Origin of the sequence: Starkeya nomas, from assembly GCF_902703545.1 — a bacterium.
GTDB classification, from domain to species: Bacteria; Pseudomonadota; Alphaproteobacteria; order Rhizobiales; family Xanthobacteraceae; genus Ancylobacter; species Ancylobacter moscoviensis.
Window position 1 is genome coordinate 2870394 of the sequence record NZ_CACSAS010000001.1, and the last position, 56627, is coordinate 2927020.

Sequence of the window (56627 nt, forward strand, 5' to 3'; positions counted from 1 at the left end):
AGATTCTTGACGATATCCTCGACCATTTTTTTGGCGTCGGCGAAGAGCATCATGGTGTTGTCGCGGAAGAAGAGCTCGTTCTCGACGCCGGCATAGCCGGCCGCCATGCCGCGCTTGATGAACAGCACGGTCTTGGCCTTTTCCACGTCGAGGATCGGCATGCCGAAGATCGGGCTCTGCGGGTCGGTCTTGGCCGCCGGGTTGGTCACGTCGTTGGCGCCGATGACGAAGGCCACGTCCGCCTGCGCGAACTCCGAGTTGATGTCCTCGAGCTCGAACACCTCGTCATAGGGCACGTTCGCTTCCGCCAGCAGCACGTTCATGTGCCCGGGCATGCGGCCGGCGACCGGATGGATGGCGTACTTCACCTCGACGCCCTCCTCCTTCAGCTTGTCGGCCATCTCGCGCAGCGCGTGCTGGGCCTGGGCGACCGCCATGCCATAGCCCGGCACGATAATCACCTTGGCCGCGTTCTTCATGATGAACGCCGCGTCCTCGGCCGAGCCCTGCTTCACCGGCCGCGTCTCCACCGCCCCGGCAGGACCCGAGGAGGTGTCGCCGCCGAAGCCGCCGAGGATCACCGAGATGAAGCTCCGGTTCATGCCCTTGCACATGATGTAGGACAGGATCGCGCCCGACGAGCCCACCAGCGCGCCGGTGATGATCAGCGCCGTGTTGCCCAGGGTGAAGCCGATCCCCGCCGCCGCCCAGCCCGAGTAGGAGTTCAGCATCGACACCACCACCGGCATGTCGGCGCCGCCGATCGGCACGATGATCAGCCCGCCCAGGACGAGCGACACCAGCACGATCAGCCAGAACACCGTGTGGCTCTCGGTGGCCACCAGCACGCCGATCAGCACGATCAGGAGCGCCGCCAGCGCGGCGTTGATGAGATGCCGGCCCGGCAGCAGGATCGGCTTCCCGCTCATATTGCCGTTCAGCTTGGCGAAGGCGATCACCGAGCCGGTGAAGGTGATGGCGCCGATGGCCACGCCCAGGCTCATCTCGATCAGCGCCTGCGCGTGGATCTCGCCCGGCGCGCCGATGCCGAAGGCTTCGGGCGCATAAAGCGCCGCCGCCGCCACCATCACCGCCGCCAGGCCCACCAGAGAGTGGAACGCCGCCACCAGCTGCGGCATCTGCGTCATCGCGATGCGCCGCGCGATCACCGCGCCCGCCCCGCCGCCGAGGGCAAGGCCCCCCAGCACCAGCGCCCAGCCGCCGATCCCCGCCGGCGGCGAGGACGCCAGCGTCGTGGCGATGGCGATTGCCATGCCCACCATGCCGAACAGATTGCCCTGGCGGCTCGTCACCGGGCTCGACAGCCCCCGCAGCGCCAGGATGAACAGAACCCCCGAGACGAGGTAGAGCAGCGCGACCAGATTGGCGTTCATCGCTCCGCCCTCACTTCTTCTTCGAGTACATGGCGAGCATCCGGCTGGTCACCAGGAACCCGCCGAAGATGTTCACCGCCGCCAGCACCAGGCCCACGAAGCCGAAGCCCCGCGCCCATTCCGTGCCCTCGGCCACCGTGTCCACGCCCACCGCCAGCAGCGCCCCCACCACGATCACCGAGGAGATCGCGTTGGTCACGCTCATCAAGGGCGTGTGCAGCGCCGGCGTCACCGACCACACCACGTAGTAGCCCACGAACACCGCCAGCACGAAGATGGCGAGCCGGAACACGAACGGGTCGATCGCCCCGCCCGACAGCGCGTGCGCCGCGCTCCCGGCGATATCCGCGTAGCTCTGCGCCGCCGCGTCCGCATAGGCCTGCGCCGCCTGTGCCGCCTGTCGCGCCACCTCGGCCGCCAGGCGCGCCCCTTCCGCCGCGTTCTGGGCGACCGCGTCGCCCGCTGCCGGATTGGCCATGTCCTTATCCCCTGAACTCTGTTCTCAAGGCCCCGGCCCGCCCTCCCCCGGCGCGCCAGGCCTCCTTCAACCGATCAATGCCGAGCGCTGGTCAAGGCCGGCTCCCGATCCCTGCGGAGCGGGGCCGCGCCCGCGCTCACGCGGCGCTGGCAGCGTCCCCTTGCGCCGTGAACCCCGGGTGCACCACCGCCCCGTCCTTCGTCAGCAGCGTCGCCTTCACCAGCTCGTCGTCCCACTTCACCGCCAGCGACTTCGTGCCCTTGTCCACCAGCGTCTCCACGAAGGCGTACAGGTTCTTCGCGTAGAGCTGCGACGCCGTCGCCGCCAGACGCCCCGGCACGTTCAGGTGCCCGACGATCTTCACCCCGTTGGCGGTGGTCACCACCTCGCCCGCAACCGCGCCCTCGACGTTGCCGCCGCGCTCGACCGCCAGGTCGATGAGCACCGAGCCCGGCTTCATCGACGCCACCATCTCCGCCGAGACCAGCTTCGGCGCCGGACGGCCGGGGATCAGCGCCGTGGTGATGACGATGTCCTGCTTGGCGATGTGCGAGGCCGTCAATGCCGCCTGCTTGGCCTGGTACTCCGCCGACATCTGCTTGGCGTAGCCGCCCGCCGTCTCCGCCTGCTTGAACTCCTCGTCCTCCACCGCGATGAACTTGGCCCCCAGGCTCTCCACCTGTTCCTTCGAGGCCGGGCGCACGTCGGTCGCCGACACCACCGCCCCGAGACGCCGGGCGGTGGCCACCGCCTGCAGCCCCGCCACGCCTGCGCCCATCACGAACACCCGCGCCGCCGGCACCGTGCCCGCCGCCGTCATCATCATCGGGAAGGCCCGCCCGAACTCGGCGGCCGCGTCCACCACCGCCCGGTAGCCCGCAAGGTTCGCCTGGGAGGACAGAACGTCCATCACCTGCGCCCTTGTGATCCGCGGCATCAGCTCCATCGCGAAGGACGACACCCCGGCCTTCGCCAGCGCCGCCAGCTCCTTCTCATGCCCGTGCGGGTCCATGATCGCGATCACCAGCGCGCCCGGCTTCGCCCCCTTCAGCGCCGCCGCCGAAGGCCGCCGCACCGCCAGCACCACGTCCGCGTCCTTCACCGCCGCCGCGCCGTCCCCGACAACGCTCGCCCCCGCCCCTTCATACTCCCCGTCGCCAATCCCGGACGCCAGGCCAGCCCCAGAAGCCACAACAACCTCAGCTCCAAGACCAATATAACGCCGTACCGTGTCGGCAGACGCGGCAACCCGTGGCTCCAAACCAGAGCTCTCTCTCAATACACAAATGCGCATGGCTGAATCTCAGGACGTCAGGATCATGGCGACGACGACGAGGCCGAGCAGCCCGAACAGCAGCTTGGGCTTGCCGTCCTTGGAAGCGAGGCCGACGGCCGTGACGGCGATCGAGGCCAGCGTGCCCAGGGTGAACAGGCCCCAGTGGCCGTTGACCGCGCCGACGGCGAGCGAGCCCATGAAGCAGACCAGGGCCACCGTGCCGACCAGCGTCAGTTTGACGAAGAACTCGTAGGTCCCCTCGTGCTCGGCGTAATCATTGCCCTCGGCCGTGGCGTATTCCGGCACTCCGTGGTCGGCCATCTGAGACCCCTCCAAAGGAATAATAAAAGCAAGCATCCGCTTTAGCGGAAGACGCCCGTCCGGGCAACGGCGCGCGCGGACGTCGCTTAGCCCAGTCCCGCCTCGCGCAGCGCGGCGCCTTGACGCGCCGCCACGCCCTCCACCGCGAAGTCGGCGATCGCCGCTTCGAACAGGGCGTGGAAGTTGAGCTCCGCCCGCAGATGCAGGAAAACACCGCCGAGGCCGATGGCGGCGCGGTCCATGAAGACGAATTCGCGGGGTACGCGCACCGGCCCCTTTTCCTTCAGCGCCCGGTGGACGGTGAACGCCTCGCGGCGCCCGTACTCACCCGGCGCCACGCCGTCGGCGATGCTGCGCACCCGGTCGTCGAGCAGCGGGCCGTAGATGAAGCCGGCCCAGATATTGAGCACGTCGATCAATTCGCGCGTCAGGCCACGGAAGCCCCAGGTCTCGTAGGCGTGGACGACGCGGACATCGTCGCCCTCCTGCAGGCCGCGGTAGAGATCGACCACGCCGCCGACGAAGCTGGGCGGGAAGATGCGGATGCAGCCATAATCGAGCAGGTTGATGCCGGCCGCCGCGCCGTCTTCCTCGAAGACCGTGTAGTTGCCCAGATGCGGGTCGCCATGGATGACGCCGAAGCGCGAGAAAGGCAGCCACCACGCCGCGAACATGGCGCGGGCGATGCGGTTGCGCACCTCCAGCGACTCGCCGACGAAATCGAGCAGGCGCCGCCCTTCCAGCCAGTCGAGGGTGAGCAGTCGCCCGGTCGACAGCTCCGGGCGCACGCGCGGCACAAGCACCGCCGGCTCGTCGGCCAGCATGAGGGCGTAGAGACCGGCATGGGCGGCCTCGCGGCGGTAATCGAGCTCCTCGCGCACCCGCGCGCCGATCTCCTCGGCGATCTCGGTGGTGTCGATCACCGGATCCATCCGCCGATGGATGGCAAGCAGCAGGTCGAGCTGCTGGAGGTCCGCCTCCACGGCGGACTGCATGTCGGGATATTGCAGCTTGCAGGCGAGCTCCGTGCCGTCGAGGGCACGGGCGCGGTGCACCTGGCCGAGCGAGGCGGCGGCTGCCGGCTCCTTGTCGAAGGAAAGGAACCGGCTCATCCAGTCCGGCCCGAGCTCGGCCATCATGCGGCGCTTGACGAAGGCCCAGCCCATGGGCGGCGCCTGGTTCTGCAGCGTCGCCAGCTCGGCGGCATATTCGGGCGGCAGCGCGTCGGGAATGGTCGCCATCAGCTGGGCGACCTTCATGATCGGTCCCTTGAGCCCGCCCAGCGCCGCGGCGAGCGCGGCCGCGTTGCCGCCGCGCTGGTTCTCCAGCCCGAACAGCCGCGCGCCGGCGATCCGCGCGGCGACGCCGCCAACCTTCGTGCCGACGCGCGCATAGCGCAGCGCGCGGGCGCTCAGGCGGTTGGCCTCGCGGTCACGGGAGCCGGGATCGGGCTTTTCAGGATCGGACAAGGCGGCCTCGACGGTTGGCCTCTAGGTGGGGCGCCCGGCGCCATGCGCAACCGGGCGATGCGTCATGCCGCAGGCGCGCGCCGCGTCAGGCGCTGGAGCAGCAGCAGGCCGAGCACCGCGAGCGGGTTGATGAAATCCGTGTAGAGGATCGGCCCGGCATTGCCCGCCGCCATGTTGCCGGTCTCGGCGATCTGCACGAGGTGCCCGACACCCGCCCCGCCGAGGAAGCCGAAGGCCACCACGCCCACCGCCGCCCGGAAGCCCGGCGAGCGCAGGAAGGCGCCGATCACCCCGGCGAGGCCGATGCCGAGATTGGCCATGCCGACCTCGAACTGGAACGGGCTCGGCGCCCAGCCGATGGAGGCGGCCGCCTGCTCGGCGAAGAAGACGTGCCCGAGAAAGGCCCACAGCCCCATCACGCCGACGGGGAAGAGCAGGATGTAGCGCAGCAACTGGTCGACGACCGCGCCGAAGGTGATCGGGCGCGGACCGCGCAGCAGCACGAGGACGGCGGCGACGATGGCGGCGAGCCACGACAGCAGCGGGAACCAGAAGACCACGGCAACCTCCCCTTCGAGTCGGGGAAAAGCTTAGTCGCCGCCGGCAATGCGCTCCAGCGCGCCCGCCACCGCGTCGCGGTGCTCGGTGAGCGCCTTGTAGGCGAGCTGTTCCGCGTCGAGGCCGAGGATCTGCTCGCGCAGCGAGGCGGCGAGCGCCCGGCCCTCGGGGTGGCGGCGGAAGGCGGTGAACGGGTCGACATGGATGCGCACGGTGAACAGCATGTCGCCGCTTTCCGGCATGCGCCGCAGCGTCTGCCGCTCGACCCGCACGAAGGCCTCGGGCGCGAGGTTGGCGGGGTCCTCGAACCAGTCGCGCGGGCGCTCCTTGGATTCGGGATGGTGCAGCTCGTCGTCGGGATAGATCGACCAGTTCACCCGCCAGACCGGCTGGTCGACCTTCAGGTTCTCGAAGATGCGGTTCATCACCTTGGCGAGCTTGGACTGATAGCCGGGCACCGCCTCATGCAGCCCGTCCAGCGACTGGCCGAAGCGGTCGGCCAGCGACCAGGCGGAGGGAAAGCACAGCACGGCGGCGACGAGGCGATAGCCCTCTTCGCTCTTCGTCAGGATCAGCAGGTCGTCGGAGACGAGGTGCCCGGCGATGGCGAGCGGCGGCTCGCTCTCGTCGTCGAGGTCGAAGCTGCGCCCCGTCGGCAGCACGGTGATGCGGCGCCCTTCCAGCCGGTAGAGATCGGGATAGCGCTCCGTGATGTGCGCGACGACCAGCTCCAGCGCCTCGCGCTGGGAGGCGCGCGTGCCCGGCTCCTCGCGCAGCACCACGCCGCGCTTGTCGCGGATCAGCACCTCCCGCTCGGCCAGCCGCGCCGCGAGCTTCGGGTCCGGCTCGATCCACTCGGCAAGGTCGAGCGGCGCGAGACCGATGGAGAAGGCCTTGCGCGAGCCGTCAAAAGGCGTGTGCGCGAACGGCGCCGCCTCGGCATCGGCGGCGGACGGAAAGGCGGGCGTGGGGGTGGCGAGGTTCATCGGCTTCGTGCGGCTCGAGGGTCCGGGCATTCGCCCGCTCAGGCCACCAGCTTAGAACGTGTGCAGCCTTTCCGTCAGCCCAATTTTTCGCCAGTCGCATTGTAGCGGCGCGCCATGGCTGCGTACCCATCCACCGTTCCGCCATCCGGCCGCAGGCGAAACCAGGCCCGCCCCGGGATCCGCGACGTCTTCAACTGCCCAAGACGTGGATGGCCGGGACAAGCCCGGCCATGACGGCTGCATTTTCATTCAGGTGCCCGGCGGGCATGGATCGGACCTAGAAATCCAGCTGGTACGTCACCGGAATCCAGCGATAGGCATCGCCGCGCCGCTCGACATAGCCGATGGACGGGAAGGAGGAATGATAGGCCGCGACCGCCAGCCGGTCCGTCGCGACCATGTCGTAGATCCTGCGCCGCGTGGCGACGCCGGCCTCCTTGTCCTGGTCGAACAGGGCATGCCATTCGGGATGGGCCAGCGAGGCCACCTCGTGATGCGCGCAATCGCCCCAGGCGAGCAGGCGCTGGCCGTCGCTCTCGATATGGAAGGCGAGATGGCCGGGCGTGTGGCCATGAGCCTTCACCGCGCGGATGCCGGACACCACCTCCCCCTCCGGGTCGACGAAGCTCGTCCGGTCGGCGAGCGGCAGGAGGTGCGAGCGGAACATCACGGCGGAGCGGTATTCATTGCTCTCCTTCGGCATGGCCAGCGCCGTGTCGCCCTTCCAGAAGTCGAACTCGGTCGCCCCAACCACATAGCGGGCCTTGGGAAAGGTCGGCTTGCCATCGGTCAACAGCCCCCCGATGTGGTCGGGATGGGCATGGGTGAGAACGACGACGTCCACCTGCTCGGGCGTATAGCCGGCGGTGGCGAGCGACTTGACCAGCCAGCCGCCGGCGGGAGGCGGCACGAAGCCCTCCGTGCCGTTGCCCGCGTCGAACAGGATCAGTTCCCGGCCGGTATTGACGAGCAGTGGCGAGAAGCCGGGGCGGAAGCGCTTCTCCGGCAGGAGATTGGCGCGCATCAGCTGCTCCACCTCCGTCGGCGGGCGGTCCTGCCCGACAATGGGCCACGGCCCGTCGATCATCGCGCTGGCGTCGAGCAGGCTGGTAACCTCGAAGGAGCCGAGCCGGAAGCGCTGGAAAACCTGGGGAGCAGCGCCGAGGGCGGGCGCCTCGGCCATCGCCGGCGCGGCACGCAGCACGGCGGGGGCGGCCAGCATCGCCGCGGCGGATGCGAGCGCCTGACGACGGCTCAGCAGTCCGCCCTGGAGCGGACGAGGGGTTCGGGACATGGCGTCTTCCTCCGGCGGCCCGCTTCGCGGCGGGCGTCTTTCATGGTTCACTGGCGTCGCCCGCCAGCCGCGAGCGCACCTGTGAGGAGGCTAGCCATGGCCCCGCCGGGCCGCTTGTACGAACGTGCGGATACCGTGCCCGCCGCCGCGCCGCCGGGGCCGCTCTGGCACCTCGATGCCCGGCGGACCTGCTTCATCGGACCGCTCACCTACAATGCGCCGCACCAGCATGGCGCCCCGGTCTTCCTGAGCGGCCTCTACGAACCGTTCGGCCTGAGGATCGGCAACGGCCCGTGGCGCCCCGCCCGCACGGCGATGATCCCGGCCGGCGTGGTGCACGAGCTCGATATCGGCGGAAACCCGATCGGCGTGCTCTATATCGAGCCGACGCTGGAGGGCGCCCACACGCTGGCCGCCCTCACCGCCTCCGCCGAGGAGGCCGACGGCGCGCTGGTCGGCCGGGGCGGCGAGATTTCGGTGATGCGTGAGCTGTGGGAGGACGCGGCCAGCATCGACTGGGCCGGCGCGGCGCTCGACGATCTGCTGGGCTTCGGCACGCGCAGGGCCCGCCGCGCGATGGACCCGCGGGTGGCGCGGGCCTTGGCCCTGCTGGAATCGGGCACGGAAGGCGCCCCCGGGGTCGCCGCCGCCTGCGCGCAGGTCGGGCTGTCGCCCCACCATTTCCAGCACCTGTTCACGCGCGAGGTCGGCGTGCCCTATCGCCGCTACCGCGCCTGGACGCGCATGCGCGCGGCCATCGCCGCCGTGGCGGCGGGGAGCAACTTCACCCACGCCGCGCACGCCGCCGGCTTCTGCGACCAGGCGCATTTCACGCACGACTTCCGCCGCACCTTCGGCGCCCCGCCCTCCTGGAGCCTTCAGGGCGTCAGGCTCTCGGGAGACGCGGCGCGCCGCAAGGCCGCCGCGCATCCGTAAGGCGAAGGCTCACGCCTCCTCCTCCATCGCCTCCAGCTCGGCGATCATGCGCTCGATGAGGTTGAGGCCGGTCTGCCAGAAGGCCGGGTCGCGCGCATCGAGGCCGAACGGCTTGAGCAGCTCCGAATGATGCCTGGTGCCGCCCGCCGCCAGCATGCCGAGATAGCGCTCGGCGAAGCCTTCCGAGGCGTTCTCGTAGACCGCGTAGAGCGAGTTCACCAGGCAGTCGCCGAAGGCGTAGGCGTAGACGTAGAACGGCGAATGGATGAAGTGGCCGATATAGACCCAGTAGTTCTCGTAGCCGGGGCCGAGATGGATGCCCTCGCCGAGGCTCTCGGCCTGCACCTCCATCCAGATCTGGCAGATGCGCTCGGCGGTCAGCTCGCCGTTCTTGCGCTCGGTGTGGATGCGCCGCTCGAAGGTGTAGAAGGCGATCTGGCGCACCACCGTGTTGATCATGTCCTCGACCTTCGAGGCCAGCATTGCCTTGCGGGCGCGGGCATCCGGCGCCGCCGCCAGCAGCCGGCGGAAGGTCAGCATCTCGCCGAACACGGAGGCCGTCTCGGCGAGCGTCAGCGGCGTCGGGGCCATCAGCGCGCCGTTGGGCGCGGCGAGCACCTGATGCACGCCATGGCCGAGCTCGTGGGCGAGCGTCATCACGTCGCGCGGCTTGCCGAGATAGTTCAGCAGCACATAGGGGTGCGCGGAGGGCACGGTCGGATGGGCGAAGGCGCCCGTCGCCTTGCCCGGCCGCACGCCGGCATCGATCCAGCTCTTGTCGAAGAAATCGCGGGCGATGTCGGCCATGCGCGGGGAGAAGGTGGAATAGGCGCCGAGCACGGTGTCGCGGGCCTCCTCCCAGCCGATGGTGCGGGTCTCGACCTTCGGCAGCGGCGCGTTGCGGTCCCAGTACTCCAGCTTCTCCTTGCCGAACCACCTGGCCTTCAGCTTGTAGTAGCGGTGCGCGAGGCGCGGATAGGCGGCGTGCACGGCGGAAACCAGCGCGTCCACCACCTCGCGCTCGACCCGGTTGGCGAGGTGGCGCGAATCCGCGATGTCCTCGAAGCCACGCCAGCGGTCGGAGATGTCCTTGTCCTTCGCCAGCGTGTTGGTGATGAGGGTGAACAGGCGCAGATTCTCGCCGAACACCTTGGCCAGCGCCTCGGCGCCGACGCGACGCTTGTCCTCGTCCGGCTCGGCGAGAAAGTTCAGCGCCTGCTCCAGCGGCAGGATCTCGCCCGCCACATCGAAGCGCAGGCCGGCGATGGTCTCGTCGAACAGCCGGTTCCACGCCCCGCGCCCGGTGACGCCCTTCTCGTGGAAGAGCTGCTCGATGCGGTCTTCGAGCTGGTAGGGCTTCTCGGCGCGGACGTCCTCGATCCACGGCCGGTACTTGCCGAATTCCGGGGCGGCGAGAGCCGCTTCCATCTTCGCGTCATCGAGCCGGTTCAGCTCCAGCGTGAAGAACAGGAGATGCGTCGAGGCCTCGGTGAGCTTCTCCTGCACGTCGCCATAGAACTTGGCGCGCACGGGATCGGTGGTGTCGCCGGAATAGACGAGACCGGCATAGGAGTAGAGCCGGCCGAGCAGGTCCTCGATCTTCTCGTAGCGGGACACGATGGTCGCCATCTGCCCGCCGGCATCGGCGCCGTCGAGAATGCCCGCCAGCTTGCCCTTGTAGGCTTCCTCGAAATTCGCGCACTCGGCGGCGATGGCCGCGAGGTCCGACTGAAGCTCGGGGGAGTCGAGGCCGGGATAGAGATCCGACAGGTCCCATTGCGGCAGGTTGTCGAGAGCGGCGCCGGAGGCGTCGGGCGAACGGGGCACGAAGGCGAGGCGATCGAGACGGCGCAGCATGGTCACTCCGACGGTAAGGTGTCGTCCAGTGATATCGTGCCGCCCCGCGCGCTATCAATCCGCCAGATCATCAAACTCGTCCGCGGCCGTGCTTTTTGCCGGATGCCGCCGGACCGCTTGCGGCGGCCCCGCAACCCGAGCATGGTACCGCCCCACTGTTTCCCGGAGCCCCCTCAATGGTGCCGACCCGCCTGCTGGCAGTCCTCCTCGCAATGTCCCTGCTGGTGCCGGCGACGCTTGCCCATGCCGCGCCGAAGCGCATCATCATCGCCCGCCACGGCGAGAAGCACACGCCGCTCAGCCTGTGCAGCATCGGCAAGGAGCGGGCGCAGGCGCTGGCGGCGCAGTATCTCAGCCCCGCGAGCCCGATGAGCCTGCTGAAGGGAGAGAAACCCGCCGCCGTCCTCGCCGTCACCCTGCATACGCTGGAGACGGCCCGGCCGACCGCGAAGGCGTGGGGCCTGCGGATCGCCACCGATCCGCTGATGCTGACGCCGATCCGCAACAACCGCTATTTCAACAGCCTGATCAACGCGCAGAACCGTCGCGTGGTGCGCGACCTGCTGGAGAACCCGCGCTGGCACGGCCAGACGGTGGTGATGGTGTGGGAGCATTTCCACATTGCCAGCGAAGCGCTGGAGAAGGAATTCGCCGGCGAGCAGGTGACGCTGCGCCAGTTGCTCCACCTCGACCGCATCCCGAAGGCGCGGGTGCCGAAGACCTGGCCGGACTCGAATTACAATTTCTTCTGGATCCTCACCTATGACCGGCCGCAGGACACAGTGCCGAGCCGGTTCCGGGTGGTCCGCCAGTATTTCGCCGAGCCCTACGCCAATCTCCCGTCCAACGACTGGGGCGCTCCCGAGCCCCTGCCGCCCGGCAGCGGCTGCTCCTGAAGCAAAAAGGGCGCCCCACAGGGCGCCCCAGTACATTCGCCAGGGAAGGAAAACAGCCTCAGTTGAAGCTGCGCTTCACCCGCTGCACCGGCGAGTCTCGTCCCTGATAGAGCGGCCCGAAGAACGGCTGATAGAGCGGTGTGCCCTTGTTCTGGCGGACCTGCTGCTTGCGCACGCGCTCATGCTCGCGCAGTTGCACGCGGTCGGAATTGTCGCCGGCCCGCGCCTCGTTGCGGGGCCCGGCCGAGGTGGCGGACGCCGGGACCGCAGCCACCAGAAAAGCGGCCGCAGCAAGAGCCATAACGCTGGTCGTCACACCTGTCTTCGCGAGGTTCATATCTGCCTCCTATGTCGGTCGATCGGGACGACAACGATGCAGGCCGCGATTGGTTTCCTGAACGTCATCATGGCCGGAACGAAAGAAACCTCGACGCCGGCCGGAACCCGGCATCGGCTGAGCCGTTAGGCCGGCATGGATCCGAGCGCCATTCCTCCCGCCCTCATCCCGCCGCTGCGCCTGCGTGCCGGCCGGGAACTCGTCGACATCGCCACGCTGGACGAGGCTCTCGCCTTTGCCGAGCGCAATCCCCAGCCGCATGGCGACTATGAGGGGATGATCCGCCGTCTTCAGGCGGCGAGCAGCACCGAGGACATCATAGAGGCGGGCAACGCCTTTCGCTGGTGGGCGGAATCCAACGCGCTGATCGTCGAGCCCGGCCTGCCGGAATAGGCGCACCTCCGCCCCTCCCGTCGCCCACACCCCAGACAGCCGCCGCGAGGGCGCGGCGATCTGTGCACGACCGGCACCACATGCCCGGCAGGCTATGCCGGCCCGTCGCCGGCCGTGTAGGATGCGCGATCAGCAAGGCAGCAGGGCAAGTGGGGCAGGATGAGCGTCGCTGAGGTGGCCGGTGAGGCGCGACGTCTTGCGTTCCCCGTCGATCTCGGCTGGCGCAATGTCGTGTTCTCCGTGCGCACGGCGCTTGCGGCGATCGTCGCCCTCGCGATCGCCTTCTGGTTCGAGCTCAGCGACCCGCAATGGGCGACCCTCACCGTCTATCTGCTGGCCCAGCCGACCGTCGGCGCCGCCGTCGCCAAGGGCGCGTGGCGCACGGTGGGGACCGTTTTCGGCGGGCTCACGGGCCTCGTGCTGGTGGCCTGGTTCTCGCAGGCGGCGGAACTGCTCGTGGCCGCCACGGTGCTGGTGGTCGGGGCGAGCTTCTATGCCGGCGCCCGCCTGCGCAACTACGCTTCCTACGGCACGCTGCTGGCGGGCTATACGGCGCTGCTCGTTTCCTATGAGGGATCCAGCGACCCGCTCAACGCATGGTCGATCGCCGCCGACCGGGTGCTGGAGATCCTCATCGGCATCGCCTGCGTGACGGCCGCGAGCACCATCGTCATGCCGCGCTATGCCGGCGACGCGCTTCGCGCCGCACTGTCCCGCACCTTCACCAGCCTTGCGACCTACGCGGCCACCGCCTTCCGCCTGGCCACGCCCCCGGCCGCCTTCGCCGCCATGCGCCGGCGGATGATCGCCGAGGTGGTGTCCTTCGATGCGCTCCGTTCCTACGCCGTCTTCGAGGCTCCCGAAATGCGGGTCGACGCGTGGGCGCTGCGGCGGACGGTGCGGGAATTCCTCGTCGTGCTTTCCGTGGCGCGCGGCCTTTACGTCCGGCTCGACGACTTCCGCGAAGCCGGCTCGCAGATGGTGCTCGAGCGGATACGCCCGACGCTCGACGCGGCCGCCGGCCGGCTCGAACGGATCGCCGCCGACCCGTCGTCCTGGAGCGACCGGCGGCGCCTGCGCCGCCACCTGCTGGACCAGCGGCTGGCGCTGCGCGACGCCGAGCGGAAGATCGAGGACATGGCCGGCAGCGTCCCGGTCAATGCGCTGGCCAACGGCCTGTTGATCCTGCGGCGCTCGGGCGACGTGCTGCACGAACTTTCCATGGTGGTTGTCGCCGAATCCGCGAGCCTGCGGCGCGCGCCCTCCGCGCCGACCGGTCAGCCGGTCCGACCGCGTCCTGACCCCGGCGACCGGAAGGAAGCGCTGCTGATCGCATTGCGCGCCATGACCGCTCTGTCGCTGCTGAGCGCATTCTGGCTGGCGACCGCCTGGAACATGGGGTTCACCGCTGTTTCCGGCGGCTCCATCATGCTCTTCTTCGCGGTCAACCAGGACAATCCGCAGGCCGGCGCACGTGCTTTCCTGATCTGGAGCGCCGTCGGCATTCTGGTCGCCTACGCGGTGATGATCTTCGTGTTTCCCTACCTCGAAGGATATGGAAGCCTCGCCCTGGTGCTGATGCTGGTGCTCATCCCCGCCGGCCTGATGGCCGGAACGCCCAGCCGCGCCTGGGCGGGGATCGCGCTCGGCGGCTTCACCATATCCCAGATCGGCACCGCCAATGTGTTCGTCCCGAACGAGCTTGCCTTGGTCAATTCGGCGGCCGCGCTGCTGCTGGGCATGGTCGGTTGCCTCGCCGTCCTCACCGTCTTTCCGGTGACGTCGCGGGTCCGGCGGGGCCAGAGCTGGGCACGCACCATCGGCGTCCACCTGCCGACGGTGGCACGCGGCCATGCGATGCCCCGGCAGGCCGCCGACCGCATCGTCTCCATGCTGGCGTCGCTGCTGCCGCGCCTCGCGCTCGACCGCCAGAGCGACGACGACTTCCTGACCGGCACGCTCGGAGCCGCCTCCGCGGCGCTCGAACTCGGCCGGCTGCGCGACGCCGCGGCGGACCCGGCGATGCCGATGGAGGCCGCCCGCACCCTCGAGCGGTTTCTGGACCGATTCGCCGGATCGCTCGAGCGCCTCGCGCTGGGGCGCGACCGGCAAAGCGCCATCGCCGAGGCCGAGGCCATCGTGGCCGACGCCCGCGCGGCTTTCGCCGGCCTGACGCTGGCGCCCGGCACACCGGCGACCCGGGCCGTGCTGCGCGCCGCCGCCTCGCTCCGCTTCATCGCCGACCGCTTCATCCGCGACCGGGCCTATCTCGAACGCAGCTTCGCGGGGAACTGAGCATGCCGGTGCCGAACCTCACCTTGTTCCATCCGCTGGAATTCGTCGGCTTCTACGTATCGCCGCTGGTTCTGTGGGCCGCCGTGGCGATCATTCCCTACGCGCTGGCCCATCTTCTGCTGAGCCGTTTCAATCTCTATCGTTTCGTCTGGCATCGCTCACTGTTCAACCTCGGCCTCTACGTGCTGATGGTCGGCGCCCTCCTCGCTTTCGGAACAGGCATATGGCTGTAGTCGCATCGGCGATGCGCGTTCTCGTCACCCTTCTCGTCGTGGCTGCCGCCGGCGTGGTCGGCTGGTGGCTGTGGGATTTCTACATGCGCGCGCCCTGGACGCGGGACGCGCGAGTGCTCGCCAATGTGGTGGAGGTCGCCCCGGACGTCTCCGGGCTCGTCGACCAGATCAACGTCGTCGACAACCAGTCCGTCTCGAAGGGAGACGTGCTGTTCGTGATCGACCGGCAGCGCTTCACCCTCGCGCTCCAGCAGGCGCAGGCGAGCGTGGCGCAGGTCCAGCAGGCGCTGAAGCTGGCGCAGGACAACGCCGACCGCGACGAGCGGCTGATGACCACCGATCCCAGCGCCATCTCGGCCGTGAGCGCCGAGACCTCCCGCACCCAGGCGTCCGAGCGGCAGGCAGCTCTGGAACTGGCCCAGGCGCAGCTGCGCACCGCCGAGCTCAACCTCGAACGCAGCACCGTCCGGGCGCCGGTGAACGGGTTCGTCACCAACCTGACGGCCACGGTCGGCGACTATGCGACGACCGGCGACGGCGTCCTCGCCGTCGTCGACCGCGATTCCTTCTACGTCTACGCCTACTTCATGGAGACCAAGCTTCCGGCAATTGCTGTCGGCGACACTGCCGAAGTCCGGCTGATGGCCGGCGGAACGATCCTGCGCGGCACGGTCCAGGGGGTCAGCCGGGCCATTGCCAACCCGACGGTGACGAAGGGCGGTCTGCTGCCGGCGGTCGATCCCAATTTCGAGTGGATCCAGCTGGCCCAGCGCATTCCGGTGCGCATCGCCATCGACAGCGTGCCGCCCGGCGTCGTGCTGTCGGCCGGCATGTCCGCGACCGTGGTGGTCCGTTCCGCCTCGTCCGCAACGCCGCGCTGAGCGCAGGTGAGCGCAGGAAGGTCACCGGGCGGGCCAGGGATGGCGTGGACAGGCTATTGTCCGCGCGACGCGAGGCAGGGATCCAGCACCACATGGTGCGCATCCAGCCGGCCATACCCGCCGCCAAACACCACCTCGTCGCCACGCGCGAGGCCGTTGGCGTTGTAGGTGACGCACATCACCTGCACCTCGGAAGGCTCGCACATCAGCAGATAGGCCATCACGCCGTCGGCATGCACGCCGGTGAGCCGTCCCTTGATGCCGAGCGTGATGCGCTTGTCCGTCGCCGGCGCCCGGTCCGCCCAGTGCCGTATCGTCTCGCAGCTGGCGAGCGTTTCCGGATAGGCCTCGCCGGGCCGGAACGGGCTCTCGGGATCGCAGCAGGCGCTTTCCGCGAATGAGGGCGGCGCCGACAGGACCAGCGCCATGGAAAGCAGAATGCGGCGAGCCTTCATCGGGACGCTCCATCATGAATCCCCACGTATGATGACGAACGGTGTGGCGGCACACCGGCGAAACTGCGACCTTCCCCCTCGCTCCTGCGCAGGCGCGTCAATGCGCGCGGCAAGCTGCTGGTGTCGTCTTCGCGCGACGCGCTATCGTCTCCCCCTGCGGGAGCACAAGGGGGGCCAAGGGGAGGCCAAAGGGGGAGCAATGCCGTTCCGGTTTCATCGTTCGTCGGGTGACGAAGCGCCGATCCTCATCCCCGCCATCGGCCTCACGCTCCGCGTCGCCCTGCCACCGTCCCTGAGCGACGGCGAGATGACGGCCATCGAGACCGTCAACATGCCCGGCTTCGGTCCGCCGCTGCACCGGCACGCCGAGACGGAAGTGTTCCGCGTCATCGAGGGGCGCTACCTCTACCAGTGCGACGGGGAACGCTTCGAGGCCGGCGCCGGCGACGTCGTTACCATTCCCGGCGGATCCGCCCATGCCTTCGTCAACATCAGCGACAAGCCGGCGCGCCAGTTTGTCCTGATCCTGCCGGGGCTCGATGCCGAGGCGTTCTTCACCCAGCTTGGCGCCGTCATGCGGGACGGCGTACCCGACGCCGCCGCGCTGAACGCGTTCGGCAAGGCGTGGGGCGTGGAGTTCCTGGGGCCTCCCCTCAGGGCGACGGTGGGGTGAACCGCCACGGTCGAGGCGCCGTCCCGTCTGCACAAGCGATTCGAGAGCGAAAGCGGGAGGGCGCTGATCCGGGTTCAGCCTTTCACCGTTCGTCGACGTCAGCGGGGCGATTCCGGACGTCATCAAGCGGCAGCAGGTTCAGCGACACCCGAGCCCGCCACGTTCTGGCGGGCCTGCGTGGCGCGAGGCCGTTGATTTTGAAGGCTTGGAATGGTGGGCGCGACAGGGATTGAACCTGTGACCCCTACGATGTCAACGTAGTGCTCTCCCGCTGAGCTACGCGCCCATTCCGATGCTCTTGTCGAGCGGGGCTCCCCTATATCGGGAAGCCCGCCGCCGCGCAAGCCGGGGATTCTGGCTGTGGACGGCGGCAGGGGAAAACAGCCGCGGCTCAGGCCGCGAGCATCTTGCCGACCTCGTTGACGAGATCGCGCAAGTGGAACGGCTTCGACAGCACCTTGGCGTCCTTGGGCGCCTGGTTGTCGGCGTTCAGCGCCACGGCCGCGAAGCCGGTGATGAACATCACCTTGATGTCCGGATCGAGCTCGGTGGCGCGGCGGGCGAGTTCGATGCCGTCCATCTCCGGCATGACGATATCGGTCAGCAGCAGTTCGAACGGCTCCTCGCGCAGCCGGTCATAGGCCGAACGGCCATTGTCGAAGGCCACGACCTCGTAGCCTGCATTCTCAAGCGCCTTGACCAGAAAACGACGCATGTCGTGGTCGTCTTCGGCGAGCAGGATCTTCAGCATCCCGGACATCCCGATTCTCCAGCGCGGCCGCACCGCCGGTCCACCGGACCGGCACAGGCATCGACCGTCGCATGCACGTCCCCCTTGGGTACCTCGCCGCCTCTTAGCACATCGTGAACGCCGGCCGCTCCATCCCCGGCCGGCGGCGCTTTTCCTCTCGCTTACGTGTTCGCAGATTCCCACGCCGAGGCGGGCCGCCCGCATTCCGCACCGGGAACGCGCATGCTAGACAGGTCAAAAGGCGCGGGAGGCGCCGCGCCCTGTCCGGTGCGGGCTGCGGCGCAAGGAAGCGCGATCAGGTTCGGACAGAATGATGGCCGTCATAGCCGACACAATCGATCCGGTCTTCGAGATCGTGCAGCCGGCCCTGCCCATCGCGCCTTTCCTGTTCAACTCCCCGCACAGCGGCGTCGTCTATCCGCGCGCCTTCGTCGAGCAGTCGCGGCTCGAGCTGCCGACGCTGCGCCGTTCCGAGGACACGCTGGTCGATGCCCTCTTCCGCGATGTGACGCGGCTGGGCATGGGATTCATGCGGGCGCATTTCCCGCGCTGCTATCTCGACGTGAACCGCGAGCCCTATGAGCTCGACCCGCGCATGTTCGAGGGGCGGCTGCCGGCCTATGCGAACACCCGCTCGATGCGGGTTTCCGGCGGGCTCGGCACCATCGCCCGCATCGTCGGCGAGGCGCAGGAGATCTACGCCCGACGCATTCCGGTCGACGAGGCCATCACCCGCATCGACGCGCTCTACAAGCCCTATCACCGCGCCCTGCGGCAGCTCATGGTGCAGATGCAGCGCAGCTTCGGCGTGGCGGTGCTGGTGGACTGCCACTCCATGCCGTCCGGCTGCCAGCGGGATTCGCGCGTGGATATCGTCATCGGTGATCGCTACGGCACCAGCTGCGCCGCCGCCATTCCCGACATCATGGAAGCCGAGCTGCGGCGCCGGGGCTATTCGGTGGTGCGCAACAAGCCCTATGCCGGCGGCTTCATCACCGAGCACTACGGCAATCCGGCCTCGGGCATGCACGCGGTCCAGATCGAGATCAACCGCGCGCTTTATATGCACGAGGCCACTTATCAGCCCTCCGAACGCTTCGAAATTGTGCGCAGCGACCTGCTCGATGTCGCTCTCGCGCTGTCACGAATTACTCATATTGAGCTGGCGCCGCTTCGAACCGCCGCCGAATAATTCTTGTTTTTCAGAGAGTTAATGGGCTACCCGCAAAAAATTGATCGTGTGATGCAAAAGGCCGCATAAGAGCCTTGCATTTTGCACATGAGACCTATACGAATTCTGCACGCTCGGTTCCGGGCCGATTGTTCCCTACCGCTTGTTCGGGTTTGGCCGCGAATGGCGCGGAGGGAACCGGTCGGCCTTCGAGATCGAGCTGCCCTTTCTTGGGTACGCGGGCCTGCAACGAAGACGACCACGCAAGACGGCAAAAGCCGCGGCGGGCGCATCTTCGGTCCGGTACAAAAGAAAGAGGCCGCTTACGCAGCGCGCAAGCGGCCCAAGTCTAGGGAGGAAACGCCCAAGGAGGGCTGTACGGAGCGACGCCAATCGCTGCGTACGAGACTGAAGATGTAGGTGCATTGCGGAATAATCAAGGCAGGCACTGGGATTTTCTGGCATACCAGATACATATCGAGACCAGCGTGGCATTAATGCCGCACTCGACGGTGGCCTGACACCTCAAATAATGATTTTCGCCTTGCGGGCGCTGGTGGATTGGGTCGGGGGGCACGACCTGCCGGCGCCCGTTTCCATTTGCCCGCCTCGCGGGCTGCCCGGAAAGTGCCCAGGCCCGCTCTCCCGGCAGCCGGCAGCACCATACCGTTGCGTCGCCACTTTCCCCGCTTCCTGCCATACGCACCGCAGACGCCGGCCGAAAAGAAAGAGGCCGCTTACGCAGCGCGCAAGCGGCCCAAGTCTAGGGAGGAAACGCCCAAGGAGGGCGGCGACAGCGCGACGCCAATCGCGCCGTCGCAACGCAATATCCATAACTGTGCGACGCACAAGTGACAAGCGCCAAGCGAAAGAAACGAAACCGGCATTTGGTCGCAGCCGGTTCGAATGTCGCAAATCGCGCACAGTGCGCGCCTGCCCCATCCGCTGACAGATCGACTCTCTCCTGAGCAGCATCGACTCGCCGAGCGCCACACGGCCGCGCGAGGGACGAGCCTCATCAACGGCGCAGGAAGAAGGCACCGGACAAGAACGCTGACTTTTCAGGGGGTTGAAAAAGAAAGGGGCCGCTCACGTTGCCGGAGCGGCCCAAGTCTAGGGAGGAAACGCCCAAGGAGGGCGGCGGTGAAGCGACGCCAATCGCTGCACCGCACTGCAATAATATGGCAGCTTCGCTTCCCAATAGCAACGACGAAACTGCTCATTTCTTGACCTTGCCGGAATAGGAGCCATGCGCAGAACGCGGGGCATTCTGAGTGGCGCCCCTCACCTCCGCCTCATGGCTCCGCGCCCTTCCCTCCGCGCCGGCAGCCGCGCGGTGAATGGACACCGGAGAGAGATTGCCGAGCACCGCGCCTCCCGATATGCGTTGGCCGAACCGGCGGCGCGATCGCCGGCAGGTGGCAGCCGAAGGGAAGCGGTGCGATGAGTGCGGTGGATTTCGAGAATTTCGTTCATGAGCTCGCCACCGTCTCCGGCCAGGCCATCCTGCCTTTCTTCCGCACGGCGCTGGGCGTCGAGGACAAGAGCCGCGGCGCGGTGTTCGATCCGGTCACGGCCGCCGACCGCGCCGCCGAGCAGGCGATGCGCGCGCTCATCCGCGGCACCTTCCCCAGCCACGGCGTGCGTGGCGAGGAATTCCCCGATGACGGCGTCGACGCCGATTACGTATGGGTGCTCGATCCCATCGACGGCACCAAGTCGTTCATCTGCGGCCTGCCCGCCTGGGGCACGCTGATCGGCCTGTGCCGCCAGGGCCAGCCGGTCTACGGCATGATGCACCAGCCCTTCATCCGCGAGCGCTTCTATGGCGACGGCGTGCAGGCGCGCTATCGCGGCCCGGCCGGCGAGCGGCGCCTTGCCGTGCGGCCCTGCGCCGGGCTGGAGGAGGCGACGCTGCTCACCACCAGCCCGCTGCTGATGAGCGAGGAGAACCGCGCCCGCTACACCGAGGTGGAGAAGCGCGTGCGCCTGCCGCGCTACGGTGGCGACTGCTACGCCTACTGCATGCTCGCCGCCGGCCACGCCGACCTGGTGATCGAGACCAATCTCAACGATTTCGACATCATGCCGCTGGTGCCGATCATTTCGGGCGCCGGTGGCATCGTCACCAACTGGGAAGGCGGCGCGGATCTCTCCGGTGGCCGCGTCGTGGCGGCCGGCGACCGGCGGGCGCATGAGGCGGCGCTGAAGGTTCTCGCCGGCTGAGAAGGCTGGCCGACGGTCAGGCCGCTGCACTGCCCGGAATGAAGGCATCGAAGGCCGCGAGCAGCGGCTCGCGGAAGATGTCCCGCTCCTGCAGCAGTTCGTGGCGCGCGCCGGGGATCACGATATGTGCACCGGCGATGAGCCGCGTGCCCAGATGCTCGATGCTCGGCGTCGAGACGATGCTGTCCGCGCCCGCCGCCACCATGAGCAGCGGCTGGCGGATCGCCCGTGCCGTCGCCGGGTCGGCGAGCGTCTCCATCAGGTCATAGGCCGCCTTCACCCAGCCGATGGTCGGCGGACCGACATCGAGATGCGGCTGCTCCATGGTGATGGTCAGGTTACGGGCAAAGCGGACGGCGTCGGAGGTCAGCCGGTTGCCGTCGAAATGCAGCTCGTTGAGCCGCACCCGGCGGGCGCGCGGCACATAGGCCCTGGACAGGCCGACGCCGGACAGTGCCCGCGCCAGCCGCCGCGCCGCCACGTCGTGCTTGACCAGCGACAGGTCGAGCATCGGGGCGACGAGGAACATCCGGTCGAAGAAGCGCCCGCCCCGCCGCGCATGGTCGAGCATGATCGAGGCGCCCATCGAATGGGCCAGCGCGAAGTGGGGGCCGGGCATGTCCGGCAGCACCAGCTCGGTCATGAAGGCTTCCAGATCGCGCTGGTACTCGGCGAAATGCTTGACGTGGCCCTTCATGGGATTGGTGAGCAGCCGCTGCGAGCCGCCCTGCCCGCGCCAGTCCAGCACCGCGACGGCGAAGCCGCGCCGCAGCAGGTCGCGCACCGTCTCGAAATACTTCTCGATCTTCTCCGTCCGGCCGGAGAACACGCAGACCGTGCCCCGACAGGCGCCCTCGGCCGGCTTCCAGCGCGCGATGCGCAGGCGAACCCCGTCGGCGGTCGTCACGACGCCGCAGATCGCGCCCTCGGGCACGGGGTTGTCCTTGGTGCTGTACAGGTCCATCTCGGTGGGCATGTTCCGGCGGGGCGCTGGTGTGGAAAGTCCGATGGCTTATACCCCAGCGGCGGGCGTCCACAAGGCGGGCGATGCGGTCAGTAGCGCTTGTCGCCGAAGCCGATGACCTTCATGCCGCTGATGGCGCCGGATGCGCCGTCGACCACCACCTGCACCCGCTCGCCCCGCGGACCGTTGGCCTCGAGGATGATGGTCGCCCCGCGCCGCCGGATCACCGAGATGTTGGAGAAGCCGCGCGCCGAGAGCATCCGCGTGGCGGCATCCGGATCGACGGGACCGGCCGCCCGGCCGCGCGGGGCGGGAGGCGCGTCATAGGGCGCGTAGGCACCCGGCGGCGGTCCATAGCCCTGCGCGAGGGCCGATCCCCACGGCGAACCGGGCAGGCCCAGCCCCGCAAGGAGCCCCGCCAAGACGATCAGTAACGCCGACGCCCGCGCCATCGCGCTGCAACTTCCCTGGAATCGAGTCCGCATAGAAGCATGCTTACCTAGATGACCGGCACTGAACACCGCCCGAGCCGGCCGTTCATCTGCCGTTCATCTTGGCTTGCCGCCTCAGGCCGGGCCATCGCCGGCAGCCTCTTGCATCCGGCGGAGCGCTCACCATCTCGAAAATGTACCGGCCAGACGGCGGTACGCGAACCGGGCCCGGCTCAATCGAGAGGGCCTCTGATCTGCATGTCGCTTAACGTGAGGATATGCCATGCGTACGTTTGATCTTACCCCCCTGCACCGTTCGACTGTCGGCTTCGACCGGCTTTTCTCGTTGTTCGACCAAGTCGGCAATGTCGACACCGGCACCACTTATCCGCCCTACAATATCGAGCGGACGGGCGAGAACGCCTACCGCATCACCGTCGCGGTAGCGGGCTTTACCGAGGATGACCTCACCATCGAGGTGAAGGAGAGTGGTCTCTCCATTCGCGGCGAGCGTAAGCCCGACCCCGCGGCCAAGTCCGGCGAAGTGCTTTATCAGGGCATCGCCGCGCGCGCCTTCGAGCGTCGCTTCCAGCTCGCCGATCATGTGGAGGTCCGGGGCGCCAGCCTTGCCAACGGGCTGCTGCATGTGGACCTCGTGCGCGAGATCCCCGAGGCGATGAAGCCCCGCACCATCGCCATCACCAGCGGCGCTCCCGCGCCCCGCGTGATCGAGGCGAAGACGGGCGCCAAGGCCGCGTGACCGCAGCCGCGTGATGAAGCCCACGCCACGCGCGCGTGCCTGAATGGACGTGTACAGGGCGCCCCGGTCCAGCCGGGGCGCTTTCATTTTGAGCCGCCTGCCGCTTTGAGCAGCAGTGAGATACCGTCCGCTTATTCCTCCGGTTCGGGCTCGCCGCCAGCGCCCCGCGCCATCACCGACGCGGTGCCGGCCGGCGTGTCACTGCCGGTTCCCGTACCGGTGCCGGTGCCCGAGGCAGCCGCGGCAGGCGCATCTCCAGCGGGTTTCGATGCCTCTGCCCCCTTCGCCGCCTCGCCCTGCGGTGTCTCGGCTGCGGCCGCCGCCGTCGGCTCGGTGCCCGGCGGCATCGCGACGCCGGGGATCACGCGCACGGACGATCCCTCGCCCGTCGGCGCCTGGCTCGCCGTGGGGGCGGCGTCCGCGGTGGACGGTGGAACGGAAGCGGCCGAAGGCGCATCGGCCGGCGCCGGCCCGCTACCTTCCGCACCCTCCTGCGGAGATGCCTCTGCCGCTAGGGCCCCCGCGGGCGGGGGTGCCGCGACCATGCCGCTCTCGGGCTCGCGCCTCGGGGGAAGCGGCGCGACGGCGGGCGGCAGCATCGCCGTCGAGGGCGCCGTCTGGCGGGCGGCCGGACGTGCCGGGCCGAGCGGATGCATGGCGATGATCCGGCCATTGAAGGCGTCGATACGCACGCGCACACGCGCGCCGTTGGGATCGGTCGCATCGACGACATAGGTGCCGCCGTCGATCCGGGGACGCCCCACGGCCCTCATGCCCATGGAGCGCAGCATCGGTTCGACGTCGGCGAAAGGAAACCGCCCCGGCGCGCCATAGGCGGGCGGCGGGGCGCGATAGACCGGCGGCGGCGGCTCGTAATAGCCACCCGGCGGGAGCGGCTCGTAGTAGCGCTCCACATAGACCCCGCCGAAGGGGCGGTAATAGAACTGGGCCTGCGCCGGAACCGCCGTCATCGCCGCCAGACCGGCGAGCACCGGCAGCGTCATCGACGACAGGCGCCTCGACGCATGCAGCTTCGCCATCGAAGCCTCCCGATCAACATTCGCCATCGTTCGCTACGGGACCTGCAAATTGCGGCACCTGCAAGACGGCCCTGCCCCGCCTGGCCGGCCGCGACGCCGAACTCCACTGGCCGGCAACGCCATTGCGCGGCAGCGCGGCGCGTCTTACCGTTCCTTTCGCCGGAGGCGTCACCTTCGCAACAAGCGCGAAAAATCGCTGCGGCGATGTTGCGCGCCATGCTTGTGCGCAGGCGTCAATTCTGGCATCTTCGCGATTGATAGGGCAGTCATGCTGTCCTATAATCCAGCAGCTGGTGCCGACACAGCGGTGTGGCACGGCGGATGCTAGCGTCGTTCGGCGAGCGTGCACGGCCTTGCGGGAGAGCGCCCCGCGGGGCTGGACCCGTGTCCGCCCGCAGAACGTGAGGCGACCCTTTAGGGAGTGACGGGAATGAGTGAGGAACTTGGCGGCGTTGCCGCGCGCATGATCGGCGAGGGTTCGGTTCGTCCGGCCGCGACGGATCGCGCCGCTGCCAAAGCCATTACTCACATCGATCCCGGCCTGCCGGCCGCCCAGGGCCTGTACGACCCGCGCAACGAGAAGGATTCGTGCGGCGTCGGCTTCATCGCCGACATCAAGGGCCGCAAGTCGCACCAGATCGTGCAGGACGGGCTGAAGATCCTGCTCAACCTCGAGCATCGCGGCGCCGTGGGTGCCGATCCGCGCGCCGGCGACGGCGCGGGCATGCTCGTGCAGATCCCGCACAGGTTCTTCGCCAAGGAAGCAGCCAAGCTCGGCTTCGAGCTGCCGGAGCCCGGCCATTACGCCGTCGGCCACATCTTCATGCCGCACGACGCGGAAGGCCAGGAGATCATCCGCGCCACCATGGAGCGCGTGATCGCCGAGGAAGGCCAGGTGCTGCTCGGCTGGCGCGAGGTGCCGACCGACAACGCCTCGCTCGGCCACACCGTGCTGCCGACCGAGCCCAAGCACTGGCAGGTCTTCGTCGGCCGCAGCGAGGCCATCGCCAGCGAGGACGATTTCGAGCGCCGGCTCTTCATCCTGCGCAAGGTGGTGTCGAACGCCATCTATGACGCCAAGGACCCGCGCACCGCGGGCTATTACGTCGTGTCGCTGTCCTGCCGGACCATCGTCTACAAGGGCATGTTCAACGCCGACCAGCTCGGCGCCTATTATGCCGACCTGCACGACGCCGATTTCGAAAGCGCGGTGGCCCTCGTCCACCAGCGTTTCTCGACCAACACCTTCCCGGCGTGGTCGCTGGCCCATCCCTACCGGATGGTCGCGCACAACGGCGAGATCAACACGCTGCGCGGCAACGTCAACTGGATGGCGGCGCGGCAGGCGTCCGTCGACTCCGAGCTGTTCGGCAACGACATCTCCAAGCTCTGGCCGATCTCCTATGAGGGCCAGTCGGACACCGCCTGCTTCGACAACGCGCTCGAATTCCTCATGCAGGGCGGCTACGAGCTGCCGCATGCGGCGATGATGCTCGTGCCCGAGGCGTGGGCCGGCAACCCGCTGATGGACGAGGAGCGGCGTGCCTTCTACGAGTACCACGCGGCCATGATGGAGCCGTGGGACGGCCCCGCCGCCATCGTCGCCACCGACGGCCGGCAGATCGTCGCCACGCTCGACCGCAACGGCCTGCGCCCCGCCCGCTATCTGGTGACGGCGGACGACAAGATCGTGCTCGCCTCCGAGATGGGCGTGCTCACCTTCCCCGAGGACCAGATCGTCACCAAGTGGCGCCTGCAGCCGGGCAGGATGCTGCTCGTCGATCTCGAAGAGGGCCGCCTCGTGCCGGACGAGGAGGTGAAGACCTCGCTCGCCAAGGCGCATCCCTACAAGGAGTGGCTGAAGCGCACCCAGCTGGTGCTGGAAGAGCTTCGCGCGGTGGAAGCGCGCGAAGTGCGCACCGACGTGTCGCTGCTCGACCGCCAGCAGGCCTTCGGCTACACGCAGGAAGACCTCAAGCTGCTGATGGCGCCGATGGCGACCACCGGCCAGGAGGCGGTCGGCTCCATGGGCACCGACACGCCCATCTCGCCGCTGTCGAAGAAGTCGAAGGCGCTCTTCACCTACTTCAAGCAGAACTTCGCGCAGGTCACCAACCCGCCGATCGACCCGATCCGCGAAGAGCTGGTGATGAGCCTCGTCTCCTTCATCGGGCCGCGGCCGAACATCTTCGACCTCGAAGGCAATTCGCGCCGCAAGCGGCTCGAGGTGCGCCAGCCGATCCTCACCAATGAGGATCTGGAGAAGATCCGCTCCATCGGCTTCATGGAGGAGCGCTTCGACACCCGCACACTCGACATCACCTACCCCTCCGACAAGGGTGCGGCGGGGATGGAGGACGCGGTCGAGCGGCTGTGCGAGCGCGCCGAGGCGGCCGTGCATGGCGGCTACAACATCATCATCCTGTCCGACCGGCTGGTCGGCCCGGACCGCATCCCGATTCCCTCGCTGCTGGCCACCGCCGCCGTGCACCATCACCTCATCCGCAAGGGCCTGCGCACTTCCGTGGGCCTGGTGGTGGAGACGGGCGAGGCGCGCGAGGTGCACCATTTCGCGTGCCTGGCCGGCTACGGCGCGGAAGCGATCAACCCCTACCTCGCCTTCGAGACGATGATCGACATGCGCGTCGACATCCCCGAGGAGGTCGACGAGTACGAGATCGTCAAGCGCTACATCAAGTCGATCGACAAGGGCCTGCTGAAGGTGATGTCCAAGATGGGCATCTCCACCTACCAGTCCTATTGCGGCGCGCAGATCTTCGACGCGGTGGGCCTTAATCAGGAAGTGATCGAGAAGTATTTCTTCGGCACCGCCTCCTCCATCGGCGGCATCGGCCTCGCCGAGATCGCCGAAGAGACCGCGATGCGCCACCGCGACGCCTTCGGCGACGCGCCGATCTACCGCAACGCCCTCGACGTCGGCGGCGACTACGCCTTCCGCCTGCGCGGCGAGGAGCATGCGTGGGACCCCGAGACCGTCGCCGAACTCCAGCACGCGGTGCGCGGCAACGCGCAGGACAAGTATCGCCACTTCGCCAAGCTGGTGAACGAGGCCGGCGCCAAGACGCTGAACATCCGCTCGCTGTTCCGCATCCGCAACGCGGATGAGATCGGCCGCGCGGCGATCCCGCTCGACGAGGTCGAGCCCGCTACCGCGATCGTGAAGCGCTTCGTCACCGGCGCCATGTCGTTCGGCTCGATCTCGCGCGAGGCGCACACCACCCTCGCCATCGCGATGAACCGCATCGGCGGCAAGTCGAACACCGGCGAGGGCGGCGAGGAAGCCTCGCGCTTCAAGCCGCTGCCGAACGGCGATTCCATGCGCTCGGCGATCAAGCAGGTCGCTTCCGGCCGCTTCGGCGTGACGGCGGACTACCTCGTCAATGCCGACATGATCCAGCTCAAGATGGCGCAGGGTGCCAAGCCCGGCGAAGGCGGCCAGCTGCCCGGCCACAAGGTCGACGCGGTGATCGCCAAGGTGCGCCACTCGACCCCGGGCGTCGGCCTCATCTCGCCGCCGCCGCACCACGACATCTACTCGATCGAGGATCTGGCGCAGCTCATCTACGACGTGAAGAACGTCAATCCGGAAGCCGATGTCTCGGTGAAGCTGGTCTCGGAAGTCGGCGTCGGCACCGTCGCCGCCGGCGTCGCCAAGGCACGCGCCGACCACATCACGATTTCCGGTTTCGAAGGCGGCACCGGCGCCTCGCCGCTCACCGCCATCAAGCATGCCGGCTCGCCGTGGGAGATCGGCCTCGCCGAGGCCCACCAGACGCTGGTGCTGAACAATCTGCGCGGGCGCATCGCGCTGCAGGTCGACGGCGGCCTGCGCACCGGGCGCGACGTGGTGATCGGCGCGCTGCTCGGCGCGGACGACTTCGCCTTCTCGACCGCCCCGCTCATCGCGGCGGGCTGCATCATGATGCGTAAGTGCCACCTCAACACCTGCCCGGTCGGCGTCGCCACCCAGGACCCGGTGCTGCGCAAGCGCTTCAAGGGCACGCCCGAGCATGTGATCAACTACTTCTTCTTCGTCGCGGAAGAAGTGCGCGAGATCATGGCCTCCATGGGCATCGCCGACTTCAACGAGCTGATCGGCCACTCCGAGTGGCTCGACCAGCGCGAGGCGATCGAGCACTGGAAGGCCAAGGGCCTGGACTTCAGCCGCATCTTCGCCAAGCCGCAGGTCGGTCCCGAGGTCGCCACCTACCACACGGAGCGGCAGAACCACCCGATCCACCACGTGCTCGACCGTACGCTCATCCACCAGGCCATGCCGGCGCTGGACGGCGGCGAGAAGGTGGTGCTGCACACCGAGATCCGGAGCATCAACCGCTCGGTCGGCGCCATGCTCTCGGGCGAAGTGGCCAAGCGCTACGGCGATGCCGGCCTGCCGGACGACACGATCGACATCCACCTGACCGGCACCGCCGGCCAGGCCTTCGGCGCCTTCCTCGCCGGCGGCGTCTCCATGACGCTGGTCGGCGAAGCCAACGACTATGTCGGCAAGGGCCTGTCGGGCGGACGCATCGTGGTGGTGCCGGCCGAGGACAGCGCCATCGTGCCGGAGCAGTCGATCATCGTCGGCAACACCGTGCTCTACGGCGCCACCTCCGGCGAGGCCTACTTCCGCGGCGTGGCCGGCGAGCGCTTCGCCGTGCGCAACTCGGGCGCTCTCGCGGTCGTCGAGGGCACGGGCGACCATGGCTGCGAGTACATGACCGGCGGCGTGGTCGTCGTCATCGGCCAGACCGGGCGCAACTTCGCGGCCGGCATGTCCGGCGGCGTCGCCTATGTGCTGGACGAGGATGGCACCTTCAAGAAGCGCTGCAACCTCTCCATGGTCGATCTCGAACCGGTGGAAGAGGAGGAGGACCTGCTGGAACGCCTCCACCACCATGGCGGCGATCTGGAGTTCAAGGGCCGCATCGACATCATGGCGGATATGGGCCACCACGACGAGGAGCGTCTGCACCAGCTCATCGCCAAGCACCTGCACTACACGGGTTCGAAGCGCGCGCAGACCATCCTCGACAACTGGGCCGAGTACCGCGGCAAGTTCGTCAAGGTCATGCCCGTCGAGTACCAGCGGGCGTTGCGTGAAATGGAGAAAACGCGCGGCTTGCAGGCGGCCGAGTAAGGCCTCCTGCGCCCTCGCGGCACGGATGCGAGGGCGGCCCCGACAGCGGGCGATGGCAGGCGCCATGGCGCGGCCGTGTGCCGCGCCGTCATTTTCCAACTGGCATGATTGATGTATCTGGCACCGGAGGTGGAACGCCTCCAAGGTGGCGGTGCTCCGCGAAAGAGGGCGCAATGGGTAAGGTTACGGGCTTTCTCGAAATCGATCGGCGCGAGGCGAAGTATCAGCCGGCGTCCGACCGCATTCGCCATTTCCGCGAGTTCACCCTGCCCCTGCCGGACGCCGAAGTCGCCAACCAGGCTTCGCGCTGCATGGATTGCGGCATCCCCTTCTGCCACGGGCCGAACGGCTGCCCGATCCACAACCAGATCCCGGACTGGAACGACCTCGTCTATAACGGGAACTGGGAGGAGGCCTCGCGCAACCTTCACTCCACCAACAACTTCCCCGAATTCACCGGCCGCATCTGCCCCGCCCCCTGCGAGGAAGCCTGCACGCTGAACCTCGAGGACGTGCCGGTCACCATCAAGACGGTCGAGCAGGCCATCGCCGACAAGTCGTGGAAGATGGGCTGGATCAGGCCCGAGCCGGCGGCGGTGAAGACCGGCAGGAAGGTCGCCGTCATCGGCTCCGGCCCGGCCGGCATGGCCGCCGCCCAGCAGCTCGCCCGCGCCGGCCATGACGTGCATGTCTACGAGCGCGAGCCCAAGGCCGGCGGCCTGCTGCGCTACGGCATTCCCGACTTCAAGATGGAAAAGCACTACATCGACCGCCGCGTCGCGCAGATGGAGGCGGAAGGCGTCACCTTCCACTACGGCGTGAATGTCGGCGTCACCACGCCGCTCGACGAGTTGCTGGAAGGCCACGACGCCGTGCTGATGTGCGGCGGCTCGGAAGCGCCGCGCAACCCGGCCCTGCCCGGCCAGGAGCTGGAAGGCGTGCACTACGCCATGCCCTATCTGGTCCAGCAGAACCGCCGCGTCGGCCATGAGGACGTCTCGCGCGATCAGCCGCTCCTCGCCGCCGGCAAGCATGTCGTGGTGATCGGCGGCGGCGACACCGCCTCCGACTGCGTGGGCACCGCCTTCCGGCAGGGCGCCCTTTCCGTGCACCAGCTCGACATCCGCCCGGTGCCGCCGCTGAAGGAGGACAAGCTGGCGGTCTGGCCGTACTGGCCGACCAAGTTCCGCACCTCCTCCTCGCAGGCCGAAGGCGCCGAACGCGAGTTCTCGGCCGCCACGCTCGGCATCGAGGGCAAGAAGGGCCACGTCACCGCCGTGAAATGCGCCCGCGTCGACGCCAAGCGCCAGCCCATCCCCGGCACCGAGTTCCTGATCAAGGCGGATCTCGTCTTCATCGCGCTCGGCTTCGTGCATCCCGTGCGCGAGGGCATGCTGGAGCAGGACGGCCTCGCGATCGACAAGCGCGGCAACGTGCAGGCGAGCGACCTCGACTACGCCACCAGCGTGCGGAAGCTGTTCGCCGCCGGCGACATGCGTCGCGGCCAGTCGCTGGTGGTGTGGGCGATCCGCGAGGGGCGCCAGGCGGCGCAGTCGATCGACACGTATCTGATGGGAAGCTCGGTCCTGCCGCGCTGAACCCGCGTCCGGGCCGCGACGGTCCGACGAGAGACGATCTGGCCGGGACGGTCGCCGTACCCGGCCTTTTCATGTCGGCGCCCTCTTCGGGCCCGACCGACAGATATATCGCTCTCAGGGAGTTGCCGTGCCCGGCGTCGCGGTGCCCGCGGCGGCATCGGGAGTGGAGGGCTCCGAAGGCGCGGCCGCCGGCGTGGCGCTCGGCAGGCTGGTCTCGGGCATGGGAGGCACGAGCGGCTCGACTGCCGCCGCCGGCTGGCCCGGCGGCCAGCGGAAATCATCGGTGCGCCCGGCGACGGCCGGCAAGGCCGAACCGCTGACCAGCACGCTCGCCGGCTCCGGCTTCGTGTCGCCCGGCGCCGCCTGCAGGATGTCGCCCGGCGCGGGACGAGCCGCCATGGCCGGCGCGCCGGCCAGCGCGCGGGCGCTGCCCGTCACCCCGCCGGTCAGCAGGATGATGGACGGGCGCGCATCGGCTGGATCGGCCGCCGCCGCGGGCACGTCCTCGCGATTCATGAGATCGTCGAGCTGCTGGTCGACGAAGAAGGCCAGCTTGCGCGCGCCGGCCCGGGTAAAGCCGACGCCGTCCGCCGTGCGCAGGCGCCGCCGCTGGCCGTCGACCGCCGGACCGGACATCATGAACTTGCCGTTCTCGTCGACGAAGCCGTCGGTCACGTCGACGAAGATGAGGCCCGCCCGTTCGGCGCGCTCCTTCATGAGGGCGTTGAGCCGGGCGATCTGCTCGCTGCGGACATCGTCCTCGACCGGCGGCAGGCCGACCACCACGACCGGGCGGCCGTGCATCTTCAGCCCCAGCAAGAACTCGTCGAAGCGTCGGCCGTAGACGTCGCGCCAGCGCTCGTCGAGCAGTTCCGCGCGCCCGAGCAGATCCTCGATCGGCACGAAATCATTGCTGCCGGTGAGCGCGACGATGACGTTGGGCTGCTCGTCCCCACCCGGGAGCTGGCGAGCGGCGGCGAGCCAGTCGAAGCCGCTGGTGGGCGCGAGGCCCGAGGCGTTCTCGGTCTTGCCCACCACGACGGCGCCGTCGCGGTCGGCGGCGAAGGCATCCGCCAGCCCCTGCGCCAGCGCCCCCGCCTGCTCGTCGCCGAGCACGAGGACCACGTCCTTCGCCTTGGAAACATCCCGGCGCGCTTCCGCCGCCGTGGAGAACACCTTGCCGCGGGGCTCGGCCGGCTGCTGCGCCACTGAAGGGGATGGCGCCGCGAGCCCCCCGCCGCCGCCCGAAGGAGGAGAAGGACGCAGGCGCGTCGGACGGTCAATCTCCCGGGCGCTCCGGCTGTTGCCGCCGAACAGGTCGATCAGCGGCTGGAAGGGCGACCAGCTCCGGCGCGGCGCGGGCTGGGCGGCCTGCTGGCGGGTCTGCTGTTGCTGGCGGGCGCGCTGTTGCTGCTGCCGGCTCTGCACGCGCTGCTGCTGCGAGGAGCGGGCCCCCGACTGGCCGACATCGGCCGGCGGGCGGAACCAGTCGCTCTGGGCCTGGGCGAGCGAGCAGCCGGCGACGAGCACGCCGGCAACCGCCAGCGCCTTCAGTCCGAGCCGGTATCCGCGCGCGCGCATGAGCCGTTCTCCGATGGCCGCACCCCGGAGGAGGACGCCCGGGAGGTAAACACCCCAGAGCGGTGAACCATTATCGCGGCCGTTTCAAGACCCCAGGCGGATCGGCGCGTCACGAACCGCCTCGGGTGCGCAGGCTTTCCAGAACCTCACCCGTCGCCAAGCCGTCGGGCAGCATGCCGACGCTGACCTGATATTCGCGCACCGCCGTCCGGGTCTTGCTGCCGATGGCGCCGTCATGCTCGCCGACATCGTAACCGCGCGAGGCGAGCCGCTTCTGCAGCTCCGAGCGCTCCAGACGCGACAGCGCGCGCTGGTCCTCCGGCCAGGGCTGGACGAACGGCCCGCCGCCGCGGATGCGGTCGGCCAGATGGCCGATGGCGAGCGCATAGGCGTCCGCCGGATTGTAGCTGAGGATGGCCCGGAAATTGTCGGTCATCAGGAAGGCCGGCCCCTTGGCACCGGCCGGCAGCAGCAAATAGGCCGTCTCGCCGGCGGCAGGCATGGAGCGCCCCTCGGGCCGGCGCACGCCCAGCGCCGCCCACTCGCTCATCGGCTTGCGGACGTTCTTGTCGGCGAGGAGATAGTTGAAGCCGCGCGGCAGCACGACCTCGTATCCCCAGCTCCGGCCGGCCCCCCACCCACCGCGCTTGAGCTTGTTGGCGGTCGAGCCCATGGCGTCGGCGACCGAGTCCACCACGTTGCGATGGCCGTCGCCGTCGAAGTCGACCGCGTCGCGCTGGAAGGCGGTGGGCATGAACTGGGTCAGGCCGAAGGCGCCGGCCCAGGAGCCGCGCAGATGGCTCTCGGGCACGTCGCCCTTGTCTACGATGCGCAGGGCGGCGACGAACTCGTCGCGGAAATAGGCCTGTCGCCGGCCGACGCAGGCCAGCGTGCCCGTCGCCTGGATCACCGGATAGGAACCGCGCGCGCTGCCGTAATTGGTCTCGATGCCCCAGATCGCCGCTACCACATAGGGATCGACCCCGTAGGTGCGCCCCACCGCCTCGAACACGGCGGCGTTCTGCTCCATCGCCTCGCGGCCCTTGCGGATGCGGGTCTCGGAGACCAGCATGGTCACGTAGTCGCCGGTGGTGCGGGAGAATTCCGGCTGCGTCTGCAGCTTCTCCATGATGCTCATGTCGGGCTTGAGCCCGGCCGTGTAGCGGCGGAAGCCGGCGGCGGAGACGCCCCTGGAGCGCGCCAGCGGCTCCAGGCCGGCAATGCAGCGGTCGAAATTCGCCTCGGCCTGCGCGAGGGCACGCGGCGTCATCTCGGGATGCGTCGAGGCGGTGCGGGCCGGCGCCGAGGCGCGCGCGGGAGCTGCATGGGTCGCGTGCCGGGCCGGCGCGGGGGCGGCCGCGGGCGGGGAGAAGGCTCCAGTGATATCGTCGGAGCCGGCGCAACCGGCAAGACCGAGGCAGACCAGCGCGAGGCCGGCGATCCCGCCGACATGGCCCCGGCCGGAGACCTTGCGATGACTCATGACGCAACCCTAACGCAATTAATCGCTACGATTAGGCAACCGTCATGGTTTCGACGAACTTAACGTGCGGGAAGTTTCAAGACGTCACCGGGGCCACCCGGCAACGGATTGTCAAAATCGAATCGTTAAGTGGAATTTCATAGGAATTTTGTACTACCCGCCCTCACCTCCACCATCACCAAAGCGGCATGTCTCTCAGATGGTAACTCCTATTCGCAAAGCGATCCTCCCCGTGGCCGGCCTCGGCACGCGGTTCCTGCCCGCGACCAAGGCCGTTCCGAAGGAGATGCTCACGGTCGTCGATCGTCCTGTCGTGCAGCACGTGGTTGACGAGGCCCGCGCCGCCGGCATCGAGCACATCGTCTTCGTGACCGGACGCAACAAGGGCGTCATCGAGGATCACTTCGACCGCCAGTACGAGCTGGAAGACACGCTTCTGGAGCGCGGCAAGAGCCAGATGCTGGAAATGCTGCGCCAGGAGACCATGGGTCCCGGCGCCACCAGCTTCACCCGCCAGCAGCTTCCCCTCGGCCTCGGCCATGCCGTGTGGTGCGCCCGCGACATCATCGGCAACGAGCCCTTCGCGCTGCTGCTGCCAGACATGCTGCACAAGCCGACCAACGGCAAGGGCTGCCTCGCGCAGATGGTGGACGCCTACGCCAAGACCGGCGGCAACCACATCGCGGTCTATGAGGTCCCCCCGGAGCAGACCGACCAGTACGGCATCGTCGGGCTCGGCACCGAGGTCGCCGACGGCGTGCACAAGATCGCCAGCATGGTCGAGAAGCCGAAGAAGGACGTCGCCCCGTCGAACCTCGCCATTTCCGGCCGCTACATCCTTCAGCCGGAAATCTTCGAGCTGCTCGCCACTCAGGAGCGTGGCGCCGGCAATGAGATCCAGCTCACCGATTCCATGCTGAAGCTGGCGCAGAGGCAGGATTTCTACAGCGTGACCTTCGACGGCGCGATCTACGATTGCGGCTCGAAGCTCGGCTTCCTCATGGCCAACGTCGCCTACGCGCTCGCCAATCCCGAGATTTCCGACACCTTCCGCCCGGAACTCGACGCGCTGCTGGCGAAGAACTGACCCGCCACCGCTCCGGCGGGCATGCGACCAGCAAAAAGGGCACCGCTCTCGCGGCGCCCTTTTCGTATGACGGTCGGGAAGCGGCTCAGGCCGCCTCCTCCACGGCGCCGGGACGGGTTTCGAACAGCAATTCGCTCGCCCCGCGCTCGACGCGCACCACGTCGCCGTCCTTCACCGTGCCGGCAAGGATGCGGCCGGCCAGCGGATCCTGCAGCAGCTTCTGGATCACCCGCTTGAGCGGACGCGCGCCATAGGCCGGATCGTAGCCCCTCTCGGCGAGGAAATCCCGCGCCTCGGGAGTGATCTCCAGCTGGATCTTGCGCTCTTCCAGCAGCTTCTCCAGCCGCTTGACCTGAATGTCGACGATGGCGCCCATCTGCTCGCGGCGCAGCCGGTGGAACAGGACGATCTCGTCGACGCGGTTGAGGAATTCGGGCCGGAAGTGCGCACGCACCACGCCCATCACCTCGTCGCGCACGGCCTCGGTGTCCTCGCCATCCGGCTGGTTCACCAGATACTCCGAACCGAGGTTGGAGGTCATGATGATCAGCGTGTTGCGGAAGTCGACCGTGCGGCCCTGCCCGTCCGTCAGGCGCCCGTCGTCGAGCACCTGGAGGAGGACGTTGAACACGTCCGGATGCGCTTTCTCCACCTCGTCGAACAGCACGACCTGATACGGCCGGCGCCGGACGGCCTCGGTCAGCGCGCCGCCCTCCTCATAGCCGACATAGCCGGGAGGCGCGCCGATCAGCCGGGCCACCGCGTGCTTCTCCATGTACTCGGACATGTCGATGCGCACGAGCGCGGTGTCGTCGTCGAACAGGAAGGAGGCCAGCGCCTTGGTCAGCTCGGTCTTGCCCACGCCCGTCGGGCCGAGGAACATGAACGAGCCGATGGGCCGGTTGGGGTCCTGCAGGCCCGCCCGCGCGCGGCGCACCGCCGTGGAAACAGCTTCCACGGCCTCCTTCTGGCCGATGACGCGCCGGGACAGCACGTCCTCCATGCGCAGCAGCTTCTCCTTCTCGCCTTCCAGCATCTTGTCGACGGGCACGCCGGTCCAGCGCGAGACGACCTGCGCCACGTGGTCGGGCGTCACCGCCTCCTCCACCATGGCGCCGGCCTTCACCTCGGCAGCGGTGTCCTTGGCTTCGATGGCGGCGAGCTTCTTCTCCAGCGCCGGGATGGTGCCGTAGGCCAGCTCGCCCGCCTTCTGGTACTCGCCGCTGCGCTGGGCATTGGCGAGTTCGGCGCGGGCCTTCTCAAGGTCGCTCTTGATCTTCTGGGCGTCGCCGAGCTTCTCCTTCTCCGCCTTCCAGCGGGAGGTAAGCGAGGCCGACTGCTCCTCGAGATTGGCAAGCTCCTTCTCCAGCTTCTTGAGCCGGTCCTTGGAGCCTGCGTCGCTCTCCTTCTTCAGCGCCTCCTGCTCGATGCGCAGGCGCACGATCTCGCGGTCGATGCTGTCCAGCTCCTCGGGCTTGGAATCGACCTGCATGCGCAGCCGCGAGGCCGCCTCGTCCACGAGGTCGATCGCCTTGTCGGGCAGGAAGCGGTCGGTGATGTAGCGGTTCGACAGCGTCGCCGCCGCGACCAGCGCCGAGTCGGTGATGCGCACCCCGTGGTGCAGCTCGTACTTCTCCTTGATGCCGCGCAGGATGGAGATGGTGTCCTCCACCGTCGGCTCGTTGACGAAGACGGGCTGGAAGCGGCGGGCGAGCGCGGCGTCCTTCTCGATGTACTTGCGGTACTCGTCGAGCGTGGTCGCGCCGACGCAGTGCAGCTCGCCGCGCGCCAGCGCCGGCTTGAGCAGGTTGGAGGCGTCCATCGCGCCTTCGGTCTTGCCCGCGCCGACGAGGGTGTGCAGCTCATCGATGAACAGGACGATGCCGCCCTCGGCCGCCTCGACTTCCGACAGCACGCTCTTCAGCCGCTCCTCGAACTCGCCGCGATACTTCGCGCCGGCGATGAGCGAGCCCATGTCGAGCGCGAGCAGCTGCTTGTCCTTCAGGCTCTCGGGCACGTCGCCGTCGACGATGCGCAGCGCGAGGCCCTCGACGATGGCGGTCTTGCCGACGCCGGGCTCGCCGATGAGGACGGGGTTGTTCTTGGTGCGGCGCGACAGTACCTGGATGGTGCGGCGGATTTCCTCGTCGCGACCGATCACCGGATCGAGCTTGCCCTCGCGCGCTGCGGCGGTCAGGTCGCGAGCGTACTTCTTGAGGGCGTCATAGGCGTTCTCGGCGGTGGCGCTGTCGGCCGTGCGGCCCTTGCGCAGCGCCTCGATGGCGGTGTTGATCTTCTGCGGGGTGGCACCGGCCTTGGCGAGGATCTTGCCCGCCTCGCTGTCCTTTTCCAGCGCGAGCGCGAGCAGCAGCCGCTCGACGGTGACATAGCCGTCGCCAGCCTTCTTCGCCGCCTGCTCGGCGGCCTCGAACACCCGCGCGGTCGCCGGTGCGAGATAGACCTGCCCGGCGCCGGAACCCTGCACCTTCGGCAGCTTGTTCAGCGCCGCCTCGGTGTCGGCGAGCACGATGCGCGGATCGCCGCCGGAGCGCTGGATCAGCCCGGCGCACAGCCCTTCCGGGTCGTCGAGCAGCACCTTGAGCAGATGCTCGGGCGTGAACTGCTGGTTGCCCTCGCGCAGCGCAAGCGACTGCGCCGACTGCACGAATCCACGCGCGCGCTCGGTGTAGATCTCGAAATTCATCTGTCCCTCCAGACCCCTCCCCTCGCCCTCCACGGAGGCGCGAGCGGTTATCGGGATTGCGGCGCCCGTATCCCGGCCGCCGCGGCGGGCCCCATCATGGCGACCCGCTCGACCTCATGTAGTGTTGCCCATCGGCAACGGAAGGGCCTTGCGGCGGATCAAGCGGTAAATTTCATCGGCCCGCTCGACGTTCCCTGACTCGACGTTCCCCCGAAAGGCGTAGGGGCCACCAGCCGGGATCAAAAGGCGTAGACGGGACAACAGCGCTTCCGGCCGCCCGACGCCGGGCGTATGAATAACGTAGGGAAGCGAAACAGGCCGGCAAGCGGGCCGCCGATCCGAACAGCATCCCGACCGCCGCCGGCCATCGACACCGCCCGCACGCGGCAGCCCTGCGGGCGCCCGGGAGGTCACGATGGACAAGCCGATGACGGGCCGGACGACCTCGGGTCGCGGCCGCCTCTTCGAGAGCGTGGTGGAGACTGTCGGCGACACGCCGGTGATCCGCATCAACAACCTCGCTCCCAGCCACGCGACGATCTATGCGAAGGCCGAGTTCTTCAATCCGGCCGCCTCGGTGAAGGACCGGCTGGCGCTCAGCATCATCGAGGAAGGCGAGCGCAGCGGCGCGCTGCGGCCGGGCCAGACGGTGGTCGAGGCCACCAGCGGCAATACCGGCATCGGCCTCGCCATGGTCTGCGCCCAGAAAGGCTATCCGCTCGTCGTCACCATGGCCGACAGCTTCTCCATCGAGCGGCGCAAGATGATGCGCATGCTCGGCGCCAAGGTCGTGCTGACGCCGCGCGCCGCCAAGGGCTGGGGCATGTATCTCAAGGCGGTGGAGCTGGCCGAGGCCAATGGCTGGTTCCTTGCCCACCAGTTCGAGACCGCCGCCAACGCCGCGATCCACGAGGCGACGACGGGCCGGGAGATCATCAACGACTTCGCCGGCCAGAGACTCGACTGTTTCGTCACCGGCTACGGCACCGGAGGCACGGTCGTCGGCGTCGGGCGGGTGCTGCGGCGCGAACGGCCGCAGACGCGGATCGTGCTCAGCGAGCCGGCCAACGCCCAGCTCGTCGGCAGCGGGACACCCCAGCCGCGCAACGCCGACCATTCGCCGGCGGCGAGCCACCCCGCCTTCGAGCCGCACCCGATCCAGGGCTGGACGCCGGATTTCATCCCCTATGTGCTGCAGGAGGCGATCGACCACAGCCTCTATGACGAGGTGATCCCCGTTCCGGGCGCCGAGGGCATGCGCTGGGCGAAGGAGCTGGCGCGCCGGGAGGGCATCTTCACCGGCATCTCCGGCGGCTCCACCTTCGCGGTGGCGCGGCAGGTGGCGGAGAACGCGCCGTCGGGATCGGTCATCCTGTGCATGCTCCCCGACACCGGCGAGCGCTACATGACGACGCCGCTCTTCGAGGGCATCGAGGCGGAAATGGACGAGGAGGAACGCGCGCTTTCCCGCTCCACGCCCGGCTTCCAGATCGAAGCGTGAGCGCTTTCCGCGTCAGGCCGGCTTCTCGGCCAGCATCACATAGTTCACCGACACGTCGCCCGAGCGCCGCCAGGCATCGGCGAGCGGGTTGAAGACGACACCCTCGCGGTCGACGACGACGAGCCCGCCGGCCTCCAGCGCCGCCTGCAGTTCCTCCGGCGTGAGGAACTTGTTCCAGTCGTGCGTGCCCCTCGGCAGCCAGCCGAGCACATATTCCGCTCCGACGATGGCGAGCGCGAAGGAGCGCTTGGTGCGGTTCAGCGTCGCCGCGAAGAGCAGGCCGCCCGGCTTCACCATTTCGGCGGCGCGGGCGAGGAACAGCCCGACATCGGCGACATGTTCCACCACCTCCATGGCGAGCACCACGTCGAAGCGCTCGCCGGCGTCGGCCAGCGCCTCGGCGGTGGTCGCGCGGTAGTCGACCGGCACGCCGCTCTCCTCGGCGTGGAGGGCGGCGACGCGCACGTTCCTATCCGCGGGATCGATGCCGACGACCGAGGCGCCCATCCGCGCCAGCGGCTCGCTGAGCAGCCCGCCGCCGCAGCCGATGTCGAGCAGCCGCAGCCCTTCCAGCGGACGGATGGCGCGATCGTCGCGGCCGAAATGCGCGGTGATCTTCTCCCGCAGATAGGCGAGACGCACCGGATTGAACTTGTGGAGCACGCCCATCTTGCCGCGCGGGTTCCACCATTCGGCGGCGAGCGCGGCAAAACGCTCCACTTCGCGGGGATCGACGGTGGTGGCGGCTTCGCTCATCGGCACTCTCTTGATCTGACGCGGCCCGGCTCGCGCCGAGAGGAATTCCAAGCTCGCGCGGCGGCGTTGCGGGCGGCGCGCGAGGTCGATATGTATACGCGCCTTTTGGGCCGGGAGCCCACCTTTCCCGCCCGGCCTCCGACAAAAGAACACGGTTACGGTTTCCCGCAATGGCACGTCTGGTGATGAAGTTCGGCGGCACCTCTGTCGCCAACATTGAGCGCATTCGCAACGTCGCAAGGCATGTGAAACGGGAAGTGGAAGCCGGGCATCAGGTGGCCGTCGTGGTCTCGGCGATGTCCGGCAAGACCAATGAGCTGGTCGGCTGGGTACGCGAGACCTCCGTGCTGCACGACGCCCGCGAGTATGACGCCATCGTCGCCTCGGGCGAGCAAGTGACCTCCGGCCTGCTGGCCGTCGCGCTGCAGGACATGGGCATTCCCGCCCGCTCCTGGCAGGGCTGGCAGCTGCCCATCTCGACCGACGACGCGCACGGCTCCGCCCGCATCCTCGACGTGAACGGCGACGAGATCGTCGCCCGCTTCGCGCAGGGCGAGGTGGCGGTGATCGCCGGCTTCCAGGGCATGCACCTGCCGAGCGGGCGCATCACCACGCTCGGGCGCGGCGGCTCGGACACCAGCGCCGTGGCCATCGCCGCCGGCATCAAGGCCGACCGCTGCGACATCTACACCGACGTCGACGGCGTCTACACCACCGACCCGCGCATCGTTCCCAAGGCGCGGCGGCTGGACAAGATCGCCTTCGAGGAAATGCTGGAAATGGCCTCGCTGGGGGCCAAGGTGCTTCAGGTGCGCTCGGTGGAGCTCGCCATGGTACACAAGGTGCGCACCTTCGTGCGCTCCAGCTTCACCGACCCGGACGCCCCGGAACTCAAGACCGCCGGCGATCCGCCCGGCACCCTGATTTGCGACGAGGAGGAAATCGTGGAGAGTGAAGTCGTCACCGGCATCGCCTTCGCCCGGGACGAAGCCCAGGTCAGCATCCGCCGCGTGCCGGACAAGCCCGGTATCGCCGCGAATGTGTTCGTGCCGCTCGCGGACGCGAACATCAACGTCGACATGATCGTGCAGAACATCTCGGCCGAGGGCTTCACCGACATCACCTTCACCGTGCCGACCGCCGATTTCGAGCGCGCCAAGGCGGCGCTCGCCGGCGTGCGCGGCGAGATCGGCTTCGAGAGCATCGAGGGCGCCACCGACGTGGTGAAGATCTCGATCATCGGTATCGGCATGCGCTCGCATGCCGGTGTCGCGGCGCGGGCCTTCAAGGCGCTGTCGGAGCGCGGGATCAACATCCGCGCCATCTCCACCTCGGAGATCAAGATCTCGGTGCTCATCGACGCGGCCTATACCGAGCTTGCCGTGCGAACCTTGCATTCGGTATACGGGCTCGACGCCTGATCCCAGGCAACGGCGCGGCGCGAGTCGCGCCGTGACATCGACGCTCCGGGAATGCGGGTCCCGGAAACCGAGGACGGCCGATGCGTGGCGCGCTCGGCGGCCCGCGCGTGCTATTGAGGCGGCTCCGCGAGGTCATGGCGGAGCCGGTCAGCGCGCAGGACCGCCTCGACAAGATCGTGGTGCTGATCGCGGCCAACATGGTGGCCGAGGTCTGCTCGGTCTATGTGCTGCGCGTCGACGGCACTCTTGAGCTCTATGCGACCGAAGGTCTGAACCGCACCGCCGTCCATCTGACGGTGATGCGCATCGACGAGGGCCTCGTCGGCACCGTCGCCCGCGAGGCCGAGCCGATCAGCCTGTCCAACGCGCAGGCGCACCCCGCCTTCTCCTACCGGCCGGAGACTGGCGAAGAGATCTACCATTCCTTCCTCGGCGTGCCGATCCTGCGCGCCGGCAACACGCTCGGCGTGCTGGTGGTGCAGAACCGCGCCCACCGCACCTACACCGAGGAAGAGATCGAGGCACTGCAGACCACCGCCATGGTGCTCGCCGAGATCATCGCCTCGGGCGAGCTCACCGCCATGGCGCTCCCGGGTGCCGAGCCCGCCGCGCGCCGGCCGCTGCATCTCAAGGGCCTCGCCCTGTCGGACGGCATCGGCCTCGGCCATGTGGTGCTGCACGAGCCACGCATCGAGGTCACCAAGGTCATCGCCGACGACCTGCCCGGCGAGCTGAGGCGGCTCGACGAGGCGGTCGAGACGCTGCGCACCTCCATCGACATCATGCTGGAGGACGAGGGCGTCGCCCGCGTGGGCGAGCATCGCGAGATCCTCGAAGCCTACCGCATGTTCGCGCATGACCGCGGCTGGATCGGCCGCATGCGCGAGGCGGTCATGACCGGCCTCACCGCCGAGGGCGCGGTGGAGCGCGTACAGTCGGACACGCGCGCGCGCATGCTGCGCATGACCGACCCGTATCTGCGCGAGCGGATGCACGATCTCGACGATCTGGCGAACCGGCTCCTGCGCCAGCTCACGGGCCGTGCCACCGGCGAGGAGCGCGCCGGGCTGCCCGACAACGCCATCATCGTCGCCCGCAACATGAGCCCGGCGGCGCTGCTGGACTATGATCGTTCGCGCATACGCGGCCTCGTGCTCGAGGAAGGCGCGGCGACCAGCCATCTCACCATCGTCGCCCGCGCCCTCGGCATCGCGGCGGTCGGCCATCTCGAGAATATCGTCGGCCAGGTCGACGCGGGCGATGCCGTCATCGTCGACGGCGTCAGCGGCGAGGTGCATGTGCGCCCGCCGGCGGACGTCGAGGCGGCCTATGTCGAGAAGGTGCGCTTCCGCGCCAAGCGGCTGGAACAGTACGCCGCGCTGCGCGACGTGCCGACCGTCACCAAGGACGGAACCGAGATCGAGCTGCATCTCAACGCCGGCCTGCTGGTCGACCTGCCGCACATCGCCGAGACTGGCGCGACGGGCATCGGCCTGTTCCGCACCGAGCTGCAGTTCATGATCGCCTCGGCCTTCCCGCGCACCAACGAGCAGCTCAAGCTCTACCGCTCGGTGCTCGATGCGGCGGGCGAACGGCCGGTCGTCTTCCGCACGCTCGACATCGGCGGCGACAAGGTGCTGCCCTACATGCGGGCCATCGAGGAGGAGAATCCGGCGCTCGGCTGGCGGGCGATCCGCCTCGGCCTCGACCGGCCCGGCCTGCTGCGCAGCCAGATCCGCGCCCTGCTGCGCGCCGCGACCGGACGGGAGCTGCGACTGATCTTCCCAATGGTGTCGGCGGTCGAGGAATTCGACCGCGCCCGCCATATCGTGGAGCGGGAGCTGACCCATCTGCGCCGCCACGGCCACGGGCTGCCCGAGCGCGTGCTGGTCGGCGTGATGCTGGAAGTGCCGGCGCTGCTGTTCCAGCTCGACCAGCTCTTCCCGCGCGTCGACTTCGCCTCCGTCGGCTCGAACGATCTGGTGCAGTTCCTCTACGCCGCCGACCGCGGCAATCCGCGCGTCGCCGACCGTTTCGACCCGCTCGGCCCGCCCGCCCTGCGGGCGCTGAAGCTGGTAGCGGACAAGGCGGCCGAATACGGCAAGCAGGTCACGCTCTGCGGCGAACTCGCCTCGCGGCCGCTGGAAGCGCTCGCGCTCGCCGCCATCGGCTATCGCAAGCTCTCCGTCTCCCCGGCCTCCTACGGCCCGGTGAAGGCGATGCTGCTGGAACTCGACCTCGCCGCCGCCGCCGCCTTCGTCGCGCCGCTGCTCGCCGACGGCGCGGATGCGGGCTCGCTGCGCCAGTCGCTCAAGGCCTTCGCCGAAAAGGCCGGCCTGCCGCTGTGAGTATCCGCACGTGACGGCCCTTCCCGACGCCCGGCTTGACCAGCTCCTTGCCCGCCATGCGGAGATCGAGCACGCCCTTTCCGGCAGCCCCGACGCGGACACCTATGTCCGCCTCTCGCGCGAATTCGCCGACCTCTCCCCGCTCGTCGCCAGCGTGAAGGCGCTGCGCGCCGCCCAGCGCGAGCGCGCGGGGGCGCAGGCGCTGATCGAGGATCCCGCCACCGATCCCGAGATGGCCGAGCTCGCCCGCGAGGAAGCGCGGGAGCTCGACGCGCGGCTCGATGAGCTGACGCACGCCGTGCGCCTCGCTTTGCTGCCCAAGGACGCGATGGACGCGCGCGGCGTCATCCTCGAAGTGCGCGCCGGCACCGGCGGCGACGAGGCCGCCCTGTTCGCCGGCGACCTGTTCCGCATGTATGAGCGCTTCGCCGGGCTCAACGGCTGGTCGGTCGAGGTCCTGTCCATGACCGAGGGCACCGCCGGCGGCTTCAAGGAGATCGTCGCCGCCCTCCACGGCAACGGCGCCTATGCGAAGCTGAAGTTCGAATCGGGCGTCCACCGCGTGCAGCGCGTGCCGGAGACGGAAGGCTCCGGCCGCATCCACACCTCCGCCGCCACGGTTGCGGTGCTGCCGGAGGTCGAGGACGTCGATATCGACATCAACGAGGCGGATCTGCGCATCGACGTGTTCCGCGCCTCCGGCGCTGGCGGCCAGCACGTCAACAAGACCGAGAGCGCGGTGCGCATCACCCATCTGCCGACCGGCGTCGTGGTGGCGGTGCAGGACGAACGCTCGCAGCACAAGAACAAGGCCCGCGCCATGGCGCTGCTGCGTGCCAAGCTCTACGACGCCGAGCGCGAGAAGCGCGACAGTGCCCGCGCCAGCGAGCGCAAGGTGCAGGTCGGCTCCGGCGACCGCTCCGAGCGCATCCGCACCTATAATTTCCCGCAGGGCCGCGTTACCGATCACCGCATCGGCCTCACCCTGCACAAGCTGCCGGAAATCCTCGCCGGCGACGCGCTGGGCGAACTGGTCGATGCCCTGACCACCGAATATCAGGCGGCGCTGCTGGCCGAGGCCGAGAACGCCGGCTGGGGCGAGCGGTGACGAGCCGGGCCGATCTGGCGCGCGAGATCGCGGCGAGCTTCGCCGCTGCCGGGCTGGAGACGCCGGAACGCGAGGCCCGCGCGCTGCTCAGGGCCGGGCTCGGCCTCTCCGACGTCGACCTCCTCGCCCGCGCGGACGCCGCGGTGCCGGAAGCCGAGGCGCACCGCCTCCGCGCCCTCGCCGCCCGCCGCGCCGCCGGCGAGCCGCTGGCACGCCTTGTCGGCCGGCGCGAGTTCTGGAGCCTCGACTTCGCCCTCGCCCCCGAGACCCTGGTGCCGCGGCCGGAGACCGAGACGCTGGTCGAGGCCGCCCTTGCCGCCTTCCCGGACCGCGCAACGCCGCTCGCCATCCTCGATCTCGGCACCGGCAGCGGCGCGCTTCTCGCCGCGCTGCTCAGCGAATATCCCGCCGCCTTCGGCATCGGCGTCGACCTGTCGCCCGGTGCCGCCCGGCAGGCCCGCGCCAATCTCGAAAGCCTCGGCCTGGGAGCGCGCGCCGCGATCCTCGTCGGAGCGTGGGCGGATGCCCTCGCCGGGCGCTTCGACCTCGTGGTCTCCAATCCGCCTTATATTCCCACGATGGATATCGCCGCACTCGACCGCGAGGTGCGCGAGCACGATCCGCTCCTCGCTCTCGACGGCGGCCCGAAGGGGCTCGATGCCTACCGCGCCATCGCGCGCGCCCTGCCCGGGCTGCTCCGTCCGGGCGGGCGGGCGGTGCTAGAACTGGGTATCGGCCAGGAGGGTGACGTCGCGACGCTGCTCACGGCGGTCGGCCTTGCCCCGGATGGCCCGGCGCGGCGCGATCTTGCCGGGATCGCGCGCGCCATCGTGACCCGGCCGGCCTGAGAATACCTGCACTGCGGCAAAAAAGGGCTTGGAACGGCATACTGAAGCTATTAGTGTCCATATTAGGAATCGTCCTGAGACATCACCTGACTCACCGTGGTTCGTATGCCGGTCGCTCTCGTCGAGTGCCCGTGCTCATCATCGGTATGACATTCTGGCCTGTGCGGAAGGTCTGAATGGAACGAGGCGTCTCAGAGGGGCGAACGCTCCACGAGTTTATCGGTGCGGCTTCGGTTGCACGATGAAGCATGGGGTCGGCCGTTGCGCTGTGTGGCGCGGGCCGGGTCCGGGCCGGAAGAATATGGCCAGGATGGATCGCGGCCGGAATATCCGGCGGCGGAGCATCTTCGAAGATGCGCTCCCATGGAAGAAGTCCGATGGTCGGCGGCGACCTGCGGCATATGCCGGAACCACGCGGTTCCCGGCTATGGCAGGTTTTCCCCGGCCGCAAGGCGAGATTTCCCGACGCACCGTTCCCGATGGCCGCGGCCAGAGGACGGGGTGACGGAAAATTGAGGCGATTGACCCGCCAGTACCCGCGCCGAACGGGGTTCGCCCCGCCGGCCCTTGTACCGGCATCAGAGACCAGCTCGATGCGAAATAATAACCAGCAGAAGCGTATGCGCGGCCGCAACAACGGCAATCGTCGCAGCCAGAATCCGCTTACGCGTGTCTATGAGTCCAACGGCCCCGATGTGAAGGTGCGCGGCACCGCTCAGCATATCGTCGAGAAATACCAGCAGCTCGCCCGCGACGCGCAGGCGTCGGGCGACCCGGTGGCGGCGGAGAACTATCTCCAGCACGCCGAGCACTATTTCCGCATCATCGCGGCCGCCCAGGCCCAGTTCGGCGTGCAGGGCCAGCCCTTCCAGCGCTCGGACGAGGACGAGTACGAGGACGACCTCGAGGAAGCCGGGACCGATGGCCAGCCGGCTTTCCAGGCCCGCGAGCCGCAGGGCCAGCGCGAGGGCGGACAGCGGGACGGCCAGCGCGAAGGAGGTCAGCGCGACTTCTTCCGCGACCGCGACGGTCGCCGCGACAACCGCGAGCGTGGACAGGATCGCGACCGCCAGGACCGCGACCGGCCGGATCGCGATCATCGGGATCGTTCCGACCGCCACGACCGCGACCGCCAGAATCGCGACCGCCAGGACGGCGAGCGCGGCGAGCAGCGCGAGGGCCGCTGGTCCCGCGACAACCGCCCCTATCGTGAACCGCGCGAGCCCCGTGAGCCCCGTGAGGGCGGCGAAGGCTATCGCGATCCTTCCCAGCAGCCGCAGCCACGCCTCGGGCCGGAAGTCGAGACCGAGATCGGCGGCCTGCCCGCCTTCATCACGCAGAGCAGCGCCGCTCCGGTGAGCGCGGCCGTCGAGACCGCTCCGAAGGCCACCAAGGCTGAAGCTTCCGCCGTCGAGGTCGCCAAGGCCGAGCCGGCTCCGGCCGAAGCCGCGCCGGTCGTGGCCCCGGCCCGTCCGGCGAAGGAAGGCACGAGCCGCTCGCGCAGCACCAAGGCTGCTGCTGCGGCAGTGGTCGCCGCGCCGGCCGAGGAAACCGCCGAAGACGGCGAGGCCCGCGCTCCCCGCACCCGCCGCCGGCGCTACCGCCGCGCGGAAACGGAAGGCGAGGGTGAAGGCGCCGAGGCGGCGACAGCGGAAGCCGGCGAGTGAGCCGTCGCTGAACCGAAATGCAAAAGGCCCGGCTCAGCCGGGCCTTTTTGTTTGGGCGTTCCTGTCGAAGACATTCCCCGCATCCAACAATGCATCGTCAGGCCGGAGGGGCGAACCCGGCCACAACGATCATCGCGGTGGGAATCTCACAGCGTGATGCGAACCGAATCGCCTTCCGCGATCAGCCCGCCCTGCTCCACCTCGGCGAAAATCCCGCAATCGGTGTGACCGAAGGTGCGCATCAGCGTGCCCGGCACGTCCAGGTCGCGCCGGGCGGTGATGGGATCGACGTTGGTGGCCGCGCACCGGAAGATGCGCTGGGTGACCTTGAGGCGCACCTGGTTGCCGACCTCGATGGTGTGGCCGACGAGGTCGAACTCCTCCCAGGGCTCCATGCCCTCCAGATAGAGATTCGCCCGGAAGCGCAGCGGATCGACCGGCTGGCCGATGATCTCGCCAAGCGCCCGGCAGCTCGCGAGGTTGATCAGCGAGATGAAGCCTTCCGTGGTGTCGACGAAGCGGAAGCCTTCCGGCGCGGCGAGGACGCGGGGGGCGCCGCGCAACTCGTAGCGCGAGTAGCGCTGGAAGAAGAGTTCGATCGCCTCCCGCCCCTCCGGCGTGTCCAGCTTGCCGCGCACCACTTCCTCGCCATCGTGGTCGATCACCAGCTCATGCGTGGCGTCGTCGTAGCGGGCGTCGAGCGCGGCGAGGCGCTCGTTGCGCATCAGCATGAGGAACTTGATCTTGGGCTGGAAGGCCGGCGCCTCGGGAATGAAGCCCGACGGGCCGTTCTCGATGGCGTAGAGCCGGTCGCCCGGAAAATACTTGCCCGCCTCCAGCTCGACCAGCTCCAGCCGCTCCGGCGTCAGCCCCTTCACCGGATAGCGGTAGAGGGAGCCGATGCTGGCGAAACTGACAGGCCCCGCGGATGCCTCGGCGGGGGGGAAAAGATCGGCATCGTCGGTCGATTCGCTCATCCGTCGCAGCATATAGGCTCACGCCTTTCCCGTCAGCCGCGCCGAAACGCCCGGCGAGCGGGAAACCGGCCTCCCGGCGGCCTGTGTTTTGCCTGTCGTATTTTCGGCTTTTCCTCAGCGCACGAATCCGGCTCAATCGACAGCGGGTTCCTCGCTGGTAACTCAAGGAGGGGGTCATGCCGCGGCTCTTCACCGCCCTCGAAATTCCGGCCGATGTCGCCGAGCAGCTTTCCATGCTGCGGGGTGGCCTTCCCGGCGCCCGCTGGATCAGCCCGGAATTCTACCATGTCACGCTCCGCTTCATCGGCGATGTCGATCATGTGGTGGCGCGCGATGCCGCCGCCGCGCTCGACGAGATCGACCGCTTCGGCTTCGACCTCACCCTTTCCGGCGTCGACCAGTTCGGCAATCACAAGCCGCACTCCATCTTCGTCGGGGTGAAGGCCAACCAGGCTCTGAACGAGCTTCAGGCCGAGCATGAGCGGGCGATGAAGCGCATCGGCCTGCCGCCGGAAACGCGCAATTTCCGCCCGCACGTCACGCTGGCGCGGCTGCGCGACGCGGCGCCCCGGCAGGTGGCGGACTATCTCGCCCTGCGCGGCTATTTCCGCACCCCCACCTTCCAGGTCTCGCGCTTCGTGCTCTATTCCTCGCGCGATTCGGTGGGCGGCGGTCCCTACCGCGTCGAGGCCGCCTATCCGCTGATGTGACCGCCCCGCCGGCCATTGCGAAAAGGCACGGCCGGGACCATCTGAATGGGCGCCCGGGCAGCCTTTGCCCGGACAGGAGAGCTGGATGGCCCACCGTTCCGACCCCACCATCGACCTTGAGGACATCGAGGCGATCGGCGCCGATGACGGCAACGAGGCGCGCGTGCGCGCCGGCTTCTGGCGCAAGCTCGCGGGCGTCGCCGCGCGCGTGCCCTTCGCCGAGGATGCCGCCGCCGCCTATTACTGCGCGCTCGACAGCCGCACGCCGGTGCGGGTGCGCGCGCTGCTGTTCGGCGCCCTCGCCTATTTCCTGCTGCCCACCGACGCGGTGCCGGACGTTTTCCTCGGCCTCGGCTTCACCGACGATGCCGCGGTGCTGGCGACGGCGCTGAACCTGCTCGCCTCGCACATCGCCCCCACCCACAGGGCCGCGGCGCGCACCGCGCTCGATCGCCTGCGCGCGAACCGCCCGGCCGCCGGATCCCGGTAGCGCCGGGCCGGTACCATGCTGGCGCACCGCCGGTAGGGAACCATTTACCATACCGTCACTTGCCAGGCCGTCCTCACGCATTTGAACAGCAAAGGCGTCGCTTTGGGATACCAAGGGTTCACAGCCGCTGGCGGGGCGGATATCCCTGTGGCGGTATGAGCGGAGAATCACTGCGAGCCGCACCGCGGCGGACGATACGGAGGACGGAGACCATGGCACGACGCACCGCGCGCGCGGCATTCGCCGGCTTGGCACTGGCTTTCATCGGCGCAACCAGCGCCGGCGCCCAGGGGGCGCCGAAGCTTGTCGGGCAGTTCGGCGATTGGGGTGTCTATGTGGACACCAGCGGCAGCGGCAAGATCTGCTACGCCCTCTCCCAGCCGAAGAGCCGGCAGCCTTCCGGCCTGACCCGGGACCCGGCCTATTTCTTCATCTCGACCCGCACCGCCGAGAATGTGCGGGGCGAGGTCAGCGTCGTCATGGGCTTCCCGCTGAAGGAAGGCACGGACGCCACGCTCACCATCGGCCCCGCCAATTTCGGCCTCTACACCCGCGGCACCGGCGCCTGGGTGCGCAACGTCGCGGAAGAGAAGAAGCTGATCGACACCATGCGCAAGGGCCGGGACGTGGTGGTGAAGAGCACCTCGGTGCGCGGCAACGTCACCACCGACACCTATTCGCTGAACGGCATCTCGGCCGCCGTCGACCGCGCCACGCAGGAATGCCGGTGACAGCTTCGCCGCGGCGCCACTGACGCGCCATCCGGCCATGCGATAGACTGACGGGCGGCGGCTTCGGCCTCTCCGCCCGTCCTTCGTCCGAGGTAAAGACCCGAGGAACCCCATGCCGGCCGAACTGCGGCTCATCCCCTGCCTCGCCGACAATTACGCGGTGCTTCTGCGCGACCCCGTGACCGAGGCCACCGCCGTCATCGACGCACCGGAGGTGGCGCCGATCCTCGCCGCGCTGGAGCGCGAGGACTGGGCGCTGACCCACATCCTCGTCACCCATCACCACACCGACCACATCGCCGGCGTACTCGCGCTGAAGGAGCGCTTCGGCGCGACGGTGATCGGCCCCAAGGCCGAGCGCGACACCATCCCCGGCCTCGACTTTGCGGTGGTGGACGGCGATCCGGTCGCCGTCGGCAGCCTCGTCGGGCGGGTCATGGAAACGCCGGGCCACACCAAGGGCCACATCGTTTTCCTGTTCGAGGACGAGCGGCTGCTGTTCTCCGGCGACACGCTGTTCGTGCTGGGCTGCGGCCGCCCCTTCGAATGCGATCCGCCGGTGCTCTGGGAATCGCTGCTGCGGCTGCGCGCCCTGCCGGACGACATCTCGGTCTATTGCGGGCACGAATACACCGTCTCGAACGGGCGCTTCGCCGTCAGCGTCGATCCCGATAATGCCGAGCTCGCCGCCCGGCTGAAGGAGGCGGAGGCGCAGCGCGCCGCCGGCAAGCCGACCCTGCCCACCACCATCGGCGCGGAGAAGGCGACCAACCCCTTCATGCGGGCCGACGATCCCGCGCTTGCCGCCCGTATCGGCCTCGCCGGCGCGGAGCCCGGCGCGGTCTTCACCGAGCTGCGCAGCCTCAAGAACAGTTTTCGCGGCTGAGGCGCGGCCATGACCGGCCGGCTCTCCGCCCAGGACATCATCGCCCGGCTCGGCCTGCAGCCGCACCCGGAAGGCGGGCACTTCCGCGAGGTCTTCCGCGACGCCCACCGCACGGCGGAAGGCCGCGCGGTCTCCACCGCCATCTATTTCCTGCTGGCCGCCGGCGAACGCTCGCACTGGCACCGCGTCGATGCCGTCGAGATCTGGCACTGGTACGCCGGCGCGCCGCTGGAACTGAGCGTCTCCAGCGCCGATGCCGGCCCGGTCGAGGCACTCCTCCTCGGCCCCGCTCTTTTCAACGGCGAAGAACCGCAGCGCGTGGTGCCGCGAGGCGCCTGGCAGGCCGCGCGCAGCCTCGGCGAATGGACGCTCGTCGGCTGCACCGTGGCGCCGGGCTTCGAGTTCGCCGGCTTCGAACTGGCGCCGCCCGGCTGGTCGCCGGGCTGAGTTCCCGGGCAAATTCTTATCGCAAAAGTCTGCAACGTTTGCGGAACATGCCCTAGCGCCGCGCCAGCAGCGTCGCCACCGCCGCGCCGCCGACGATGAGCGCGCAGGCCACCGCCAGCGTCCAGCTCGGCGCCGCGAAGCCGGCGATCACCAGCAGCAGCGTCGAGAGCACCGGCGCCGCATAGGAGGCGACGCCGAGAAGGCGGATATCGCCCCGCTTCATGCCGATGTCCCAGGTATAGAAGGCGATGCCCACCGGCCCGATGCCCAGCGCCAGCACGGCGAGCCACTCCCCCCCGGCCGGCCAGATCGACGGCTCGAACAGCGCATGGCACACCGCCGACAGCGCCGCCGTGGCAAGGCAGAAACCGGCCACCACCTCGGTCGGCACCGCCTCGAAGCGGCGCGAGGCGACGGAGTAGACCGACCAGATGACCGCGCAGACCGCCGCCGCGAGATAGCCGGGCACATATTCCGGCGTGAAGCCGAAGCCGCCGGCACGCCCGCCGAGCAGCACCACCGTGCCGGCGAGCCCCATCAGCGCGCCCGCCACATGCGCGGCACGCAGCCTCTCGCCCGGCAGGAAGGCCGAGAACAGCACGATCAGCAGCGGCCAGAGATAGGCGATCAGCCCCGCCTCGGCCGGCGGCGCCAGCTTCAGCGCCGAGAAATAGAAGAAATGGTAGCCGAACAGCCCGCCGACACCGTGCAGCCAGACCGGCCAGGGCTGGCGCAGCACGCCGAGCCCGACGCCGCGCACCATCGCGGCGAGGAGGCCGACAATGCCGCCGACGGTGAAGGTGAGCGCCGTCAGCAGGAAGGGCGGCACGGCCCCGGTCGAGGAGGTGGCGAGCGCCAGCGTCGACCAGAGCAGGATGGCGGTGAAGCCGATGAGCGTGGCGGCGCGGCCGGAGAGAGCACGGGACATGAAGGGCACCTGGGTGGGGTGCCCCTTATGACCGGCGCGGCCTCCCAAGCCAAGAGCCGGAAGGGCCGGGCCGCAAGAGAAGCGCCGGGAGAGAAGCGCCGGGAGACAAGCGCCGGAAGAGAAGGCCCGCGCCGTTGGGTTAGGCGGCGCGGCGGCGTGGGAACCACGGGAGCGGACCGGCGGCGAGCCGGCCCGCGCGAGGGCTCAGGTCATGTACTGCCCGCCATTGGCGGTCAGGGTGGAGCCGGTGATGAAGCCGGCATCATCCGCCGCGAGGAAGACGACGCAGCGCGCGATCTCCTCCGGCTCGCCCAGACGACCGGCCGGAATCTGCGGCAGCACGTGCTTGTCCAGCACCTCCTGCGGCATCGCCCGCACCATCTCGGTGCCGATATAGCCGGGGCAGATCGCGTTCACGGTGATGCCCTTGCGGGCGTTCTCCTGCGCCAGCGCCTTGGTGAAGCCGATCTCGCCGGCCTTGGCGGCCGAATAGTTCGTCTGCCCCATCTGCCCCTTCTGGCCGTTGATCGACGAGATCGTCACGATGCGCCCGAAATTGCGCTCGCGCATGCCCTCGATCACGTTGCGGCACATGTTGAACACCGAGTTCAGATTGGTGTTGATCACCGCGTACCACTGCTCGGGCGACATCTTGTGCAGCATGCCGTCGCGGGTGATGCCGGCATTGTTCACCAGCACGTCCACCGGGCCGAGCTTGGCCGTCACCTCGGCGATGCCGGCGCGGCAGGCTTCGAAATCGGAAACGTCCCATTTGAAGGCGGAAATGCCGGTTTCCTTGGTGAAGGCGGCGGCCGCCTCGTCATTGCCGGCGTAAGTGGCGGCGACCTGATAGCCGGCGGCCTTCAGTGCCTTGCTGACGGCGGCGCCGATTCCGCGCGTGCCGCCCGTGACCAATGCGACGCGTCCCATGTAACTCCCCCTCCCTGCGTCCCTTCCCTAAGGGCGTGTCGACGGCTTGTACGTCGCTCTTTTTGGCAACGGCAAGGCGGGAAATCCGCCTTGCTTCATAATGTTGTCACAGGCCGCGGGGGCTGTGACTGACACGCATCAATCGCGCGCCAGACACATGGCGATGCCCATGCCGCCGCCGATGCACAGGGTGGCGAGCGCCTTCCTGGCGTTCCGCTTTTCCATCTCGTAGAGCAGCGTGGTGAGGATGCGCGCGCCGGAGGCCCCGATCGGGTGGCCGATGGCGATGGCGCCGCCGTTCACATTGACCTTCGAGGTGTCCCAGCCAAGATCCTTGTTCACCGCGCACGCCTGCGCCGCGAAGGCTTCGTTGGCCTCGATCAGGTCGAGGTCGCCGACGCTCCAGCCCGCCTTCTCCAGCGCGCGGCGCGAGGCCGGGATCGGGCCGGAGCCCATGATCGCCGGATCGACGCCCGCCTGCGCCCAGGAGACGATGCGCGCCAACGGCTTCCTGCCCGCGCTCGCCGCTTTGGCGGCGGTCATCAGCACCACGGCGGCGGCGCCGTCGTTGATGCCGGAGGCGTTGCCCGCCGTCACCGTCCCGTCCTTGGAGAAGGCGGGGCGCAGCTTGGTCATGGAATCGATGGTCGCGCCATGGCGGGGATATTCGTCGTCCGCCACCACGATGTCGCCCTTGCGGGTGGAGATGGTGACGGGCACGATCTCGTCCTTGAAGCGGCCGGCCTTCTGCGCCGCTTCGGCTTTGTTCTGCGAGCCGACGGCGAACTCGTCCTGCTGCTCACGGGTGATCTGCCACTGGCGGGCGACGTTCTCGGCGGTCGTGCCCATGTGATAGCCGTTGAAGGCATCCCACAGGCCGTCCTTGATCATGGTGTCGACCATTTCGAGGCTGCCCATCTTGGTGCCGTTGCGCAGATGCGCGCAGTGCGGCGCCTGGCTCATCGACTCCTGGCCGCCGGCGACGACGATCTCGCTGTCGCCGTTGAGAATCGCCTGATAGCCGAGGGCGACCGCCCGCAGGCCCGAGCCGCAGAGCTGGTTCACGCCCCAGGCGGGGCTTTCGACCGGAATGCCGGCCGCCACCGAGGCCTGCCGCGCCGGGTTCTGCCCCGCGCCGGCGGTGAGTATCTGACCCAGGATGGTCTCGCTCACCTCGTCCGGCGCGACGCCGGCGCGCTCCAGCGCCGCGGTAATCGCAACCTTTCCGAGTTCATGCGCCGGCAGCGAGGAAAGCGCGCCGTTGAACGCGCCGACGGCCGTGCGCGCGGCGCCGACGATGACGATCTCGTCCTTCATGAATGACGTCCTCCGGTACCTTCCAGATGCGGCGCGACCCGAGCCGATGTCCGCGCCTTGTTCTTAGTGTGCTACCATCGTGGGTGGGTCATGTGATCCATGTCAATGGCATGCCGTTTTCCCGACGCTCGCAGGCAGGCTCGGCGGAGGGGCGCATTCCGTCCCATCCTTAAATCGACATAATGCCAGTAGCCGACCGACTGGAAACGTCCTAGAGTTTTCAATAGGAAACGATCAAGGCGACCGGATCACAATGGCAAAATCCAACGAACCCGTCACCATCAAGAAGTACGCAAACCGCCGTCTCTACAATACCGGCACAAGCACCTATGTGACGCTCGAAGACCTCGCGCAGATGGTCAAGAACGGAGAAGATTTCGTCGTTTACGACGCGAAATCCTCCGAAGACATCACTCATTCCGTGTTGACGCAGATCATCTTCGAGCAGGAGGGCAAGGGTCAGAACCTCCTGCCCATCAATTTCCTGCGCCAGATCATCCGCTTCTACGGTGACAGCATGCAGATGCTGGTTCCGCGCTACCTCGACATGTCGATCGAGAACTTCAGCAAGGAACAGAACAACCTGCGCGAGCAGTTCTCCAAGGCTTTCGGCGTCGGCGGCTTCGGCATGATGGAAGAGCAGGTGCGCCGGAACATGGAAATGTTCGACCGCGCCTTCAAGGTGTTCCTGCCGAACGCGCGCAACGACGAAGCCCAGCCGGCGCCGGCCACCAAGGCGGACGATTTCGACGAGCTGCGCCGGCAGGTAGCGGAGATGCAGAAGCGCCTCGACCGTCTCGGCGAAGGCGACAAGAAGGACTGACCGCCACGGTCCGTCCCATCGGCTGCGTGGCCCCGGTCGCAGCCGACCGGAGCCGGGGGCGCGTCAGGAGCCGGGCGTGCCGTCCGGTACGGCGGGGTCGTCGGTCGGCAGGCCGATGAGCTGGCCCTGCAGATAGGTGCAGCCCCAGTCGACGAGCTGGCGCCCGGTCTCCTCGTCCAGCACCCATTCCGCCACCGTCTCGATGCCGAGCTGGCCGGCGAGGTCCAGCAGCACCCGCACGAAGCTCCGGTCGTCCTCGGACTGCATCATCGTGCAGATGAAGCTGCCGTCGATCTTGAGCATGTCGACATGCAGGTTCCGGAGATTGCGGAACGAGGTATAGCCGACGCCGAAATCGTCCATCGCCACCTTGCAGCCATGGGCGCGCAGCCAGGCGACCCGCGCCCGCATGGCCTCGATATCGGGGATGGACGCGCTCTCGGTGATCTCGACGATCAGCCGCGCACCGAGCCCGGCGAGGGCCCCTTCCTCCAGAATCTGGACCCAGGCCGCGTCATGGATCGAGCCGGGCGAGACGTTCACCGAGAGCCGCAGCTCCGGATCGGCCTGCAACGCGGCCAGCGCGAGCGCCAGCGCGCGGCAATCGACCAGCCGGGTCAGTCCGAACCGGTCCGCCGTCGGGATGACGGTTCCGCCGTCGAAGACCCGCCCGTCACGCCCGGTGATGCGCACCAGGCATTCGTGAAAGGCGATCTCGCGCGTCACGCCATGGGCAATCGGCTGGAAAGCCAGCGACACCCGGTCATGGCTGAGCGCGCCGACGATCTCGTCGGCGAAACGCACATTGGCGAGCCGCTCGGCGGCACGGTCGAACGAGGGCGAATAGAGTTCAAGGGAGCCCTGCGCCACGCTGCGCGCCCGCTGCAGCGTATCCTGCGCATGGGAGAAGATCTCCGGCACGCTGCGCCCCTGGCGCGGGGCGATCAGCCCGCCGGCGGAAACGCTCGCCGCGACCGCCCCCGCGCTGGTGCGCGGCGAAGCGAGGTTCACCGCCGCGACGAAGCGGCGGGCGGAGGCGAGGAAGTCCTC

At 68.7% G+C, this 56627-nt stretch carries 49 protein-coding genes and 1 tRNA gene (1 of these 50 only partly in view); 25 read left to right on the plus strand and 25 right to left on the minus strand.

Annotated elements, in window-relative coordinates:
* The 8 genes from STARVERO_RS13755 to STARVERO_RS13790 all read right to left on the minus strand — a co-directional run.
* On the minus strand, positions 1–1394 hold a 1394-nt coding region (locus tag STARVERO_RS13755), incomplete at its 3' end, for an NAD(P)(+) transhydrogenase (Re/Si-specific) subunit beta (RefSeq protein WP_144344656.1).
* A gap of 10 nt (positions 1395–1404) precedes the next feature.
* Positions 1405–1872 (minus strand): NAD(P) transhydrogenase subunit alpha part 2, encoded by a 468-nt coding sequence (locus STARVERO_RS13760; protein WP_144344655.1) that lies wholly within the window; start codon positions 1870–1872, stop codon positions 1405–1407.
* A gap of 136 nt (positions 1873–2008) precedes the next feature.
* Positions 2009–3166, minus strand: a complete 1158-nt coding sequence (locus tag STARVERO_RS13765; RefSeq protein ID WP_159599485.1) for a Re/Si-specific NAD(P)(+) transhydrogenase subunit alpha — start codon at positions 3164–3166, stop codon at positions 2009–2011.
* Positions 3167–3175: 9 nt separating this feature from the next.
* Complete coding sequence (locus STARVERO_RS13770; RefSeq protein ID WP_144344397.1) at positions 3176–3469, minus strand: aa3-type cytochrome c oxidase subunit IV; 294 nt, start codon at positions 3467–3469, stop codon at positions 3176–3178.
* Between the two features lie 86 nt (positions 3470–3555).
* Entirely contained in the window at positions 3556–4938 is a 1383-nt protein-coding gene (locus STARVERO_RS13775; RefSeq protein WP_159599487.1) for an ABC1 kinase family protein, read from the minus strand.
* A gap of 62 nt (positions 4939–5000) precedes the next feature.
* Positions 5001–5498, minus strand: coding sequence for a DUF6790 family protein (locus tag STARVERO_RS13780; protein ID WP_144344395.1), 498 nt, complete (start codon positions 5496–5498; stop codon positions 5001–5003).
* A gap of 30 nt (positions 5499–5528) precedes the next feature.
* The gene (locus tag STARVERO_RS13785; RefSeq protein WP_244616765.1) at positions 5529–6512 is read right to left on the minus strand and encodes a heme-dependent oxidative N-demethylase family protein; all 984 of its coding nucleotides are present in this window, start codon (positions 6510–6512) and stop codon (positions 5529–5531) included.
* Positions 6513–6759: 247 nt separating this feature from the next.
* Positions 6760–7776 carry an MBL fold metallo-hydrolase gene (locus STARVERO_RS13790; RefSeq protein WP_159599489.1) on the minus strand — a complete coding sequence of 339 codons (1017 nt, stop codon included), beginning with the start codon at positions 7774–7776 and terminating at the stop codon, positions 6760–6762.
* A 96-nt stretch (positions 7777–7872) separates the two neighbouring features.
* Here STARVERO_RS13790 and STARVERO_RS13795 point away from each other — a divergent pair, with 96 nt between their 5' ends.
* Entirely contained in the window at positions 7873–8712 is an 840-nt protein-coding gene (locus tag STARVERO_RS13795; protein ID WP_159599491.1) for a helix-turn-helix domain-containing protein, read from the plus strand.
* A gap of 9 nt (positions 8713–8721) precedes the next feature.
* On the opposite strand, the gene STARVERO_RS13800 is transcribed toward STARVERO_RS13795, so the two are convergent.
* Positions 8722–10569 (minus strand): M3 family oligoendopeptidase, encoded by a 1848-nt coding sequence (locus STARVERO_RS13800; protein WP_144344392.1) that lies wholly within the window; start codon positions 10567–10569, stop codon positions 8722–8724.
* A gap of 176 nt (positions 10570–10745) precedes the next feature.
* Here STARVERO_RS13800 and STARVERO_RS13805 point away from each other — a divergent pair, with 176 nt between their 5' ends.
* On the plus strand, positions 10746–11465 hold the full coding sequence (locus STARVERO_RS13805; RefSeq protein ID WP_159599493.1) for a histidine phosphatase family protein: 720 nt from the start codon (positions 10746–10748) through the stop codon (positions 11463–11465).
* Between the two features lie 58 nt (positions 11466–11523).
* Here STARVERO_RS13805 and STARVERO_RS13810 read toward each other — a convergent pair whose 3' ends face one another.
* Complete coding sequence (locus tag STARVERO_RS13810) at positions 11524–11802, minus strand: hypothetical protein (RefSeq protein ID WP_200837809.1); 279 nt, start codon at positions 11800–11802, stop codon at positions 11524–11526.
* A 135-nt stretch (positions 11803–11937) separates the two neighbouring features.
* On the opposite strand from STARVERO_RS13810, the gene STARVERO_RS13815 reads away from it, so the two are divergent.
* From STARVERO_RS13815 to STARVERO_RS13830, 4 genes are all read left to right on the plus strand, one after another.
* The gene (locus tag STARVERO_RS13815) at positions 11938–12195 is read left to right on the plus strand and encodes a hypothetical protein (protein WP_159599495.1); all 258 of its coding nucleotides are present in this window, start codon (positions 11938–11940) and stop codon (positions 12193–12195) included.
* 159 nt (positions 12196–12354) lie between these two features.
* On the plus strand, positions 12355–14490 hold the full coding sequence (locus STARVERO_RS13820) for an FUSC family protein (protein WP_159599497.1): 2136 nt from the start codon (positions 12355–12357) through the stop codon (positions 14488–14490).
* Between the two features lie 2 nt (positions 14491–14492).
* Positions 14493–14723 (plus strand): DUF1656 domain-containing protein, encoded by a 231-nt coding sequence (locus STARVERO_RS13825; protein WP_159599499.1) that lies wholly within the window; start codon positions 14493–14495, stop codon positions 14721–14723.
* Positions 14714–15604, plus strand: coding sequence for an efflux RND transporter periplasmic adaptor subunit (locus STARVERO_RS13830; protein WP_159599501.1), 891 nt, complete (start codon positions 14714–14716; stop codon positions 15602–15604). The genes STARVERO_RS13825 and STARVERO_RS13830 overlap by 10 nt, the downstream gene beginning before the upstream one ends.
* A gap of 53 nt (positions 15605–15657) precedes the next feature.
* Here the strand turns inward: STARVERO_RS13830 and STARVERO_RS13835 are convergent, their stop codons facing one another.
* Positions 15658–16059, minus strand: a complete 402-nt coding sequence (locus STARVERO_RS13835) for a hypothetical protein (RefSeq protein ID WP_159599503.1) — start codon at positions 16057–16059, stop codon at positions 15658–15660.
* Between the two features lie 199 nt (positions 16060–16258).
* On the opposite strand from STARVERO_RS13835, the gene STARVERO_RS13840 reads away from it, so the two are divergent.
* Positions 16259–16732 (plus strand): cupin domain-containing protein, encoded by a 474-nt coding sequence (locus STARVERO_RS13840; RefSeq protein ID WP_144344420.1) that lies wholly within the window; start codon positions 16259–16261, stop codon positions 16730–16732.
* 211 nt (positions 16733–16943) lie between these two features.
* On the opposite strand, the gene STARVERO_RS13845 is transcribed toward STARVERO_RS13840, so the two are convergent.
* Both STARVERO_RS13845 and cpdR read right to left on the minus strand, forming a co-directional pair.
* A tRNA-Val gene (locus STARVERO_RS13845) sits at positions 16944–17018 on the minus strand.
* Positions 17019–17123: 105 nt separating this feature from the next.
* Entirely contained in the window at positions 17124–17483 is a 360-nt protein-coding gene (cpdR, locus tag STARVERO_RS13850) for a cell cycle two-component system response regulator CpdR (protein WP_144344419.1), read from the minus strand.
* Between the two features lie 313 nt (positions 17484–17796).
* On the opposite strand from cpdR, the gene STARVERO_RS13855 reads away from it, so the two are divergent.
* Both STARVERO_RS13855 and hisN read left to right on the plus strand, forming a co-directional pair.
* Complete coding sequence (locus STARVERO_RS13855) at positions 17797–18675, plus strand: N-formylglutamate amidohydrolase (RefSeq protein ID WP_418655068.1); 879 nt, start codon at positions 17797–17799, stop codon at positions 18673–18675.
* 1422 nt (positions 18676–20097) lie between these two features.
* Positions 20098–20880 carry a histidinol-phosphatase gene (gene hisN / locus STARVERO_RS13860; protein WP_144344384.1) on the plus strand — a complete coding sequence of 261 codons (783 nt, stop codon included), beginning with the start codon at positions 20098–20100 and terminating at the stop codon, positions 20878–20880.
* Between the two features lie 16 nt (positions 20881–20896).
* On the opposite strand, the gene STARVERO_RS13865 is transcribed toward hisN, so the two are convergent.
* Positions 20897–21856: an alpha/beta fold hydrolase gene (locus STARVERO_RS13865; protein ID WP_144344383.1), complete on the minus strand. Its 960-nt coding sequence runs from the start codon at positions 21854–21856 to the stop codon at positions 20897–20899.
* A 77-nt stretch (positions 21857–21933) separates the two neighbouring features.
* A complete protein-coding gene (locus STARVERO_RS13870; protein WP_144344382.1) occupies positions 21934–22296 on the minus strand; it encodes a hypothetical protein in 363 nt (120 codons plus the stop codon).
* A gap of 262 nt (positions 22297–22558) precedes the next feature.
* Between STARVERO_RS13870 and STARVERO_RS13875 the strand changes: the two genes are divergently transcribed.
* The gene (locus tag STARVERO_RS13875) at positions 22559–23035 is read left to right on the plus strand and encodes an Hsp20 family protein (RefSeq protein WP_159599505.1); all 477 of its coding nucleotides are present in this window, start codon (positions 22559–22561) and stop codon (positions 23033–23035) included.
* Between the two features lie 131 nt (positions 23036–23166).
* Here STARVERO_RS13875 and STARVERO_RS13880 read toward each other — a convergent pair whose 3' ends face one another.
* Complete coding sequence (locus tag STARVERO_RS13880; protein WP_159599507.1) at positions 23167–24075, minus strand: hypothetical protein; 909 nt, start codon at positions 24073–24075, stop codon at positions 23167–23169.
* Between the two features lie 421 nt (positions 24076–24496).
* Between STARVERO_RS13880 and gltB the strand changes: the two genes are divergently transcribed.
* Together gltB and STARVERO_RS13890 are read left to right on the plus strand one after the other, a co-directional pair.
* A complete protein-coding gene (gene gltB, locus STARVERO_RS13885; RefSeq protein WP_422802145.1) occupies positions 24497–29236 on the plus strand; it encodes a glutamate synthase large subunit in 4740 nt (1579 codons plus the stop codon).
* Between the two features lie 173 nt (positions 29237–29409).
* Entirely contained in the window at positions 29410–30834 is a 1425-nt protein-coding gene (locus STARVERO_RS13890; RefSeq protein WP_159599511.1) for a glutamate synthase subunit beta, read from the plus strand.
* Between the two features lie 114 nt (positions 30835–30948).
* On the opposite strand, the gene STARVERO_RS13895 is transcribed toward STARVERO_RS13890, so the two are convergent.
* On the minus strand, positions 30949–32415 hold the full coding sequence (locus tag STARVERO_RS13895; RefSeq protein WP_159599513.1) for an SGNH/GDSL hydrolase family protein: 1467 nt from the start codon (positions 32413–32415) through the stop codon (positions 30949–30951).
* Between the two features lie 109 nt (positions 32416–32524).
* On the minus strand, positions 32525–33898 hold the full coding sequence (locus STARVERO_RS13900) for a lytic murein transglycosylase (RefSeq protein WP_159599515.1): 1374 nt from the start codon (positions 33896–33898) through the stop codon (positions 32525–32527).
* A 199-nt stretch (positions 33899–34097) separates the two neighbouring features.
* Between STARVERO_RS13900 and galU the strand changes: the two genes are divergently transcribed.
* Positions 34098–34985 (plus strand): UTP--glucose-1-phosphate uridylyltransferase GalU, encoded by an 888-nt coding sequence (gene galU, locus STARVERO_RS13905; protein ID WP_144344375.1) that lies wholly within the window; start codon positions 34098–34100, stop codon positions 34983–34985.
* An 85-nt stretch (positions 34986–35070) separates the two neighbouring features.
* Here galU and clpB read toward each other — a convergent pair whose 3' ends face one another.
* Complete coding sequence (clpB, locus tag STARVERO_RS13910; protein WP_144344374.1) at positions 35071–37689, minus strand: ATP-dependent chaperone ClpB; 2619 nt, start codon at positions 37687–37689, stop codon at positions 35071–35073.
* A 415-nt stretch (positions 37690–38104) separates the two neighbouring features.
* Between clpB and STARVERO_RS13915 the strand changes: the two genes are divergently transcribed.
* Positions 38105–39190 carry a PLP-dependent cysteine synthase family protein gene (locus tag STARVERO_RS13915; RefSeq protein WP_144344373.1) on the plus strand — a complete coding sequence of 362 codons (1086 nt, stop codon included), beginning with the start codon at positions 38105–38107 and terminating at the stop codon, positions 39188–39190.
* 12 nt (positions 39191–39202) lie between these two features.
* On the opposite strand, the gene ubiG is transcribed toward STARVERO_RS13915, so the two are convergent.
* Entirely contained in the window at positions 39203–39946 is a 744-nt protein-coding gene (ubiG, locus tag STARVERO_RS13920; RefSeq protein WP_159599517.1) for a bifunctional 2-polyprenyl-6-hydroxyphenol methylase/3-demethylubiquinol 3-O-methyltransferase UbiG, read from the minus strand.
* A 170-nt stretch (positions 39947–40116) separates the two neighbouring features.
* On the opposite strand from ubiG, the gene STARVERO_RS13925 reads away from it, so the two are divergent.
* The 5 genes from STARVERO_RS13925 to STARVERO_RS13945 all read left to right on the plus strand — a co-directional run bounded on the left by STARVERO_RS13925 (position 40117) and on the right by STARVERO_RS13945 (position 47338).
* Entirely contained in the window at positions 40117–41367 is a 1251-nt protein-coding gene (locus tag STARVERO_RS13925) for an aspartate kinase (RefSeq protein WP_159599519.1), read from the plus strand.
* Positions 41368–41447: 80 nt separating this feature from the next.
* Complete coding sequence (gene ptsP, locus STARVERO_RS13930; protein WP_144344370.1) at positions 41448–43715, plus strand: phosphoenolpyruvate--protein phosphotransferase; 2268 nt, start codon at positions 41448–41450, stop codon at positions 43713–43715.
* Between the two features lie 10 nt (positions 43716–43725).
* Entirely contained in the window at positions 43726–44823 is a 1098-nt protein-coding gene (prfA, locus tag STARVERO_RS13935; protein ID WP_144344369.1) for a peptide chain release factor 1, read from the plus strand.
* A complete protein-coding gene (gene prmC / locus STARVERO_RS13940; protein ID WP_159599521.1) occupies positions 44820–45671 on the plus strand; it encodes a peptide chain release factor N(5)-glutamine methyltransferase in 852 nt (283 codons plus the stop codon). Before prfA ends, prmC begins: the two co-directional genes overlap by 4 nt.
* Before the next feature lie 620 nt (positions 45672–46291).
* Positions 46292–47338, plus strand: a complete 1047-nt coding sequence (locus STARVERO_RS13945; protein WP_244616766.1) for a DUF4167 domain-containing protein — start codon at positions 46292–46294, stop codon at positions 47336–47338.
* A 146-nt stretch (positions 47339–47484) separates the two neighbouring features.
* Here the strand turns inward: STARVERO_RS13945 and STARVERO_RS13950 are convergent, their stop codons facing one another.
* A complete protein-coding gene (locus STARVERO_RS13950) occupies positions 47485–48315 on the minus strand; it encodes an MOSC domain-containing protein (RefSeq protein ID WP_144344366.1) in 831 nt (276 codons plus the stop codon).
* 176 nt (positions 48316–48491) lie between these two features.
* Between STARVERO_RS13950 and thpR the strand changes: the two genes are divergently transcribed.
* The 5 genes from thpR (at position 48492) to STARVERO_RS13975 (ending at position 51579) form a co-directional block, all read left to right on the plus strand.
* On the plus strand, positions 48492–49025 hold the full coding sequence (gene thpR / locus STARVERO_RS13955; protein WP_144344365.1) for an RNA 2',3'-cyclic phosphodiesterase: 534 nt from the start codon (positions 48492–48494) through the stop codon (positions 49023–49025).
* A gap of 85 nt (positions 49026–49110) precedes the next feature.
* A complete protein-coding gene (locus STARVERO_RS13960) occupies positions 49111–49515 on the plus strand; it encodes a YkvA family protein (protein ID WP_159599525.1) in 405 nt (134 codons plus the stop codon).
* Positions 49516–49727: 212 nt separating this feature from the next.
* Entirely contained in the window at positions 49728–50246 is a 519-nt protein-coding gene (locus STARVERO_RS13965; RefSeq protein ID WP_186292013.1) for an invasion associated locus B family protein, read from the plus strand.
* Between the two features lie 112 nt (positions 50247–50358).
* The gene (gene gloB / locus STARVERO_RS13970; protein ID WP_144344362.1) at positions 50359–51132 is read left to right on the plus strand and encodes a hydroxyacylglutathione hydrolase; all 774 of its coding nucleotides are present in this window, start codon (positions 50359–50361) and stop codon (positions 51130–51132) included.
* 9 nt (positions 51133–51141) lie between these two features.
* On the plus strand, positions 51142–51579 hold the full coding sequence (locus STARVERO_RS13975; protein WP_144344361.1) for a cupin domain-containing protein: 438 nt from the start codon (positions 51142–51144) through the stop codon (positions 51577–51579).
* Between the two features lie 52 nt (positions 51580–51631).
* Here the strand turns inward: STARVERO_RS13975 and yddG are convergent, their stop codons facing one another.
* The 3 genes from yddG to STARVERO_RS13990 all read right to left on the minus strand — a co-directional run bounded on the left by yddG (position 51632) and on the right by STARVERO_RS13990 (position 54754).
* Positions 51632–52507, minus strand: coding sequence for an aromatic amino acid exporter YddG (yddG, locus tag STARVERO_RS13980; protein ID WP_186292012.1), 876 nt, complete (start codon positions 52505–52507; stop codon positions 51632–51634).
* 204 nt (positions 52508–52711) lie between these two features.
* Positions 52712–53437: an acetoacetyl-CoA reductase gene (gene phbB / locus STARVERO_RS13985; RefSeq protein ID WP_144344359.1), complete on the minus strand. Its 726-nt coding sequence runs from the start codon at positions 53435–53437 to the stop codon at positions 52712–52714.
* Positions 53438–53575: 138 nt separating this feature from the next.
* Positions 53576–54754, minus strand: a complete 1179-nt coding sequence (locus STARVERO_RS13990) for an acetyl-CoA C-acetyltransferase (protein ID WP_144344358.1) — start codon at positions 54752–54754, stop codon at positions 53576–53578.
* A 253-nt stretch (positions 54755–55007) separates the two neighbouring features.
* Between STARVERO_RS13990 and phaR the strand changes: the two genes are divergently transcribed.
* Positions 55008–55577 (plus strand): polyhydroxyalkanoate synthesis repressor PhaR, encoded by a 570-nt coding sequence (gene phaR, locus STARVERO_RS13995; protein WP_144344357.1) that lies wholly within the window; start codon positions 55008–55010, stop codon positions 55575–55577.
* A gap of 63 nt (positions 55578–55640) precedes the next feature.
* Here phaR and STARVERO_RS14000 read toward each other — a convergent pair whose 3' ends face one another.
* Positions 55641–56627: the 3' portion of an EAL domain-containing protein gene (locus STARVERO_RS14000; RefSeq protein WP_159599527.1), read on the minus strand. The gene runs 744 nt beyond the window's last position; 987 of the gene's 1731 nt are visible here — the last part of the coding sequence; its start codon lies off the right edge, out of view — the gene reads right to left on this strand; the stop codon is at positions 55641–55643.

Excerpts from the sequence above, each read along its gene's own strand:
- STARVERO_RS13785 (WP_244616765.1), bottom strand. The coding sequence starts at position 6,512 with ATGCCCGGACCCTCGAGCCGCACGAAGCCGATGAACCTCGCCACCCCC.
- STARVERO_RS13820 (WP_159599497.1), top strand. The coding sequence starts at position 12,355 with ATGAGCGTCGCTGAGGTGGCCGGTGAGGCGCGACGTCTTGCGTTCCCC.
- STARVERO_RS13800 (WP_144344392.1), bottom strand. The coding sequence starts at position 10,569 with ATGCTGCGCCGTCTCGATCGCCTCGCCTTCGTGCCCCGTTCGCCCGAC.
- STARVERO_RS13815 (WP_159599495.1), top strand. The coding sequence starts at position 11,938 with ATGGATCCGAGCGCCATTCCTCCCGCCCTCATCCCGCCGCTGCGCCTG.
- STARVERO_RS13760 (WP_144344655.1), bottom strand. The coding sequence starts at position 1,872 with ATGGCCAATCCGGCAGCGGGCGACGCGGTCGCCCAGAACGCGGCGGAA.
- gloB (WP_144344362.1), top strand. The coding sequence starts at position 50,359 with ATGCCGGCCGAACTGCGGCTCATCCCCTGCCTCGCCGACAATTACGCG.
- thpR (WP_144344365.1), top strand. The coding sequence starts at position 48,492 with ATGCCGCGGCTCTTCACCGCCCTCGAAATTCCGGCCGATGTCGCCGAG.
- STARVERO_RS13965 (WP_186292013.1), top strand. The coding sequence starts at position 49,728 with ATGGCACGACGCACCGCGCGCGCGGCATTCGCCGGCTTGGCACTGGCT.
- STARVERO_RS13990 (WP_144344358.1), bottom strand. The coding sequence starts at position 54,754 with ATGAAGGACGAGATCGTCATCGTCGGCGCCGCGCGCACGGCCGTCGGC.
- STARVERO_RS13915 (WP_144344373.1), top strand. The coding sequence starts at position 38,105 with ATGGACAAGCCGATGACGGGCCGGACGACCTCGGGTCGCGGCCGCCTC.
- STARVERO_RS13805 (WP_159599493.1), top strand. The coding sequence starts at position 10,746 with ATGGTGCCGACCCGCCTGCTGGCAGTCCTCCTCGCAATGTCCCTGCTG.
- STARVERO_RS13770 (WP_144344397.1), bottom strand. The coding sequence starts at position 3,469 with ATGGCCGACCACGGAGTGCCGGAATACGCCACGGCCGAGGGCAATGAT.
- STARVERO_RS13925 (WP_159599519.1), top strand. The coding sequence starts at position 40,117 with ATGGCACGTCTGGTGATGAAGTTCGGCGGCACCTCTGTCGCCAACATT.
- STARVERO_RS13855 (WP_418655068.1), top strand. The coding sequence starts at position 17,797 with ATGGCCGTCATAGCCGACACAATCGATCCGGTCTTCGAGATCGTGCAG.
- STARVERO_RS13950 (WP_144344366.1), bottom strand. The coding sequence starts at position 48,315 with ATGAGCGAATCGACCGACGATGCCGATCTTTTCCCCCCCGCCGAGGCA.
- STARVERO_RS13865 (WP_144344383.1), bottom strand. The coding sequence starts at position 21,856 with ATGCCCACCGAGATGGACCTGTACAGCACCAAGGACAACCCCGTGCCC.
- STARVERO_RS13835 (WP_159599503.1), bottom strand. The coding sequence starts at position 16,059 with ATGAAGGCTCGCCGCATTCTGCTTTCCATGGCGCTGGTCCTGTCGGCG.
- STARVERO_RS13975 (WP_144344361.1), top strand. The coding sequence starts at position 51,142 with ATGACCGGCCGGCTCTCCGCCCAGGACATCATCGCCCGGCTCGGCCTG.
- STARVERO_RS13895 (WP_159599513.1), bottom strand. The coding sequence starts at position 32,415 with ATGCGCGCGCGCGGATACCGGCTCGGACTGAAGGCGCTGGCGGTTGCC.
- STARVERO_RS13880 (WP_159599507.1), bottom strand. The coding sequence starts at position 24,075 with ATGGCGAAGCTGCATGCGTCGAGGCGCCTGTCGTCGATGACGCTGCCG.
- STARVERO_RS13960 (WP_159599525.1), top strand. The coding sequence starts at position 49,111 with ATGGCCCACCGTTCCGACCCCACCATCGACCTTGAGGACATCGAGGCG.
- STARVERO_RS13840 (WP_144344420.1), top strand. The coding sequence starts at position 16,259 with ATGCCGTTCCGGTTTCATCGTTCGTCGGGTGACGAAGCGCCGATCCTC.
- STARVERO_RS13890 (WP_159599511.1), top strand. The coding sequence starts at position 29,410 with ATGGGTAAGGTTACGGGCTTTCTCGAAATCGATCGGCGCGAGGCGAAG.
- STARVERO_RS13765 (WP_159599485.1), bottom strand. The coding sequence starts at position 3,166 with ATGCGCATTTGTGTATTGAGAGAGAGCTCTGGTTTGGAGCCACGGGTT.
- STARVERO_RS13830 (WP_159599501.1), top strand. The coding sequence starts at position 14,714 with ATGGCTGTAGTCGCATCGGCGATGCGCGTTCTCGTCACCCTTCTCGTC.
- STARVERO_RS13795 (WP_159599491.1), top strand. The coding sequence starts at position 7,873 with ATGGCCCCGCCGGGCCGCTTGTACGAACGTGCGGATACCGTGCCCGCC.
- STARVERO_RS13875 (WP_159599505.1), top strand. The coding sequence starts at position 22,559 with ATGCGTACGTTTGATCTTACCCCCCTGCACCGTTCGACTGTCGGCTTC.
- phbB (WP_144344359.1), bottom strand. The coding sequence starts at position 53,437 with ATGGGACGCGTCGCATTGGTCACGGGCGGCACGCGCGGAATCGGCGCC.
- yddG (WP_186292012.1), bottom strand. The coding sequence starts at position 52,507 with ATGTCCCGTGCTCTCTCCGGCCGCGCCGCCACGCTCATCGGCTTCACC.
- STARVERO_RS13825 (WP_159599499.1), top strand. The coding sequence starts at position 14,493 with ATGCCGGTGCCGAACCTCACCTTGTTCCATCCGCTGGAATTCGTCGGC.
- clpB (WP_144344374.1), bottom strand. The coding sequence starts at position 37,689 with ATGAATTTCGAGATCTACACCGAGCGCGCGCGTGGATTCGTGCAGTCG.
- cpdR (WP_144344419.1), bottom strand. The coding sequence starts at position 17,483 with ATGCTGAAGATCCTGCTCGCCGAAGACGACCACGACATGCGTCGTTTT.
- STARVERO_RS13790 (WP_159599489.1), bottom strand. The coding sequence starts at position 7,776 with ATGTCCCGAACCCCTCGTCCGCTCCAGGGCGGACTGCTGAGCCGTCGT.
- STARVERO_RS13900 (WP_159599515.1), bottom strand. The coding sequence starts at position 33,898 with ATGAGTCATCGCAAGGTCTCCGGCCGGGGCCATGTCGGCGGGATCGCC.
- phaR (WP_144344357.1), top strand. The coding sequence starts at position 55,008 with ATGGCAAAATCCAACGAACCCGTCACCATCAAGAAGTACGCAAACCGC.
- hisN (WP_144344384.1), top strand. The coding sequence starts at position 20,098 with ATGAGTGCGGTGGATTTCGAGAATTTCGTTCATGAGCTCGCCACCGTC.
- ptsP (WP_144344370.1), top strand. The coding sequence starts at position 41,448 with ATGCGTGGCGCGCTCGGCGGCCCGCGCGTGCTATTGAGGCGGCTCCGC.
- STARVERO_RS13870 (WP_144344382.1), bottom strand. The coding sequence starts at position 22,296 with ATGGCGCGGGCGTCGGCGTTACTGATCGTCTTGGCGGGGCTCCTTGCG.
- galU (WP_144344375.1), top strand. The coding sequence starts at position 34,098 with ATGGTAACTCCTATTCGCAAAGCGATCCTCCCCGTGGCCGGCCTCGGC.
- STARVERO_RS13810 (WP_200837809.1), bottom strand. The coding sequence starts at position 11,802 with ATGAACCTCGCGAAGACAGGTGTGACGACCAGCGTTATGGCTCTTGCT.
- ubiG (WP_159599517.1), bottom strand. The coding sequence starts at position 39,946 with ATGAGCGAAGCCGCCACCACCGTCGATCCCCGCGAAGTGGAGCGTTTT.
- STARVERO_RS13945 (WP_244616766.1), top strand. The coding sequence starts at position 46,292 with ATGCGCGGCCGCAACAACGGCAATCGTCGCAGCCAGAATCCGCTTACG.